This window comes from Acidovorax sp. (assembly GCF_021287135.1).
In the GTDB taxonomy this organism is placed as follows: Bacteria; Pseudomonadota; Gammaproteobacteria; order Burkholderiales; family Burkholderiaceae_C; genus Acidovorax.
Window position 1 is genome coordinate 1 of sequence record NZ_JAJTBB010000055.1, and the last position, 55,045, is coordinate 55,045.

Consider the following 55,045-nt stretch of genomic DNA (forward strand, 5'->3'; position numbering starts at 1 on the left):
GGTGATTGACCTGACCGACACCGAAGCCGTTTAATCAAATCTGTAAACCATGTCCCCGCACACCTGTTAACCATGTGTCCGGTCTGAACAGCGAAGCAAAGAACAAGTACCTCGGCCGCCGGGCCGAGACCCGGCTCCCGCACCCAACCTAAGCATGCTTCTTAAACCCGCTCGCCCCGGCTTCGACAAGCTCAGCCCGAACGGGTGGAGACGCTGCCCCGGTTTCACCCCTTCGACAAGCTCAGGACAGGCAAGCTCAGCCCGAACGGACAGAATGGCCAAAGCTACAAAAACAATAGCTTCCAGCGCTTTGCAGACAAGCGCCAGAGGCCAAAAACATCCAAAAAACTACGGCGACACCTGCGCCACATTCACAACCGGCTGATCCCCCCACCCCCCACCGAGCGCCCGAATCAACCCCACCGTCGCCACATACTGCGCCGTCCGCACCTGCAGCTCCTGCCGCCGATTGCGCAGCTCGCTGCGCCGCGCATCCAGCAGTTCCAGCTGGCTCACCAAACCATTGCGATACCGCGCATCCGACAGCTGCGTGGCCCGGCGCGCGGCGGTCACCGCACGGGCCTGCGCCTCGGCCTGGCCCGAGAGCAGACGCAGCGAGGTCAGCTGATCCTCCACGTCACGAAACGCGTTGAGCACCTGACCCCGGTGGTCCGCCAGCGCAGCCTCCAGGCGCGCCTTGGCGCCCTCAATCTGCGCATCGCGCTGGCCGCCGTCAAAGATCGGCAGCGACAGCAGCGCGCTCACGCCCCAGGCGCGGGCCGACCACTTGAACAGGTCGCCCAGCTCCGGCGACGCATGCCCCGCATTGCCGGTGAGCGTAACGGCCGGGAACCACGCCTTTTGCGCCACGCCCACGCGGGCCTGCGCGGCGAGCACGGCAGACTGGGCGGCGGACACGTCAGGGCGGCGGGCCAGCACGGTGCCCGGCACGCCGGGCGGGATCACGGGCAGCGCGGCATCGCCCGTGGCGGGGGGCAACACAAAGCCGCTGGCCACCTCGCCCACCAGCACGGCCAGGGCGTTGGTCAGCAGGGCCTGCTGGCGCTGCAAAGCCAATGCATCGGATTCGGTGGCGGCCACCTCGGTCTGCACGCGCGCCACGTCCAGCTCGGCCACGTCGCCCGCCTGCAGGCGGCGCTGGGTGAGGCGCAGCGTGTCCTGGTAGGCGGACAGGCTTTCCTGCACCAGCACCTGTTCGGCCTGCACGGCGCGCAGCTGCAGATAGGTTTGCGCCACATCGGCCTGCACCATGAGGCGCGTGCTCTGCAGCAGGGCTTCGCGGGCGTCCGCGTCCAGGCGCGCGGCGTCGCTGGTTTGCGAGAGGCGGCCGAACAGGTCCAGTTCATACGAAGCGTTCAGGCCCGCCGTGCCCAGCGTGGAGGGCGCTGCGCTGCCCGTGGTGCCGGCACCTGCCTGGCGCGCGACGCCGGCCGAAGCCCCCACCTGCACCGAGCGCGCGGCGTCGGCCGAGCGCAGCAGGGTTCGCGCCTCGGCCAGGCGCGCGGCGGCCTGCTGGATGCTGGTGTTGGCAGTGCCCGCGCGCTGCACCAGATCGGCCAGCACGGGGTCTTGAAAGCCCAGCCACCACTCGCCGCGCGGCTGGGCCTCGGCGGGCGGGGCCACGGTCCAGGGGGCGGCCGGCAGCGCTGCCGCTCCCGCTGCGCCACCGTCCAGCCCCGCGCCCCCCGCGAAGTGGGCGGGCACGGGCACGCCAGCGTGCGGCGCGGGCACCACGGGCTGCGTCATGCAGCCGGCCAGCACCAGGGCCGCGGCCAGGGGCGCGAGCAGGCTGCGCTTGCGCACGGCAGGGGCCAGATCGTTCGGGTTCTTCATCTGCAATTCGGTCATGTTGGGTCTCCTCCCAGCACCGCTGCGGCCTGGGGTAGCGCAGCGGGGTGGGCGTTGAAGGCGGCGGTCACAGCCTTTGTCGTGGGGTGGGGCATTACGCGTGCTCCTTGCGGGGCGCAGCGAGCACGGGGTGCGCGGTGCCACCACTGCCCGGCGTGTGCGAGATAGGCGCCACGTGCGCGCCATGCTCCACCAGCGGGCGGTTGCCGGCCAGCTTGCGCAGCAGCACGTAGAACACGGGCGTGAGGAACAGGCCGAAGGCCGTCACCCCGATCATTCCGGCGAACACCGCCACGCCCATGGCGCTGCGCATTTCGGCGCCCGCGCCGGTGGACAGCACCAGGGGTAGCACGCCCATCACGAAGGCCAGCGAGGTCATCAGGATGGGGCGCAGCCGCAGGCGGCTGGCCTCGATGGCGGCCTGCACGGGGGTGCGCCCTGCAAACTCCAGTTCGCGGGCGAACTCCACGATCAGGATCGCGTTCTTGGCCGACAGCCCCACCAGCACGATGAGCCCGATCTGCGTGAACACGTTGTTGTCGCCCTTGGTGAGCCACACGCCCGTCATCGCGGCCAGGATGCCCATGGGCACGATCAGGATGATGGCGATGGGCAGCGTGAGGCTTTCGTACTGCGCGGCCAGCACCAGAAACACCAGCAGGATGGCCAGCGGGAACACCAGCACGGCGGAGTTGCCGGCCAGGATCTCCTGATAGGTCAGCTCGGTCCATTCGAACGTGATGCCGGGGGGCAGCGTCTCGGCGGCGATGCGCTCCACGGCGGCCTGCGCCTGGCCCGACGAGAAGCCGGGCGCGGGCCCGCCGTTCACGTCGGCCGACAGGAAACCGTTGTAGCGCATGGCGCGCTCCGGGCCGAAGCTGGGCTCGATCTTCATCAGCGCGGACAGCGGCACCATCTCGCCGGTGGCCGAGCGCACCTTGAGCAGTGCCACGTCCTCGGCCCGCGCGCGGTACGAGGCATCGGCCTGCGCACGCACGCTGTAGGTGCGGCCGAACTGGTTGAAGTCGTTCACGTACAGGCTGCCCAGGTAGATCTGCAGCGTCTCGAAGATGTCCGTCACCGGCACGCCCAGCTGGCGCGCCTTGGTGCGGTCGATGTTGGCATACAGCTGCGGCACGTTGACCTGCCAGCTGGTGAACAGGCCGGCCAGCTCGGGCGTCTGGTAGGCCTTGCCCATGAAGGCCTTCACGGCCGCGTCCATGGCCTCGTAGCCCAGCGACGCGCGGTCCTCGATCTGCAGCTTGAAGCCGCCGGTCGTGCCCAGGCCTGCCACCGGGGGCGGCGGGAACATGGCGATGAAGGCGTCCTGGATGCTGCCGAACGCCTGGTTCAACTGGCCGGCCACGGCCCCGCCGCTCTGGTCGGCGCGGGTGCGCTCAGCAAAGGGCTTGAGCGACACGAACACGATGCCGGAGTTGGAGCTGTTGGTGAAGCCGTTGATCGACAGGCCGGGGAAGGCGATGGCGTCTTCCACGTTCGGGTTCTGCTTGACGATGTCACCCATGCGGCGGATCACGTCCTCGGTGCGGTCCAGCGTGGCGCCGTCGGGCAGCTGCGCAAAGCCCACCAGGTACTGCTTGTCCTGCGCGGGCACGAAGCCGCCGGGCACGATCTTGAACAGGCCCCAGGTGGCGAACACCAGCGCGCCATAGATGGCCAGCATCAGCGCCTTGCGGCCGATGACCCGCTGCACGCCGCCGCTGTACGCCTGCGAGCCGCGGTGGAACACGCGGTTGAAGCGGCGGAAGAATCCGCCCAGCACCTTGTCCATGCCGCGCGTGAGCGCATCCTTGGGCTCATCGTGGCCGCGCAGCAAGAGCGCGGACAGCGCCGGCGACAAGGTCAGCGAGTTGATGGCCGAGATCACCGTCGAGATCGCGATCGTCACCGCAAACTGCCGGTAGAACTGCCCCGTGAGCCCGCTGATGAAGGCCAGCGGCACAAACACGGCCGTGAGCACCAGCGCAATGGCGATGATGGGACCGCTCACCTCGCGCATGGCGCGGTAGGTGGCCTCGCGCGGCGTCAGGCCGGCCTCGATGTTGCGCTCCACGTTCTCCACCACCACGATGGCGTCGTCCACCACGATGCCGATGGCCAGCACCAGCCCGAACAGGCTCAATGCGTTGATCGAAAAGCCCAGCAGGTGCAGCACCGCGAACGTGCCCACCACCGACACCGGCACGGCCAGCAGCGGGATGATGGACGCGCGCCAGGTCTGCAGGAACAGGATCACCACAATCACCACCAGAGCGATGGCTTCCAGCAGCGTATGGATCACGGACTGGATGGAGGCACGCACGAACTGCGTGGGGTCGTAGGCAATGCGGAATTCCACGCCCTCGGGCATGTTCTTCTGCAGCTCGTCCATGGTCTTGCGCACGTTGGCCGAGATGTCCAGCGCGTTGGAACCCGGCGCCTGGAAAACGCCCATGCCCACAGCCGGGTCGTTGTTGAGCAGCGAACGCAGCGAGTAATCGGCCGCGCCGAGCTCCAGGCGGGCGATGTCCCGCAGGCGCGTCACCGCGCCATCGGCGCCGGTCTTGACGATGATGTCGCCAAACTCCTCCTCCGTGGTGAGGCGGCCCTGGGCGTTGATGGACAGCTGCAGGTCCACGCCGGGCAGGCCGGGCGATGCGCCCACCACGCCGGCTGCGGCCTGCACGTTCTGGCCGCGGATGGCGGCCACCACGTCGCTGGCCGAGAGGCCGCGCTGCGCGACCTTCTGCGGGTCGAGCCACACACGCATGGAATAGTCACCACCGCCAAACACCTGCACCTGGCCCACGCCCTGGATGCGCGCGAGGCGGTCCTTCACGTTGAGCACGGCGTAGTTGCGCAGGTAGTCGATGTCGTAGCGGTTATTGGGCGAGACCAGGTGGACCACCATGGTCAGGTCGGGCGCGCTCTTCACGGTGGTCACGCCCAGGCGGCGCACTTCCTCGGGCAGGCGCGGCTCGGCCTGCGAGACGCGGTTCTGCACCAGCTGCTGGGCCTTGTCGGGGTCGGTGCCCAGCGCGAAGGTGACGGTGAGCGTCATCACGCCGTCAGTGGTGGCCTGGCTGCCCATGTAGAGCATGCCTTCCACGCCGTTGATGGATTCCTCCAGCGGCGTGGCCACGGTCTCGGCAATCACCTTGGGGTTGGCGCCCGGGTACTGCGCGCGCACCACCACCGACGGCGGCGCCACCTCGGGGTACTCGGAGATGGGCAGGCCGCGCAGCGCGATCAGCCCGGAAAGGAAGATGAGCACCGACAGCACCCCCGCAAAGATGGGGCGGTCGATGAAAAAGCGGGACAGGTTCATGGATGCAAATTCCTGGGGTCGCTCCTGCCCGTGCTCAGGCGGCCGGCGATTTGGTGGTGTTGTGGTTCTTGGCTTGCTTCGGGTCGCTCGCCAGCTCGGCCTTGGCCGTCATGGGCACGGGCTGGGGCGCCACCACTGCGCCAGGCCGCACGCGCTGCAAGCCGTTCACAACGATGTTCTCGCCCGCCTTGAGGCCCGAGGTGACCACGCGCAGGCCGTCGATGGGCGCGCCCAGCGTGACCTCGCGGTACTCGGCCTTGTTGCCTTCACCCACCACCATCACGAACTTCTTGTTCTGGTCGGTGCCGACGGCACGCTCGTTGATGAGCAGCGCCTGGCTCTCACGCGCCTGGCCCATGCGGATGCGCGCGAACTGGCCGGGGATGAGCGCGCCGTCCTCGTTGTCGAACACGGCGCGCACGCGCACCGTGCCGCTCTTCGCATCCACCTGGTTGTCGATGAGCTGCAGGCGGCCCGCATGGGGCGTGCCGCCCGTGGTGCCGGTGCCCATCTGCACGGGAATGCGTTCAATCAGCTGGCGGGCGCTCTGCCCCTTGGCGCCGCTTTGCAAGTCTTGCAACGCCTTCACCACGATCTGCTCGTCGGTGTCGAAGCTGGCGTAGATGGGGCTCACCGACACCAGCGTGGTCAGCACCGGCGCGCCGGCGCCCGAGCCCACCAGGTTGCCCACGGTGACCTCGATGCGGCCCACGCGGCCCGCGATGGGCGCGCGCACCTGGGTGTACGAGAGGTTCAGCTTGGCCGTCTGCAGCGCGGCCTGGGCGGCGCGCAGGTTGGCGTCGGCCTCGCGCTGGGCATTCTGGCGCTCGTCGTGCTCACGCTGGGCGATGGCCTTGTCCTCCAGCAGGCGCGTGGCGCGCTCCAGCTCGCTGCGGGTGTACGACAGGCGCGCCTGCGCGGCCACGACCTGGGCCTCGGCACGGTCCACCTCGGCGGCATAGGGGGCGGGGTCCACGGTGAACAGCAGGTCGCCCTGCTTGACGAGCGAGCCCTCGCGGAAATGCACGGCCTGCACCGCGCCAGAGACGCGGGGCCGCACGTCCACCCGCTGCACGGCTTCCAGCCGGCCGGAGAACTCGTCCCACAGGGCAATGTCCTTTTGCACCACGGCCGCCACGGACACCGGCATGGCAGGCGGTGCGGCGGCCTCGCCATTGGCCTGGGCCGTGGGCGACTGGAAGACGAGGACCAGCGCAGCGACGGCGGCCGTCACGGCAGTGGCGAGGGTGGCCAGGCCCAGGGGGCGGCCCTTTTTGGAAAGCGGTTGAGAGTTCATGGTCATGGCATTCAATCGTTGGGGCCCGCCTTCGTGGCGGGCCGGGAGGGGGCAGGTTCCGCGCCCGGCAACAGCCGGGACACGGGGCGCAACCGGGTCAGCGGGATCGGCGCGGGCGCAGTCTCCGCATTGACACGGTGAAAGAGTCAAGCGCCGGCGCGGCGGCCGGCAGCGCTGCTGCGACACAGGCCGTGGCGGGCCGTGGCAGGCGAAGAAAAGCGAAATGCTGGGCTCATGCGGTGATGTCCTCCGTGTAGTTGGCGTCAGTAACCCGGCACGCCGGCTTGTGGACGGCGCGCGCAGAGAGATGCAGGCAAGGCAACGCCCTCCGGCACGAGGGGCCGGAAAAATGCGTCAGGAAACCAGGGATGGCTGGTGGGGAGGCCGCAGTATCAAACCTCAACTCAAGTTGAGGTCAAGCACTTTCTGCGGCCAGGGGCTCTGTCAGGAAGGCACCGGACATCGGGTGGCCTCAAAGAACCGCCGAAACTGGTCCTGGGCCGCGGCCGCGCAGGGGCATTCGTGCGCGCCGGTCTGCAGCAGGGCGTCCGGCCACTGCGCCACCTTCGAAAACACGTGGCAGGTAACCTGCAGCCCCGCGGCCTTGAGCCGCGCGGCATACGCCACGGCTTCGTCGTGCATGGGATCGGTGTCCCCCACCAGAATCAGTGTCGGGGGCAGGCTCGCCAGGCGAAGCGCTCCCGCCGGCACGGCGTAGGGGTGCTCGGCATCGCGCGGCCCCCGCAGGAAATTGGCCCATCCTTCGGCCCACTTGCAGCCCGTGGCATGCCCCGTCGCTTCCCGCAGCGAGGCCGTTCCCACGCAGGGATCCAGCATGGGCGACAGCAGGATCTGCCCCGCCAGCGGCGGGTGCGACTGGTCGCGTGCCATCAGGCCCACCGCTGCGGCCAGGTTGCCGCCGGCCTCCTCGCCCGCCAGGTACACCTGCGCGCCCTGCCCGGCCAGCTTGGCCCGGTGGCGGTACACCCACTTGAGCACCTCGTAGCCCGTGTTGACCGGTTGCGGAAACGGCGAGAGCGGATACGCCACCGACACCACCACCGCGCCAGCGCCCTCGAGCATGGTGGCCACGGTGCAGCCGTTGTCCAGATCACCCGACACGAAGGCGCCGCCATGGAAGTGCACCACCACGGGCGCGGCCGGCTCGGCCTTTTTCTTCTTCTTGCGGCCGTACATGCGCACCGCCACCTCTTCGCCAGACTCCACCGCAAGGGTGGTGTCCGCGCAAAGGGACGCGGGTGCTGACGCGGGGCCGCTGGCGGCAGCGTCGGCAAGCGGCGGCGGCGAAGAGGACGGGCGGTCGGGCTCCATGGCATGGGTCCAGTGGGTTGACGATGGATGGAATGTAGCGGCTTGTGCCCGCGGGATATACCCGTTGAAACACCACCGCACTGTTTCCAAACAGCTAACAATGGGCGCGGCTTCGCGTGTGAGAATTCCTCAGCACTCACGGGTGAGTGCTGCAGTTCCAGATTCAAGGAGAAGCCATGGACCAGATACAGGCCATGCGCATATTCGTGCGGGTGGTGGAGGCGGGCACGTTCACACGGGCAGCCGACTCGCTCTCGCTGCCCAAAGCCACGGTAACCAAGCACGTCCAGGCGCTGGAGGCACGCCTGCGCGTGAAGCTGCTCAACCGCACGACACGCCGCGTGACCGTGACCGCCGACGGCGCGGCCTACTACGACCGCACGGTGCGCCTGCTGACGGACCTGGACGACATCGAGGCCAGCATGACCAACGCGCGCGCCAACCCGCGCGGGCGGCTGCGGGTGGACGTGGGCACCTCGGTGGCGCAGCTCCTCATCATTCCCAACCTGGCGGATTTTCATGCCCGCTACCCCGACATCCAGGTGGACCTGGGGGTGAGCGACCGCATCGTGGACCTCATCGGCGACAACGTGGACTGCGTGATCCGCGGCGGCGAGCTGAGCGACCAGTCCCTGGTGGCGCGGCGCGTGGGCAACCTGGAGTTCATCACCGTGGCATCGCCCGACTACCTGGCGCGCAAGGGCACGCCCGGCCATCCGCTGGAGATCGAGGAGAAGCACAGCAGTCTGCTGTATTTCTCGCCGCACTCCGGGCGGCACTACCCGCTGGAGTTCCGCAAGGACTCTGAGTCCATCGACATTTCGGGGCCGTACCAATTGAGCGTGAACGAGGCCAACGCCTACGTGACCTCCCTCCTGGCGGGCCTGGGCATCGGCCAGATCACCACCTGGCAGGCCGAGCGCCACCTGCACAGCGGCGCGCTGGTGCAACTGCTGGCAGACTGGACGCAGCCGCCGCTGCCGGTCTACGTGGTGTACCCGCCCAACCGCCACCTCAGCGCCAAGGTGCGCGCTTTTGTGGACTGGACGGCGGAGCTGTTCCAACGCGAGGCGCACTTGCAGCGCAACGGGTAGCCGCCTCCCTCCAGCCCAGCGCCGGGGCCCACGCCCGCCGGGCGTGCCGCGTCTGTATGCTCCGGGCCATGAATTCCGCCGAAACCCCGCCGCCGACCGCGCCTGCTGCGCCGCCCTCTTCCACACCATCCTCTTCCACGCCGCCCGGCGATGCGCCCGCCCGCCCCGCCCAGCCCCGCAACCCGCTGCACGGCGTCACGCTGGAAGCCATGGTGGTGGCGCTATCGGAGCATTTCGGCTGGAAGGAACTGGGCCAGCGCATCCCGGTCCGCTGCTTCCAGAGCGACCCCAGCGTCAGCTCCAGCCTGAAATTCCTGCGCAAGACGCCCTGGGCCCGCGAGAAGGTGGAAAGCCTGTACCTCTTCATGCTGCGGGAGCAGCGGCGCAACGGGCCGCGCTGACACCGCGCGGGAGCCGCCGGCGCGCGTCCCTCTTTGCCCCCTCAGTCCTGGAACATTACCGTCGACTTCGCCCGCCGGTCCACCTGCAGGCTGAACACGTCGGGCCGGGCATAGTGGCCGACCACGTCGAAGTCGTAGCGGGCCCGCACCAGCTCGTCCAGGTCGATCTGCGCCGCCAGCAAGCCGGCCTGGCCTTGCAGCGGTCCGGCCAGCACCTCGCCCAGCGGGCCCACGATCACGCTGTTGCCACGGATCAGCGGGCGGTCGGCATCCCAGCCCGGAACGTCGATCCCCAGCGCGCGGGGCGAGGGCTGCACCTGGCAGGCGCTGATCACGAAGCACCGCCCCTCGTGAGCGATATGGCGCATGGAGCACTGCCAGATGTCGCGCTCGTCCACCGTGGGGGCGCACCAGACCTGCACGCCCTGGGCGTACATGGCGGTGCGCAGCAGCGGCATGTGGTTCTCCCAGCAGATCGCGCCGCCCACCCGGCCCGCGGCCGACTCGATGACCGGCAGCGTGGAGCCGTCGCCCATGCCCCAGATCAGGCGCTCCGTGCCGGTGGGCATGAGCTTGCGGTGCTTGGCCACCAGGCCCTGGTCGGGGTCGAAATACAGGGCCGTGCAGTACAGCGTGCTGCCCGCGCGCTCGATCACCCCCAGCACCAGCGTGGCGCGGGTGCGGGCGGACAGCTCTGCCAGGGCCTGCGTCTCAGGCCCCGGCACGTTGATGGCGCCCGCAAGGTAGCGGGCAAACGCCTCGCGCCCTTCGGGCAGGCGGTAGCCCAGGCGCGTGCCAAAGATCTCGCCCTTGGGATAGCCGCCCAGCAACGCCTCGGGCAGAACCACCAGGCGCGCACCTGAGGCTTTGATCTCGGATTCATAGGCCAGGATGTCGGCCAGTGTCTGCTGCGTTCCAAGGGGGGATGCGCCCATCTGCAGGGCGGCAACGGTGGTCAAGGTCATGTTCGGGGCTCCGGTCCAGGTCGCGGGAAAAATCACACAGCTGCCAGTGTTCCCAAAACCCTAAGATTCATCAACGCTCCATCATTGCTAATGGATATGAACAGTATTGATATCGGTTTCGACCTGAACGTCCTGCGCGTTTTCGAGGCCCTGCATGAAGAAGGCAGCGCCACGCGCGCTGCGTTGCGGCTGGGGGTGACGCAGTCGGCCGTGAGCGCCGCCCTGGCCCGCCTGCGCCGCGTCTATGGCGACCCGCTGTTCACCCGCACCGGGCGCGGGCTGGCGCCCACCTTGCGGGCCCAGGAACTCAAGCCCGTCATCAGCGAGGCACTGAACAAATGCCGCGAGAGCCTGGCCCTGGGCGCCGCGCCTGCGGCGCGCTACCAGGGCCGCTCCGTGGTCATCGGCATGTCGGACGATTTCGAGATGGCCTGGGGGCCCACGCTCCTGCGCGCGGTGGCCCGGCGCGCGCCCGGCTTGCGCCTGGCCTTCCGCCAGACGCACAGCCAGATCGTGGCCGAGATGCTGATGGGCCGGGAGATCGACCTGGCCATCACCGCCGGGGGGCTGGCCACGCGCTGGCTCAGCCACGAGGCGCTGGGGGAAGGCGGCTATGCCTGCCTGATCGACCCCGAAGTTCCACCCCCAGGGGACGCAGCCCCGGGCCGCGCACGCCCCCGTGCGCGCAAGAGCGCGGTGCGCAGCCTTTCTGTGGCCGAGTATGTCCGCCGCGACCACGTGCTCGTCTCATCGGGCGGCTTCATCGGCGTGGTGGACGAGGTGCTGGCCGCCGCCGGGCACAAGCGCCGCGTGATTGCGTCGACCACGCATTTCGCGGCCCTGCCCCATTGGCTCAAGGGCACGCCCGCCGTGGCCACGCTGCCCGCCCATGCGGCGCATGCCATCGCGCAGATGAGCGGCCTGCAGGTGCTGCCCTGCCCCGTGGAGATGCCGCGCTTCGCCATCGAACTGGGCTGGCGCACCGACGCGCTGCGCGACTCCGCCATCGCCGACGTGCGCGCGGTGGTCGCCAGCCTGCGGCCGGCCGGGCGCTGACGGCCGCCCCGGCGGCAAGCGCCGAGGCCCCTCCTCAGCGCCCGCCGGTCAATCCGCGCCCAGGACCAGGAAGTCGCGGCTGATGCCGCCGCCCAGGTCGTTGACCCGGTCCAGGAACTGGGTCAGAAAGGCGTGCAGCCCCGTGGCCAGGATCTCGTCGATGCGGCCGTATTGCAGGTCAGATAGCAGGCGCCCGGCACGGCGCTGCGTCTCTGCCGACTGCTGGTTGGCCACCACCGCCAGGTTGTCCACCACCTCGCGCATGCAGGCGTGCAGCGAGCGCGGCATGTCGCGGCGCAGGATCAGCAAGTCGGCCACCCGCCCCGGGGTGATCACGTCGCGGTACACCTTGCGGTAGATCTCGAAGGCAGAGACGCTGCGCAGGATGGCGCTCCAGTGGTAGAAGTCGTTTTCCTGGTTGCGCTCGTTCGCCCGGCCGAAAAAGTCGTTCTGCACGGCGTGGAACTTCACGTCCAGCAGGCGCGCCGTGTTGTCGGCCCGCTCCAGGAACGTGCCCATGCGCAGGAAGTGGAAGGCCTCGTCCTGCAGCATCGTGCCCAGCACCACGCCGCGCGAGAGGTGCGAGCGGTATTTCACCCATTCGAAGAACTGGCCGGGATCGCGCTCGAACGCGCCGCCTTCCAGCTGGCGGTGCAGCTCCAGCCAGGTCTGGTTCTGCGTTTCCCACACCTCGGTGGTGAGCGCGCCGCGCACGGCGCGGGCGTTCTCGCGGGCCGCGCGCAGGCACGACAGGATGGACGACGGGTTGTTGCCATCGCGCACCATGAACTCCAGCACCTTCTGCGGCGTCACGTCGCCGTGCCGGGCGGTGTAGGCCGGAATCAGCTCGCTGATGGACAGCAGACCTTCCCAGCCCGCCTGCGCGACGTCAACGGACTGGGGCAGGAGCGAGGTTTCGTAGCTGACATTGAGCATGCGGGCGGTGTTCTCTGCCCTCTCGGTGTAGCGGGACATCCAGAACAGATGGTCGGCAGTGCGGCTCAGCATTTCAAAATCCCCCCAGTGTTTGTGTCATGCCGCCCATGGATTGCGCCATCCGCCCCGTGGCGCCGGAAGCGGACTGCGTGGCAGCCGAGTCCTCGCCCAGCACCCAGGTGTCCTTGGTCCCGCCGCCCTGGGACGAATTCACCACCAGCGATCCCTCCTGCAGCGCCACGCGCGTGAGGCCGCCGGCCACCATCTGCACCTCGCGGCCGCTGAGCACGAAGGGGCGCAGGTCGATGTGGCGCGGGGCGATGCCGCTGTCCACGTAGGTGGGGCAGCTCGACAGGCTGAGCGTGGGCTGGGCGATGTAGCCCGATGGGTTGGCGATGAGGGCGCAGCGGAAGTCCTCGATCTCGGCCTGCGTCGCCGCCGGCCCGATGAGCATGCCGTAGCCGCCGGCGCCGTGCACCTCCTTGACCACCAGGTCCTTGAGGTTCGCCAGCACGTACTGCAGGTCGTCGGGCTTGCGGCACATCCAGGTGGGCACGTTCTTCAGGATGGGCTCTTCGCCCAGGTAGAAGCGGATCATCTCGGGCACATAGGGGTACACGGACTTGTCGTCGGCCACCCCCGTGCCTACCGCGTTGCAGATGCCCACGTTGCCCGCGCGGTAGGCGTCCATCAGGCCGTAGCAACCCAAGGTGGAATTGGGGCGGAACACCTGCGGGTCGAGGAAGTCGTCGTCCACGCGGCGGTAGATCACGTCCACGCGCTGCAGGCCGCGCGTGGTGCGCATGTACACGAACTTGTCCTTGACGACCAGGTCTTGCCCTTCGACCAGCTCCACGCCCATCTGCTGCGCAAGGAAGGCGTGCTCGAAGTAGGCGCTGTTGTGCATGCCCGGGGTGAGCACCACCACGGTCGGCTCGTCCGCGGTGGGCGGGGCGCTGGCGCGCAGCGTCTCGAGCAGCAGGTCGGGGTAGTGGGCCACGGGGGCCACCTTGTGCAGGCTGAAGAGTTCGGGGAACAGCCGCATCATCATCTTGCGGTTTTCCAGCATGTAGCTCACGCCGCTGGGCACGCGCAGGTTGTCCTCCAGCACGTAGTACTCGCCATGGCCCTGCGGGTTGGGCGCGCGCACGATGTCGATGCCGGCGATGTGGGCGTAGATGTTCTGCGGCACCTGCACGCCCGCCATCTCGCGCCGGTACTGCGCGTTGTTCAGGATGAGGTCGGCGGGCACGACGCCGGCCCGGATGATGTCCTGCCCGTGGTACACGTCGTGGATGAAGCGGTTAAGGGCCGTGACGCGCTGCACCAGCCCTTGCTGCATGCTGCTCCACTCGTGCGCGGGAATGATGCGGGGAATGAGGTCGAACGGGATGAGCCGCTCGTTGCCGGCCCCGCCCTCGTCCTTGGCGCCATAGACGGCAAAGGTGATGCCCACGCGCCGGAAGATCATCTCGGCCTCGGCCCGGCGGGCCTGCATCACGTCAGGGGGCTGTTTGCTCAACCACTGCGCATAGCGCTTGTAGTGTTCACGCACATCGCTGCCATCGAAAGGCAGCATGGCGTACATCTCGTCAAATTTCTGCATGAACTGGCCTCCTGCGGACAGGATAGCAAGTTGTGCGCCCACCCCTTTTTTTACTCCGGCATTCGTGCGCTGGCCGCCCGCGCAGGGCTTACCGGACGGCCGTGCTGCGGGGCGGCAGGCGGTGCTGCCAGTAGCGCGGATTCAGGTCGCGTTCGCACCCGATTTCGGCAGGCTGTTCCGACGACCAGGCGGCGGCGCCGCAGCGCGCCGAGTCCACCACGGCAATGCCCAGCGCGTCGTAGCGCGCCAGCACCTCGGCCGCCGGGTGGCCGAAGCGGTTGCGGTAGCCCGACTGCACCAAAGCGGTGCGCGGCTGGACCGCCTGCAAGAACGCCGGGGTCGACGAAGTCTTGCTGCCGTGGTGGGGCACCAGCAGCAGGTCCGCGTGCACGCCGGCACCGCGCGCCAGCAGGGCCTGCTCCTGCGCCGCCTCGATGTCTCCCACCAGCAGCGCCACCGGCGCGGGCGCGGCGCCGTGCGCCGCGGCCTCCATGCGCAGCACGCAGCTGAGCGTGTTCGGGCGCGGCGTGGCACTGGCGGCATCCGGCGCCAGCGGGTGGAGCACCTCGAACCGCACGCCGTCCCAAGTCCACTGCTGCCCCGCCACGCAGGGGGTGGCGGGCCGCAGCGCCTGCAGGGCGCCGTCGGAGCCGATGGATCCGCTGAGCGCGGCCTGCGGCTGCTGGGCCAGCACCGCGGCGGCGCCGCCCGTGTGGTCCGCGTCGCGGTGGCTGAGCATGACCAGGTCCAGCCGCTCTCCGAGCGCCCGCAGCAGCGGCACCAGCACGCGGTGGCCTGCATCGCTTTCGCGGCTAAAGCGCGGCCCGGCGTCGTACAGCAGGGCATGCGTGGCGGTGCGGACCAGCACGGCGTTGCCCTGGCCGATATCGGCGGCCAGCAGCTCGAAGTGGCCCGGCGCCGGCCGCGCAGGCTGCCAGGCCGCCACGGGCCACAGCAGCGGCAGGGCCAGCGCCCGCACGCGCCAGGGCACAGGCGCTGCCAGCAGCGCGCCGCCCGCCACGGCACAGACGCCCGCCCACAGCGGCGCCGCGGGCAGGAACAGCACGGCCCAGGGCCACTGCGCCAGCCACTGCAGCAGCGCCGCCAGCGGCTGCAGGCTGAGGGCGGACAGGCTCCACAGCGGCGCCCACAGCACCCCGCCCAGCGCCAACGGCGTGACCACCAGCGTGACCCACGGGATGGCCGCCAAATTGGCCACAAAGCCCACCAGCGAGATCTGCCCGAACAGCAGCAACGTGAGCGGGGTGAGCGCCAGGGTCACCACCCACTGCTCCCGGAACAGCGCATACAACCGTGCCCTGGCGCCCACCGGACCTGCGCCAGCAGCTACTGAATTGGTAGCAAACAAAATCCCCACGGCCACAAAGCTCAGCCAGAAGCCCGCCTGCTCCAGCGCCCAGGGGTCGGCCACCACCACGGCCGCGCACGCCAGCAGCCAGACCTGGGGCCAGGGCCAGCGCCGGCCGCTGAGCCGCAGCAGGGCCACCACGGCCAGCATGATCACCGTGCGCTGCGCGGGCACGCCCCAGCCGCTGAACAGCGCATAGGCCGCCGCCAACACCACCCCGGCCACCAGCGCCGCCGACGGCGCCGGCACCGCCAGGCAGCAGCGCGTGGACCGGCGCCACAGGGCCCCCACGGCCGCGGCGGCCAGCCAGGCAAACAGGGTGATGTGCAGGCCGGAGATGCTCATCAGGTGCGCCACGCCGGTGGCGCGGAACACGTCCCAGTCGGCGCGGTCGATGGCGCGCTGGTCGCCCGTCACCAGGGCCGCCACCACACCGGCAATCCGCAGCCGGGCCGGATCGTCGCCATCGGCCTGCGGCCCATCCAGCCGCTCCAGGATGGCGTCGCGCACGGCCTGCCGCGCCCGCTCCACCGGGTGGGCCCCGGTGGCCGCCAGCCGCTGCGGCGGCTCGTCCTTGGGGCCGGCGCGCACGTAGCCCGTGGCCTGCACGCCCTGCTCCCACATCCACAGTTCGAAATCAAACCCGTAGGGATTGCGCGCACCGTGCGGCGCCTTCAGCCGCACGGTCAGCGCCCAGCGCTCTCCGGCCACCAGCGCGGGGGGCTGGCGTTGCAGGTCGGCCAGGCCGGCGGCATCGCGGAACGGGCCGCCATACCAGGCCAGGTCGATGCTGCGCGGCAGCCGCACGGCGGCGCCGTCCAGGGTGGCGGACTCCACGTCCAGGCGCAGGCGCGTGCCGGCCTCGTTGCGCTGCGGCATGGCGGCCACCACGCCGGTCACGCGCAAGTCCCGGCCCTCCAGCGCCGGCTCCAGTCCGTCGCTGGCGTAGCCGACGGCGCGCAGGCCGGTCAGCGCAAAAAGGGCCAGGAACCCCGCGCCCAGCGCCAGCACGCTGGCCGCCCGGGTTCCGTACGCGGCGGCTGCACCCCGGCGCCGGCCCGAGAGCGCAGCCACGCACCCCACGGCCAGGCAGGCCGCGGCCAGCACCGCGGCATAGGCCCACCCCGCCCACAGCCAGGGCTGCTGCAGCTGCACTGCCGCGCCTGCCACGGCCCCCAGCAGCCAGGCCGCTGCCCACCACCCCGGTGCCGCGGCGGCCGCGGCCTCCGCCTGGGGCGGCGCGGCATTAGGGAGGCTTATGGTGGACATGGGGTGATGCTAAAGGGGCGTGCCGCAGCCGTCCGGTGGATTCTGCGCCCCCGGGTGTGTAACACTCCCCGCCACCCCGGCGCGGCGCAGCCGCTGTGCGCGCGCCGTGCCGGCGACGGCCCACCCACCCACCCTTCATTGCTTCCACCAAGGAAAAAACCATGAGCGTTTACGACAAGCTGAAAGAACTCAACATCACCCTGCCCCCGGTGTCCGTTCCCGCGGCGGCCTACGTGCCCTACGTGCAGACCGGCAACCTGGTGTTCCTGAGCGGCCACATCGCCCGCAAGGACGGCAAGCCCTGGACCGCGCAGTTTGGCCGCGACATCGGCACCGAGGAAGGCAAGCAGGCCGCACGCGGCGTGGCCATTGACCTGATGGGCACGCTGCAGGCCGCTTGCGGCGGCGACCTGAACCGCGTCAAGCGCATCGTCAAGGTGATGAGCCTGGTGAATTCCACGGGTGACTTCACCGAACAGCACCTGGTGACCAACGGCGCCAGCGAGCTGCTGGGCCAGGTGTTTGGCGAAGCCGGTGTGCATGCGCGCAGCGCCTTTGGCGTGGCGCAGATTCCGCTGGGCGCGTGCGTGGAAATCGAGCTGATCGCGGAACTCGCGTAACCCGTGTAACCCGCGTAACCCGCGTAACCCGCAAAAGGCCGGCGCATCCCCGGCGCCGGCCGGGTCAGCGCGCTTAAAAACAGCGCTCTCAAAAAAGGAGCTGCTCGCGCATGCCCGCTCTTGGTTTGAAGGCTAAATCGCCTTGAAATCCTTGTGCATCAAGCGCTGGAAGCTCCTTCTTTCATAGCGCCGCACGGCGCTCAAAAGCTCTCCCAATCGTCTTCGGCCACCTGCGCTGTGGCCGCCTGCCGCGGTGCCGCGGCGGATTTCTGGACGGCCGCTGCGGCGGGTGCGGCTGCGGCGCCCAGGCGCGGGGCCGTTGCTGGCGCCCGTGCCGCGGCCGGGCCGGCACTGGGCTGGCCCTGGGCCGCAGCAGGCGCAGCCGCCTGCCGGGCGGCCGATGCGCGTGCGGCGCCGATGGCCGCCTGGGCCGGGCCGTAGCTGGCCGCATTGACCTTGAAGCGCGACACTTCGCGGGCCAGGTGGTCGGCCTGCTCGCGCAGGCTTTGGGCGGCGGCGGCGCTTTCCTCGACCAGCGCGGCGTTCTGCTGCGTCATCTGGTCCAGGTTGCCGATGGCCTGGTTCACTTGCGCCACGCCCGCGCTCTGCTCGGAAGAGGCCGCGGTGATCTCGCCGATCATGTCCGTCACCCGCTGCACCGACTGCACGATGTCCGTCATGGTGGCGCCCGCATCGGACACCAGGCGCGAGCCGGCCTCCACCTTCTCCACCGAGGTGTTGATCAGCTGCTTGATCTCCTTGGCCGCCTCGGCGCTGCGCTGGGCCAGGCTGCGCACTTCGCTGGCCACCACGGCAAAGCCGCGGCCCTGCTCGCCCGCGCGGGCGGCCTCCACCGCCGCATTCAGGGCCAGGATGTTGGTCTGGAAGGCGATGCCGTCGATCACGCCGATGATGTCGGAGATCTTCTTGCTGCTGTGGTTGATGTCCTCCATGGTGGCCACCACCTGCGACACCACCTCGCCGCCGCGCCGGGCCACGCCGGTGGCGCCTGCCGCCAGGCTGCTGGCTTGCTGGGCACTGCCGGCGCTTTGCTGGATGGTGCTGGTGAACTCCTCCATGGCCGCCGCGGTCTGCTGCAGGTTGCTGGAGGTCTGCTCCGTGCGCGCAGACAGGTCGTGGTTGCCCGTGGCGATCTCTGCGCTGGCAATGGCGATGCTGTCGGTGCTCTGGCGCACCTGGTGCACCATGCGGCCCAGGGCGTCGCTCATCGCATACAGCGACCGCAGCAGGTCGCCGAACTCGTCGCCCCGCGTCACCCGTTCGCTCTGGCTCAGGTCGCCGCCGGCGATCCGCTCGGCCAACCCGTTGGCCTGCTCCAGCGGGCGCTGGATGCTGTTGATGAGGTAGTAGGCCCCGACGATGATGGCCAGCAGCAGCAGGCCGACCGCCACGGCCGCGATCTTCACCGTGAGCATGCGCTCCGACGCCATGGCCGCCTGCGTGGCGACTGCGTTCTGCTGCTGCTGTTGCACGAACTCGCGCAGCGTGCCCAGGTAGGCGGCCACCGCGGGGTTGTATTTCTGCGTGATCAGCGCGACCGCCTGCTCCTGCTGGCCATCGGCCTTGAGCTTGCGGGCCTCGCCGCGCAGATCAATCATGGTCTTGCGCGCCGCCGCGATCTTGCCCATCTGCGCCTTGTCGGCCTCGGACAGGGCCATCGATTCCAGCGATTTCTGCACCTCGCTGATCTTGGCGGACGTGGCCGCGATCACATCCTTGAACTCGGCCTCCACCGCCGGGTCGCCGCTCACGATCAGGGCCTGGGTGCGGGCTGCGTTCGTCTCCGTCAGGCCGGCCCAGGTGATGGCCGCCTGCACGCGGGCCTCCATGTCCCGCGCCGCCGCCTCGGAGCGGGCCTGCACCTGTGCGCTGCGGTAGCCGGAGAACCCCACCACCGCCACGAGCAACACCACGATAAGGACTACCGCGAGCCACAACTTGTGGGCCATTCGGAACTGACGGGGCATACCAATCTCCTTGCTCGTTTGTAACGTTATGTTGCTCGCTTTCCCACTATCGCACAAACCCGCCGCAGTACAAGAGCAATTTGCCCGGCCTTACCTCCTCCTCACCCCCTGGTCCGCGCTTACTCCACCCGCGTCACGGCCGCCGGCTTGAACCCCAGGTCAGCGGCCTTGCCCTTGCGTCCGCGCGCCGCCCGCGCATTGTTCAGGCTGCGGATCTCCAGCGTTTCGTCGCGCGGCTTGCCGCCGCGCCCGGTGCCGTCGAGGCGGACGCTGCGGGTGTAGGCTGCGGCGCCGGCCAGCTGGTCCTTGTCCTCCAGGTCGATGAGCATCAGGCCGCGGCCGCCGTTGGCCATGCTCTTGAGCTCGCTGATCTCGAAGGTCAGGATGCGCCCGCCCACCGACGCACACGCCACATGCGTGGCGGGGGCCAGGGGCTTGCCGCCCGACGTGCCCGCGACGTGCGAGGGCACGCACACCGTTTCGCCCTCGCCCAGGGTGATGAAGGCCTTGCCGCCCTTCTGGCGCGAGACCATGTTTTCCACCGCTGCGATGAATCCGTAGCCGCCCGAGTTGGCCAGCAGCAGTTGGGCACTGGCGGGGCCGGCAAAGTAGTGCAGCAGCTGCGTACCGGATTCCAGCTCAATCAGCGTGGTCACGGGCTGGCCGTCGCCGCGCGCGCCCGGCAACACCGACACCGGCACCGAGTACACCCGCCCGTTGCTGCCAAAGGCCAGCAGCGTGTCCACGGTGCGGCATTCAAACGTGCCGTACAGGCCGTCGCCCGCCTTGAAGGCGAAGCTGGCGGCCTCGTGCCCGTGGCCCGTGCGCGCGCGCACCCAGCCCTTTTGCGAGACGACCACGGTGACGGGCTCGTCCACCACCTTCACCTCGGCCACGGCCTTCTTCTCGGCCTGGATCAGCGTGCGGCGGGGGTCGGCAAACGTCTTGGCGTCGGCCTCGATCTCCTTGACCATGGTGCGGCGCAAGGCGCTGGGGTTGTTCAGGATGTCTTCGAGCCGGCCCTGGCTTTCGCGCAGTTCCTTGAGCTCCTGCTCGATCTTGATGGCTTCGAGCCGCGCCAGCTGGCGCAGGCGGATTTCAAGGATGTCCTCGGCCTGCCGGTCGCTGAGGTGGAAGCGCGCAATCAGCGCGGCCTTGGGCTCGTCCGACTGGCGGATGATGGCAATCACCTCGTCGATATTGAGCAGCACGGTCTGCCGCCCTTCGAGGATGTGGATGCGCTCCAGCACCTTGTCCAGCCGGTGCTGGCTGCGGCGCGTGATGGTGTTCTGGCGGAACTGGATCCACTCTTCCAGCATCTGCCGCAGCGACTTCTGCACCGGCTTGCCGTCCAGCCCCACCATCGTGAGGTTGATGGGCGCCGAGGTTTCCAGGCTGGTGTGCGCCAGCAGGGCGGTGATCAGCTCCTGCTGGGGCGTCTTGCCGGTCTTGGGCTCGAACACCAGACGCACGGGCGCATCCTTGCTGGATTCGTCGCGCACCACGTCCAGCACGGCCAGCATGCTGGCCTTGAGCTGGGTCTGCTCCTGGCTCAGGGCCTTCTTGCCGGCCTTGACTTTGGGGTTGGTGATTTCCTCGATCTCTTCCAGCACCCGCTGCGTGCTCACGCCGGGCGGCAGCTCGTTGACCACCAGCTGCCACTGGCCGCGCGCCAGGTCTTCGATCTTCCAGCGCGCACGCACCTTGAGGCTGCCACGGCCCGTGCGGTAAGCGTCGGCAATGTCGCCAGGGCTGCTGATGATCTGGCCGCCGCCGGGGTAGTCCGGCCCCGGCACGATGGCCAGCAGTTCGTCCTGGCTGAGCGCAGGGGTCTTGATGAGCGCAATGCAGGCGTCGGCGATCTCGCGCAGGTTGTGGCTCGGGATCTCGGTGGCCAGGCCCACAGCGATGCCGCTGGCGCCGTTGAGCAGCGCAAACGGCAGCCGGGCGGGCAGCTGGCGCGGCTCCTGCGTGCTGCCGTCGTAGTTGGGCATGAAGTCGACCGTGCCTTCGTCGATCTCGTCGAGCAGCAAGGTGGTGATGCGCGACAGGCGGGCCTCGGTGTAGCGCATGGCCGCGGCGCCATCGCCGTCGCGGCTGCCGAAGTTGCCCTGGCCGTCGATCAGCGGGTAGCGCTGTGCAAAGTCCTGCGCCATGCGCACCAGCGCGTCGTAGGCCGACTGGTCGCCGTGGGGGTGGAAGCGGCCCAGCACGTCGCCCACCACGCGGGCGCTCTTGACGGGCTTGGCCGGGGTGTTGCGCGTGGGTCCGCTGTAGCCCAGGCCCATCTGGTCCATGGCGTACAGGATGCGCCGCTGCACGGGCTTCAGCCCGTCGCACACGTCGGGCAGCGCGCGGCCCTTGACGACCGACAGGGCGTATTCGAGGTAGGCGCGCTGGGCATAGCCGCCCAGGTCCAGGGCGTCTGCGCCGCCGTCGCCCGCAGAGGTGAAATCCAAGATAGGTTGGTCGCTCATTCGTTCGCTAAGAAGGTTCAGTCACGGGCCGCGGGGAACTCCCCCGCTCGCGGCGCCGCCGGGGACGGCAGGTTGCCGCGGAGGTGGGCGCCGCCAGAGATCTCCATGCGCACGCGGCCGGTGGCGGCGCGCTGGGTGCGCACCAGGTCCGGCGGCTTGAGCTGGGCATACAGCCCGAGCACCGTGCGCACGTAGTTCTGGGTTTCCTTGAAGGCGGGAATCTGGTTGCCGGCACGCTGCACGGCCCCCTCCCCCGCGTTGTAGGCCGCCACCGCCAGGTCGATGCGGCCGGGGAACAGGTCCAGCAGGTAGCGCAGGTAGCGCGTGCCGGTGGGCACGTTGACGGCCGGGTCGGCCAGCTTCTGCTCCACGCTGCGGCGGGTGTCGGCGCGCACGCCAAAGCGGCTGGCGGTGTCCGGCATGACCTGCATGAGCCCCACGGCGCCCCGGGGCGAGACGGCTGCGGCGTCAAAGCCGGATTCGGTGGCAATCACGGCCTGCAGGAGCTCGTAGTCCACCCCATGCTGGCTGGCCGCGGCGCGCAGGTGGTGCTTGACGCGCTTGTAGTCCGGCGCAATGTCAAAAAAGGCCCGCAGGCGTGCGCCCTCGGCCGGCAGCGCATGGGGCAGGGACGGTGCGCCCGCGGGCATGTCGCGCGACGAGTCGAACTCATGGCCCCGGAAAAACAGTTCGTACCGCGCGTCCACCTGCTCGGGGGCAAAGTGCGTCACGCCGCGCTCATCCACCCGCGCCCACAGGTCCGCGCGAGCCCTCTGCTGCGCCAGGCACAGCAGCAGGAGGATGAAAACGTGGCGCCAGCGGCCGTGGGTGAGGTAGTGCATCTTGGCGTACTGCAGCCGCCGCAAGCGTCAGATATCGATCTCGACCGCGTCGCCGTGCAGTTCCATCAGTTCCCGGCGCGCCGCGGCTTCGCCCTTGCCCATGAGCTTGGTGATGAGCCCTTCGGTGGCGGCAAAGTCCAGGTTGCCGAACTGCACGGGCAGCAGGCGCCGGGTGTCCGGGTTGAGTGTCGTTTCCCACAATTGTTCCGCGTTCATCTCGCCCAGGCCCTTGAAGCGGCTGATCTGGCATTTCTCGCGCGGCACGCCGTCCTTGGCGCACTTGTCGAGGATGGCGTTGAGTTCGCCGTCGTCCAGCGCGTACATCTTGGCGGCCGGCTTCTTGCCCCGGGCCGGCACATCCACACGGAACAGCGGCGGGCGCGCCACGCACACATGGCCGGCCTCGATGAGCTTGGGAAAATGGCGGAAGAACAGCGTCAGCAGCAGCACCTGGATGTGCGAGCCGTCCACGTCCGCGTCGGAGAGGATGCAGATCTTGCCGTAGCGCAGGCCGCTCAGGTCGGGGCTGTCGGCAGGCCCGTGCGGATCCACGCCGATGGCCACGGAGATGTCGTGGATCTCGTTGTTGGCAAACAGCCGGTCGCGCTCCACCTCCCAGGTGTTGAGCACCTTGCCGCGCAGGGGGAGGACGGCCTGGGTCTCCTTGTCGCGGCCCATCTTGGCGCTGCCGCCGGCCGAATCGCCCTCCACCAGGAACACTTCGTTGTGGCGAATGTCGCGGCTTTCGCAGTCGGTGAGCTTGCCGGGCAGCACGGCCACGCCGGAGCCCTTGCGCTTTTCCACCTTCTGCCCGGCCTTCTGGCGGGTCTGCGCGGCCTTGATGGCCAGTTCGGCCAGCTTCTTGCCGTACTCCACATGCTGGTGCAGCCACAGCTCCAGCGCCGGGCGCACAAAGCCGCTGACCAGCCGCACCGCATCGCGGGAGTTCAGGCGCTCCTTGATCTGGCCCTGGAACTGCGGGTCCAGCACCTTGGCGGACAGCACGTAGCTGGCGCGGGCAAAAACGTCCTCGGGCAGCAGCTTCACGCCCTTGGGGGCCAGGCTGTGCAGCTCGATGAAGCTCTTGACCGCGTTGAACAGGCCGTCGCGCAGGCCGCTGTCGTGCGTGCCGCCGGCGCTGGTGGGAATCAGGTTGACATAGCTCTCGCGCACCGGAGCGCCCTCTTCCGTGAAGGCCACGGCCCAGGCCGCGCCTTCGCCTTCGGCAAAGCTCTCGTTGCCGCTGTCGGCAAAGCCTTCGCCTTCGAACAGCGGAATCACCGGGTCGGCGGAAAGGGTCTGGGCAAGGTAGTCGCGCAGGCCGCCCTTGTACTGCCAGGTCTGGGTGTCGCGCGCTTTCTCGTTGACGAGCTGCACGGTCACGCCCGGCATCAGCACGGCCTTGCTGCGCAGCAGGTGGGTCAGCTCGCCCAGCGGCAGCGTGCTGGATTCAAAGTACTTGGGGTCGGGCCACACGCGCACCGAGGTGCCCTGCTTGCGCTCGCCGGCCTCCAGCGGGCGGACCACCAGGGGCTCCACCACGTCGCCGGCGGAAAACACCAGCCGCGCCGCCTTGCCTTCGCGGAAGCTGGTGACCTCCAGCCGGGTGGCCAGCGCATTGGTGACCGACACCCCCACGCCGTGCAGGCCGCCCGAGAAGCTGTAGGCCCCGCCCTTGCCCTTGTCGAACTTGCCGCCCGCGTGCAGGCGGGTGTAGACCAGCTCGATCACCGGGGCCTTCTCCTCAGGGTGCAGGCCGAACGGGATGCCCCGGCCATCGTCCTCCACGCTCACCGAGCCGTCGGCATGCAGCGTGACGCGGATCTTCTTGCCAAAGCCGGCCAGGGCCTCATCGGCGGCGTTGTCCAGCACCTCCTGGATGATGTGCAGGGGGTTGTCGGTGCGGGTGTACATGCCCGGGCGCTGCTTGACGGGCTCCAGGCCCTTGAGCACGCGGATGGAACCTTCGGAATATTCAGCGGATGCGGAAGCGGGTTTGACTGCCATGGGCGCGGATTGTAGTGCGGCCCCTGCATAAAAGCTGGATATAAAAACAGGCCATCTCTGCGTTGTGACGCCCGAGAGGGGCCGAAACCGCCCTGGGAAGGGCCGGGCCAGCCGGCAACGCCCCTGCCCGGCACAGGGTGAGAAGATTCGTTACATTCCTGCGCATGCCTACGAATCCACCGAAACTGTCCATGGCCCAGGTGCTCGCCTGCGGCGCCGCTGTCGTCACCCTGTCGATGGGCATCCGGCACGGCTTTGGCCTGTGGCTGCTGCCCATCACCCAGGAGATGGGGTGGAACCGCCAGTCGTTCGCGCTGGCCATCGCGGTGCAAAACCTGTCCTGGGGGCTGATCGGCATCTTTGCCGGCATGGTGGCCGACCGGTTCGGCGCTTTCCGCGTGCTGATGGGCGGGGCCGTCCTTTATGGACTGGGCCTGGCGGGCATGGCCCTGTCGCCCACGCCGCTGGTGTTCACGCTGACCGCCGGGGTGCTGATCGGCGCCGCCCAGGCCGGCACCACCTACGCCGTCATCTACGGCGTGCTGGGGCGGCAGATCGCCCCCGAGCGGCGCTCGTGGGCCATGGGCGTGGCCGCGGCGGCGGGCTCCTTCGGGCAGTTCCTGATGGTCCCGGTCGAGGGCTGGCTGATTGCCGGGCTGGGCTGGCAGCAGGCGCTGCTCGCGCTGTCGCTGCTGGTGCTGCTGATCGTGCCCCTGGCGTTCGGCCTGCGCGAGCCGGGCTTCACGGCGGCCGCGGCCTCGGTCCGGCGTGAGCAGACGGTGCTGCAGGCGTTGTCGGAGGCCTTCCGCTATCCCAGCTTCAACCTGCTGATGGCCGGCTACTTCGTGTGCGGCTTTCAGGTGGTGTTCATTGGCGTGCACATGCCCAGCTATCTGAAGGACCACGGCCTCTCGCCCCAGGTCGCCAGCTATGCGCTGGCGCTGATCGGGCTGTTCAATGTGCTGGGCACCTATGTGGCCGGCACGCTGGGCCAGCGCATGCCCAAGCGGCACATCCTGGCCTTCATCTATTTCGCGCGGGCCGTCGCCATCAGCGTGTTCTTGCTCGTGCCGCTGTCGCCGGTATCGGTGTATGTGTTCTCCGCGGTGATGGGATCGCTGTGGCTCTCGACCGTGCCCCCCACCAACGCCACCATCGCGCAGATTTTCGGCGTGCAGCACCTGTCCATGCTGGGCGGCTTCGTGTTCTTCAGCCACCAGATCGGCAGCTTCCTGGGCGTGTGGCTGGGCGGCTATCTGTACGATGCCACCGGCAGCTACGATATCGTGTGGTACATCGCCATCGGCCTGGGCATTTTTGCCGGGCTGGTGAACCTCCCCGTCAAGGAAAGCCCCATCCGCCGCGCCCCGGCCCCCTCGGCCACTTCTGCCACTTCTGCCGCCTGAGTTCGCGCCACTCTTCCCTGCCCATCATGCGCACCCACCCCACTGCCCCACCCTCCGCCCGCCGCACCGGCGGCATGCGCTGGCTGGGCTGGGCCGTGGCGGCGCTGGCCTGCCTAGCCGTCTTCGGCCTCTACACCGCCAGCGACTTCATGGTGATGGTGGCCGACCAGCTGTGGAGCTGCTTCTAGGGATGGTCCGTACGCGTCGAGCGGTCAATGCCCCCACGATGGCTCTCCGGCAGAACGGACAGGGCCCCGGCGCGGCCGGCCAGAATTCGAGAATTTTTGGGCTCCAGCCCTTTTGCAACAAGCGCAAGCAGCTATATTTTTAATAGCAAACCGCATGCACGGAACCGAAGCTCCCTCTGAATGGGTGTGCCGCTGGGCGCACCTCATCCCGCCCCAGGGCCGCGTGCTTGACGTGGCCTGCGGCGCCGGCCGCCATCTGCGCTGGCTCCACGGCCAGGGAATGCAGGTCACGGGGGTGGACCGCTCCCCGGACGCGCTGGCCGCGTGCGAAGGGCTGGGCGAGCTGGTCTGCGCGGACATCGAGAACGGGCCGTGGCCCTTTGCCGGGCGCCAGTTCGATGCGGTGGTGGTCACCCACTACCTGTGGCGCCCCTTGCTGCCCACGCTTGTTGCCAGCGTGGCCGCAGGCGGCGTGCTCCTGTATGAAACTTTTGCGCGCGGCCAGGGCAGCGTGGGCCGGCCCGCGCGGGCCGAGTTCCTGCTGGAGCCCGGCGAGCTGCTGCGCGCCTGCACCGGCCTGCGCGTGGTGGGCTATGAGGACGGCTTCGCGGAAGCACCGGCGCGTTTCGTGCAGCGCGTCACGGCCGTGCGGGAACTCCCGGACACGCAGGCGCCCCACCGACATCTTTTGCCCACGCGCACTCGTTAGAATGCCCTTTTACCGTTCACCACTGCGGACATGACTTCTTCTTCCGTGCCACTCACCGGCAGCATCGTCGCCCTCGTCACCCCCATGCTGGAAGACGGCAGCGTGGACTACCCCACCCTGCGCAAGCTCATCGACTGGCATATCGCCGAAGGCACCGACTGCATTGGCGTGGTGGGTACCACCGGCGAATCGCCCACGGTGAACGTGGAAGAGCACTGCGAAATCATCCGCGTGGCGGTGGAACAGTCCGCCAAGCGCGTGCCCATCATGGCCGGCTGCGGCGCCAACTCCACGGCTGAAGCCATCGAACTGGCCAAGTTCGCCAAGAAGGTGGGCGCCGATAGCCAGCTGCAGGTCGTCCCCTACTACAACAAGCCCACGCAAGAGGGCCAGTACCAGCACTTCAAGGCCATCGCCGAAGCCACGGGCGACCTGCCCATCGTGCTGTACAACGTGCCCGGCCGCTCGGTAGCCGATATGCAGCACGACACCGTGCTGCGCCTGGCCCAGGTGCCCGGCATCATCGGCATCAAGGAAGCCACCGGCAACATCGAGCGGGCGCAGTGGCTCATCCGCGACGTGCCCAAGGGCTTTGGCGTGTACTCGGGCGACGACCCCACCGCCGTGGCCCTCATGCTGTGCGGCGGCCAGGGCAACATCAGCGTGACAGCCAATGTGGCGCCGCGCCTGATGCACGAACTGTGCGTGGCAGCCATTGCGGGCAACGTGCGCCGGGCCATGGAAATCCAGTTCCAGCTCATGCCCGTGCACAAGCACCTGTTCGTGGAAGCCAACCCCATTCCCGTGAAGTGGGCCATGGCCCGCATGGGACTGTGCGGCGGCACGATGCGCCTGCCCATGACCCCGCTGTCCCACGGCAACGAAGCCATCGTCGAGTCCGCGCTGCGCACCAGCGGCCTGCTCTGAACCCGGGCCGCGCCCGCTCCCTGAGACACCACTCTCCCGAGGATTTCCGCGTGAAAGCTGCTACCACCCGTCTGGGCCTGCTGGCCCTTGCCATGGCCCTGTCTGCCTGCGCCGCCCTGGAAGGGGACAAGATCGACTACAAGAGCGCCGCCAAGGGCTCGACCCTGGAGGTCCCTCCCGATCTGACGCAGCTGTCGCGCGACTCGCGCTACGCCGTGCCGGGCGGAACGGTCTCCGCCGCCGCCCTGCAGGCGGGCCAGGCCGCCCAGCCCTCGGGCACCGCCAATGCCGCCGCCCTGCAACTGGGCGACGTGCGCATCGAACGCGATGGCAACCAGCGCTGGCTGGTGGTGAACCGCCCGGCCGACAAGCTGTGGGAGCCGGTGCGCGACTTCTGGCAGGAGAACGGCTTCAACCTCGACCAGGCCGACGCCAATGTGGGCATCATGGAAACGGACTGGGCCGAGAACCGTGCCAAGCTGCCCCAGGATTTCATCCGCTCGACCATCGGCAAGCTGATGGACTCCCTGTACTCCACCGGCGAACGCGACAAGTTCCGCACGCGCCTGGAGCGCACGGCCAACGGCGGCACCGAGATCTACATCACCCACCGCGGGATGATCGAGGTCTACAACACCCAGGCCAAGGACAACACCGTCTGGCAGCCCCGCCCGTCCGACCCCGAGCTGGAAACCGAATTCCTGCGCCGCCTGATGGTCAAGCTGGGCGTGAGCCAGGAGCAATCCAAGGCCGTGGCCGCCGCGCCTGCCGCGCCCCGTGCGCAGGCCGCCCGCATGGCCACCGTGGGCAACCAGCCGGTGGTCCAGCTGGACGAGGGCTTTGACCGCGCATGGCGCCGCGTGGGCCTGGCTCTGGACCGCACCGGCTTCACCGTCGAAGACCGCAACCGCAATGAAGGCACGTACTTCGTGCGCTACGTGGCCCCCAATGCGGACAAGAAGGAACCCGGCTTCTTCGGCAAGCTGTTCAGTGGCTCGTCGGCCGCCACGCCGCCCCTGAAGTACCGCATCGTCGTGCGCAGCCAGGGCGACGCCAGCACCGTGTCGGTGCTCAACGAAGCTGGCGCACCCGAGACCTCGGCCAACGCCGAGCGCATCGTGCGCGTGATTGCCGACGACCTGAAGTAAACCCAGCCGCGCCTGCGCGGCCCGGCCGTGCGCACGCCCCTCCCCGGGGCGACCGCGTGCGCCGGCGCTGGCGGACGGTGGCGTCAATTCCCCCTCAACGCCTTCGTTCGCCCTCTGCACATGCTGCGATTCAAGAACCTGGGCAGCGGCAGCACGGGCAATGCCACCGTGGTGGAGGGCCGCAGCGGGACGCAAGTGGCCCGGCTGCTGGTGGACTGCGGGCTGGGCATCCGGCAGCTGCAGGCGCGCCTGGCACAGGCAGCGCTGGGCATTGAAGACCTGGACGCCCTTTTCATCACCCACGAGCACTCCGACCACATCGGTTGCGCCCGCGCCGTGGCAACGCGGTTCCGCATTCCGGTGTGGATGAGCCAGGGCACCTACCTGGCCCTGGGCGAGCCGGACTTCGACGGCATGCTGCGCATCGCCCACGACATGGAGCCGCTGGACCTGGGCGCCTTCGGCGCGCTGCCGTTCGCCGTGCCGCACGACGCCCGCGAGCCGCTGCAGCTGCGCTGTTCGGACGGCGCGACCCATGTGGGCATCGTCACCGACCTGGGTCACGCCAGCGAACATGTGCTGCAGCAGCTGCAGGGCTGCCACGCCCTGATGATCGAAGCCAACCACGACCCGGAATTGCTGCAAAACTCCAGCTACCCCCTGTTCCTGAAGCGGCGGGTGGGGGGTCTCTACGGGCACCTGGCCAACACCGCGACGGCAGGCATTCTCCAGGCCGTCCGGCACCCGGGCCTGCGGTGCGTGGTGGCGGCGCACCTCAGTGCGCGCAACAACGTCCCCGCCCTGGCGCAGCAAGCACTGGGCGCGGCCCTGGACTGGCCCGCCGAGGCCATCCAGGTGGCCAGCCCGACCACCGGCACCGCCTGGATGGGGGAAGCCTTTTAGGCCCGCACCTTTGCTGAGAGGCGCGCCGGCGCTGACACCGGCAGCGAGCCCCTGCGAGACAAGGGCCGCCCAAAAAGGGGGCGGCCGAAAACAAAAAAGCCCCGACCTTGCGGTACGGGGCTTTCGGGTGTGCGGGCCTCTCGGTCCGCCCTACCGCGAAGACAAGCGCTTACTTGGCTGCGGATGCACCAGCGGCTGCGGAAGCAGCTGCGTCGGCAGCAGCCTTGGCAGCGTCAGCAGCAGGAGCGGCTTCGGAAGCAGCAGGAGCGGCGGGAGCGGCTTCGGAAGCAGCAGGAGCGGGAGCGGCAGCAGGCGCTTCCACTGCAGGAGCGGGAGCCGGTGCAGGAGCGGGCTCTTCCTTCTTGCCGCAGGCGGCGAGGGCAGCAGCAGCGATCAGGGCGGCCAGAACGAGAGAATTCTTCATTTCGATTTTCCTATTTGGACAGACAGAATCTTGAAAAGCCACGGCGTCAGGCTCCTGGAAGCCCCGGCACGCATGGACGGTGCGCTTGGCTTGCACCACTTCGGCGCAGCCATCGATTATATTGGCTTTCAGTCAATAGTGGCTAACACTGACGAAACCTTTACGTCCACTTGACACGGCACAAAGCAAAAAATAGTAAGCCACGACTCACAGTCCCAGCGTCGATGCGGGGAATCCCGGCGCGCTCTTGCTGCGCAGCCATTCACCGAGGGTTTCCCGCAGCAGCACCCGGCGCTCCGGCTCTGCTCCGGTAATGCCCACGCACCGCACGGGATCGAGCCGCTGCAGGACCCACTGCGGGGACCACAGCACGCTGGGAATGTCCAGCGGGTCGGCCGCGGGGCTGCGGCGGCAGGTAATGATGTGGTCCCAGGTGCCCCGCCACCGCACAAACCGCGGATGCCGGCGCACCACCTCGTCGTAGCTGCAGGCCAGCATCGTGAAGCGCCGGCCGCTGTGCGCCCATTCCTGCAGCGATTCCATCACGCTGCGCTCGCCCAGCGGCCAGTCGTGGAAGTTCGCGTCACTGATGACGATTTCCTTCCACCCTTCGCGCGCCGCCGTGGCCAGCGCGTCACGCACCAGCTGGACAAACGCGTCACGGCCGCTGAAGCGGCCCACCGGCAAGCCCTGGACCCCAGGGGGCTGGGTTGCAGAGCCCGGCGGCGATGCCGGAGAGGGAGCGTCAGTCATCAGATGTCTCCTGTGCGGTGCCCGTCCGGTCCCGCGGTTCAGCCGGCCCAGGGCTGGGCCCAGCCCGCATCGCACCAGGACGACAGCAACTCCAGGGCGTCGTCACTGGCGCGCGCCAGCTCGCGGGCGGTCAGTTGCCGCACATCGGCCAGGCGGCGCATGAGCGTCGCGTCGCGGCCGCCGGCACGGTAGCTTTCCCCGTTGATGAACACATGGTGCGCGTCATACATCATGCGGGTGCGGCGGTCCAGGCGCACCCCTTCCAGCATCACGCCAGATTCGCCGGGTTCAAACCACACGTTGGGCTTGGGTTCGGTCAGGTACTCGCCCAGCGCACGCTCGAGCACCAGCGGCTGGGCCAGTGCGCGGTCCAGCGCCTCGCGCGCGAAGCCCTGCAGTGCCGGCGGAATGGCGCCCGGCTGCTCCACGGCCTCCTGCCGCGCATCGCGGTACAGCAGCGGCTTGTCCTCGTCCCCCGCATCTTCGGCCAGCCGCACGAGCAGCTCCTGCGCCAGTTCGGCCCGTGACGGAACCTTGAAGCCGACCGAATACGTCATGCATTCGCCCTCGGCAATGCCATCGTGGGCATACCCCGGGGGCAGGTAGAGCATGTCGCCGGGCTCCAGCACATATTCCTCCTCCGGCTCGAACTTCGCCAGTACCTTGAGGGGGATGCCCTCGCGCAGCTTCAGCTCCTTCTGGCGCCCGATGCGCCAGCGCCGCTTGCCGTGGGCCTGCAGCAAAAACACGTCGTAGCTGTCGAAATGCGGACCCACCCCCCCGCCATCGGTGGCATAGCTGATCATGAGGTCATCCAGCCGCGCCTCCGGGACAAAACGGAACTGCTGCATCAGCGCGTGCACGGCGTCGTTGTGCAAGTCCACGCCCTGGACCAGCAACGTCCACTGGGGCTGGCTCAGCGCTGGCAGCGAGCGGCGCGCAAACGGGCCGTGGCGCAGCTTCCACACGCCCTTGGCGGACTGCACCAGACGCGACTCCACACCGTCCTGGGCCGCCAACGCAAACAGCTCGGACCGCAGCACGGGCGGCGCAAACTGCGCGATGGCCTGGCGCACCAGCAAAGGCTTTTTCTGCCAATGGCGGCGCATGAATTGGGCGGGGGAGAGCCCCCCGAGGAGGGGCAGGGATTGCTGGGTGTCCATGGAGGCAATTGCCCGTTTGACGGGCTGGTGGGTCGAACTGCGACAATTCTCCTATGGAAATCACCCAACAATGTGTGGTCGCACTGACCTGGACGCTCAAAGACACGCTGGGCGAAGAACTGGATGTTCTGGACGAGCCCGTGGAATTCTTGGTGGGGGGCGATGACCTCCTGCCCCGCATCGAAGAAGCCCTGCAAGGGCACGGGCCAGGCGCCACCCTCGCCCTGCACCTGGAGCCGGAAGACGCCTTTGGCGATTTCAACGACCAGCTGCTCTTTCTGGAGAGCCGCGCCCTGTTCCCGGCAGAAATTGAAGAAGGCATGACCTTCGAGGGCAGCGCCCTGCCGGCGGAATGCAACCCGGCGGCGCCCCGCGCCGGAGTGCTCTACACGGTGGCCGAGATCTACCCCGAGCACATCGTGCTGGACGGCAACCATCCCCTGGCAGGCATTGCGCTACGCCTGCAACTGCGCGTGCATGCGGTGCGCGATGCCACCGAAGAGGAGATCGGTCGCGGCAGCGCCGGAACCGGATTCTTCCGCGTCCATGCCCAGGCCCCGGGCAACGATCTGCTGCACTGATGGGAAGTGCATGCGCCGGCAAGTCTGAAGGCTCGCCGGCGTACCGCCGCGCTGCTTACAGGCGGGACAGCTGGCCGTTGTAGAGGCGCACGCGATCGCCGATGCGCAGGTCGCCGGGGTGCGGCACGTCATAGACGCGGTAGCCGCCCTGGTCCAGTTGCACCGAGATGCGGTAGCCCTGCGCTTCCTGGGCGTTGTTGCGGCCTTCGATGGCATTGCCTGCCAGGGCGCCGCCCACCACGCCCACGCCCGTGGCGGCCGCGCGCCCCGAGCCCTTGCCGATCTGGTTGCCCAGCACGCCGCCCACCACCGCACCGATCACGGCACCGGCGCCCGAGGTGCCCTGCGAGCGGCCTTGCAGCACTTCGATGTTGGACACGCGGCCGTACTCGGTGCCTTGGGGATTATTCGGGTACGCCGGCGCGGTCTGGTAGCCGCCGGAGTAGCCACCCGAGTATTGCGGTGCGGGCGCCGGCCGGTTGTGGCCGCACGCGGCGAGGGAACCCGCCAGGACCAGGGTGCCTGCAATGGCGAGGGGACGTTGGATCTTCAGCATATTCAGTACTCCTTTTTGTGAGGGCTGGCGCACGGCCCGCCAGAAGCGGAAAGGGGAGCCTTGTTGCGCATGGCTTGATTGGAACAACGCAGTAGCTTCCCACGCCGTAGACACAGGGGCAGACGACCCGTCGGTAACAGAGCCTTCGAAACGTAAGCCCTGTCCGACAAGTGTGCCCGCCCCTTCAGCAAGAACAGCGCAGACTCACGCCTTGCCCGTCGATCCGTAGCCCCCCTCGCCCCGCTGCGTGGCGGCGAACTCGGTGACCACATTGAAGCGGGCCTGCACTACGGGCACGATGACCAGTTGTGCCAGGCGCTCCATGGGCTCCAGCGTGAAGGCGGTGTCGCTGCGGTTCCAGGCGCTGACCATGAGCTGGCCCTGGTAGTCGCTGTCAATCAAACCCACCAGGTTGCCCAGCACGATGCCGTGCTTGTGCCCAAGCCCCGAGCGCGGGAGGATGAGCGCGGCATAGCCGGGGTCCTTGAGGTACATCGCAATGCCGGTGGGCACCAGCTGCCAGGCATTGGGCTGCAGGGTGAGCGAGGCGTCCAGGCAGGCGCGCAGGTCCAGGCCGGCACTGCCGGGCGTGGCGTAGGCGGGAAGCTGGTCCGCCATGCGCGGGTCAAGAATCTTGATGTCAATGTTCACTGCGTTTTTTCTTTCCTTGTGGGTTGTTCTGCGGGCGAGTCTGCCGCTGCGTTGGCCCGGTCTGTGCGGCGCGCCGCGGTGCCGCGGCGGATTGCGCCACGCGGGCCGCCACCCCGGGCAGCGACTCGGCCAGCCAGCCCAGCCCCCACCAGGCTATGCCCATCACGACCAGGCCGGGCAACGAACCGTGGCGGAAGAAGAACAAGGCGACAGCATGCCCCAGGACGAGCAGCAACACGACAGCCCGCACGGCACGCAACACGCCGGCCACCGGCTGAAGTGCCTGGGCAAGGTCCGGCAGGCCTGTCGCAGCCACCGGAGCAGCCGGTGCGCGCAGCGCGTCCACCGCAGACGGCGGTGGCGCGGCTGCCGACGACCGTGCGGCATGCCCACCCTGCACGGGAGTGGGCGCAGGCGCGGTGAGGCGCTCCACATACCGGGCGAAATCGCCATCCGCAGGCGTGTCCCATTCCGGCTTCGTGGCACCTGTCTTCATGGGGCCTCCGTCCCGCGGCAGGTCAGCCGCGCTGCGCCTTCAAGCGCGCGGCGATGTCGTCAACAAGCTGGCGGGCCAGCACGCGCTTGGACGCATGGGGCAGTTCGCGGTGGCCCTGGGCGTCCACCAGCAGCAAGGCGTTGTCATCCTGCCCAAAGGTGGCCGGGCCGATATTGCCCACCAGCAGCGGAACGCCCTTGCGGGCCCGTTTGGCCGTGGCATGCGCGAGCAGGTCATGGCTCTCGGCGGCAAAACCCACGCAGAACAGCGCCCCCGCCTGGGCGCGGGCCGACTGGGCCACGCGGGCCAGGATGTCGGGGTTTTCCACGAACTCCAGCACGGGCGTCTGGCCGGACCCGTCCTTCTTGATCTTCTGGGCGGACGTCGCCGCCGGCCGCCAGTCGGCCACGGCCGCCGTGGCAATGAACACCGACGCCTGCGGAACCTGCTGTTCCACCGCGGCCAGCATTTCCTCGGCCGAACGCACGTCCAGCCGGCGCACGCCGCGGGGCGTGGGCACGTGCACCGGGCCGGCCACCAGCGTCACGTCGGCGCCCGCCTCGCGGGCCGCGCGCGCAATGGCAAACCCCATCTTGCCGCTGGACAGGTTGGTGATGCCGCGCACCGGGTCGATGGCCTCGAAGGTGGGCCCTGCGGTGACCAGCACCCGCTGCCCCGCCAGCACCTTGGGGGCAAAGAACGCCACCAGCTCGTCCAGCAACTCCAGCGGCTCCAGCATGCGCCCATCGCCCGTCTCGCCACAGGCCTGGTCGCCGTTGCCCACGGCCAGCACCGTGGCGCCGTCCTGCGCCACCTGGGCCAGGTTGCGCTGCGTGGCGGGATGCGCCCACATCTCGCGGTTCATGGCCGGTGCCAGCAGCAGGGGCACGCGCTGGGCCGGTCGCGCCAGGCACAGCAGGCTGAGCAGCTCGTCGGCCCGGCCCTGGGCCAGGCGGGCGATGAAGTCCGCGCTGCACGGCGCGATCAGGATCGCATCGGCCTCGCGGCTCAGGTTGATATGGGGCATGTTGTTGGGCTCGCGCGCATCCCACTGCGAGCCGTACACCGTGCGCCCCGACAGCGCCTGCAGGGTGACGGGCGTGATGAACTGCTCCGCGGCCTCGGTCATCACCACCTGCACGGTAGCGCCTTCCTTGATGAGCTGGCGGCACAGATCGGCCGCCTTGTAGCAAGCCACGCCCCCGCTCAGACCCAGAACAATGTGTTTGCCAGCAAGCTCATTCATGGGGCGAATTTAGCAGACGGGTTGCCCTGCGGGGCGGGAGGCCTGCGGGGCCGCCCTCTATAATTCCAATTTCCCACCACCAGGGGACCTCTCGCGAGAGGCCCCCTTCAGACATGACCAAATTTGTCTTCGTCACCGGCGGTGTGGTGTCTTCCCTCGGTAAGGGAATCGCCTCAGCCTCCCTTGCCGCGATCCTCGAATCGCGGGGACTCAAAGTCACCCTCATCAAGCTAGACCCCTACATCAACGTCGACCCCGGCACGATGTCGCCGTTTCAGCACGGCGAAGTCTTCGTGACCGACGACGGGGCCGAGACCGATCTGGACCTGGGCCACTATGAGCGTTTCATTGAAACGCGCATGAAGAAGACCAACAACTTCACCACGGGCCGCATCTACCAGTCCGTGCTGGAGAAGGAGCGCCGCGGCGACTACCTGGGCAAAACGGTGCAGGTGATCCCGCACGTCACCAACGAAATCCAGGAGTACATCAAGCGCGGTGCCGGCGTGGGCACTGCGGACGCTGTGGACGTGGCGATCGTCGAGATCGGCGGCACCGTGGGCGACATCGAGTCGCTGCCCTTCCTGGAGGCCGTGCGCCAGCTGAGCCTGAAGCTCGGCCCCAACAACGCCGCCTTCGTGCACCTGACCTACCTACCGTTCATCGCGGCGGCGGGTGAGCTCAAGACCAAGCCCACCCAGCACACGGTGCAGAAGCTGCGCGAGATCGGCATTCAGCCCGACGCGCTGCTGTGCCGCGCCGACCGCCGCATTCCCGAGGAAGAGCGCGGCAAGATCTCGCTGTTCACCAACGTGCCCGAATGGGGCGTGATCAGCATGTGGGACGTGGACACCATCTACAAGGTGCCCCGCATGCTGCACGAACAGGGCCTGGACGGCCTGATCTGCGACAAGCTGCGCCTCAACACGCCCCCCACCAGCCTCAAGCGCTGGGACGATCTGGTCTACGAAACCGAGCACCCGCAGGGCGAGGTCACCGTCGCCATGGTGGGCAAGTATGTGGACCTGTCGGACAGCTACAAGTCGGTGAACGAGGCCCTGCGCCACGCCGGCATGAAGAATCATGTGCGCGTGAAGATCGAGCACGTCGATTCCGAAACCATCGAAAGCGCGGACGCAGCGCAAAAGCTGGCCAAGTACGACGCCATCCTGGTGCCCGGCGGCTTCGGGGTGCGCGGTGTGGAAGGCAAGATCGCCACGGCCCAGTTCGCCCGCGAGCACAAGGTGCCCTACCTGGGCATCTGCCTGGGCATGCAGGTGGCCACCATCGAATATGCCCGCCACGTGGCGGGCTTGGCCAACGCCAACAGCACCGAATTCGACCCGACCACCCCCCACCCCGTGATCGCCCTGATCACCGAGTGGAAGGACGCCGACGGCACCATCAAAACGCGCGACGAGAACTCCGACCTGGGCGGCACCATGCGCCTGGGCGCGCAAAGCTCGGACGTGGCCAAGGACACGCTGGCCCACAGCATCTACGGCGACGTGGTGACCGAGCGCCACCGCCACCGCTACGAAGCCAACGTGAACTACCTGGACCAGCTGCGCAAGGCCGGCCTCGTGATCTCGGCGCTGACCCAGCGCGAGCAGCTCACCGAGATCGTGGAGCTGCCCCACAACGTGCACCCGTGGTTCATCGGCGTGCAGTTCCACCCCGAGTTCAAGTCCACGCCCTGGAACGGCCACCCGCTGTTCAACGCCTTCATCAAGGCGGCCGTGGAACACCAGCAAGCCGCCAAGAAGGCATAAAAGGGGCTCCACCATGCAGCTGTGCGGATTCAACGTCGGCCTCGACCAGCGCTTCTTCCTGATCGCCGGCACCTGCTCCATCGAGGGCCTGGAGATGTCGCTCGACGTGGCGGGCCAGCTCAAGGAAGCCTGTGCTCCGCTGGGCATTCCGCTGATCTACAAGGGCTCGTTCGACAAGGCCAACCGCTCGTCCGGCACCAGCAAGCGCGGCGTCGGCATTGACGCCGGCCTGAAGATCCTCGATGAAGTGCGCCGCCAGCTGCAGCTGCCCATCCTGACCGACGTGCACGACACCTCGCACGTGGCCGAGGTGGCCAGCGTGGTCGATGTGCTGCAAACGCCGGCCTTCCTGTGCCGCCAGACGGATTTCATCCGCGCCGTGGCGCAGTCGGGCAAGCCGGTGAACATCAAGAAGGGCCAGTTCCTCGCGCCCTGGGACATGAAGAACGTCATCGACAAGGCCCGCGCCGCCGCACGCGAGGTGGGCCTGTCGGAAGACCGGTTCCTGGCTTGCGAGCGCGGTGTGAGCTTTGGCTACAACAACCTGGTGGCCGACATGACCAGCCTGGCCGAGATGCGCAACTCCGGCGCGCCCGTGGTGTTCGACGTGACCCATTCGGTGCAAAAGCCCGGCGGCCTGGGCGGCACCAGTGGCGGCGCGCGCGAAATGGTGCCCGTGCTGGCCCGCGCAGGCGTGGCGGTGGGCGTGGCGGGCCTGTTCATGGAAACGCACCCCCGACCGGCCGAAGCCTGGTCGGACGGCCCGAACGCCGTGCCGCTCAAGCACATGAAGGCGCTGCTGGAAACGCTGGTGGTGCTGGACGAGGCCACCAAGAAGAGCGGATTCCTCGAAAACAACTTTGGAGCCTGAAGACATCATGAGCAGTGGTTACATCATCGCGTCCGTCACCGTGACCAACCCTACCCAGTACGAGGAGTACCGCAAGTGGAGCACGCTGGCCATGCAGGCGCATGGCGCCGAAGTGTGCGTGCGCGGCGGCAAGGTGGAGGTGCTGGAAGGCGACTGGAACCCCGGCCGCACGGTGATCCTCAAGTTCCCCAGCTTCGAGGCCGCCCGCGCCTTCTACGACACGCCCGAATACCAAAAGGCCAAGGCTGCCCGCGAGGGCGCGGCCATCATGCGCATGGTGTGCGTGGAAGGCGTGTGACCGCGCCGGGCAGGATTGCTCATTAATTGATAGCTGCTAGTGCTTATACAGTGGGCGCTAGAGCCTGATTTGATTTAAAACTTCTGCAAAAGGAAAACCATGAGTGCCATCGTTGACATCGTCGGCCGCGAGATTCTCGACAGCCGCGGCAACCCCACCGTCGAATGCGACGTGCTGCTGGAATCGGGCGTGATGGGCCGCGCCGCCGTGCCCTCGGGCGCGTCCACCGGCAGCCGCGAAGCCATTGAAATGCGCGATGGCGACAAGAGCCGCTACCTGGGCAAGGGCGTGCTCAAGGCCGTGGAGCACATCAACACCGAGATCAGCGAAGCCGTGCTGGGCCTGGACGCCTCCGAGCAGGCCTTCCTGGACAAGACCCTGATCGACCTGGACGGCACCGAGAACAAGAGCCGCCTGGGCGCCAACGCCATGCTCGCCGTCTCCATGGCCGTGGCCCGCGCTGCCGCCGAAGAATCCGGCCTGCCCCTGTACCGCTACCTGGGCGGCATGGGCAGCGTGCAACTGCCCGTGCCCATGATGAACGTGATCAACGGCGGCGCGCATGCCAACAACAGCCTGGACCTGCAGGAGTTCATGATCATCCCCGTGGGCGCCCCCACGTTCCGTGAAGCCGTGCGCTGGGGCGCGGAAGTGTTCCACGCGCTCAAGAAAATCATCCACGACAAGGGCATGAGCACGGCCGTGGGCGACGAAGGCGGCTTTGCCCCCTCCGTCGAGAACCATGAAGCCGCCATCCAGCTGATCCTGCAGGCCATCGACGCCGCAGGCTACACCGCAGGCGAACAGATCGCCCTGGGCCTGGACTGCGCCGCCAGCGAGTTCTACAAGGACGGCATGTACGTGCTGGAAGGCGAAGGCGGCATCAAGCTGTCGGCCGAACAGTGGACCGACATGCTGGCCGCCTGGGTCGACAAGTACCCCATCATCAGCATCGAAGACGGCATGCACGAAGGCGACTGGGACGGCTGGAAGCACCTGACGGAACGCCTGGGCGACAAGGTGCAGCTGGTGGGCGACGACCTGTTCGTGACCAACACCAAGATCCTGAAGGAAGGCATCGACAAGCGCATTGCCAACTCGATCCTCATCAAGATCAACCAGATCGGCACGCTGACCGAAACCTTTGCCGCCATCGAAATGGCCAAGCGCGCCGGCTACACCGCCGTGATCTCGCACCGCTCCGGCGAGACCGAAGACAGCACCATCGCCGACATCTCGGTGGGCACCAACGCTGGCCAGATCAAGACCGGCTCGCTGTCGCGCTCGGACCGCATCGCCAAGTACAACCAGCTGCTGCGCATCGAGGAAGACCTGGGCGAGATCGCACAGTACCCTGGCCGCGCTGCGTTCTACAACCTGAAGTAACCCTGGCCGCCGGCCGCCTCGCGCGGCCGGCCTGCGCTTTCTCGCACGCAGGACCCGTCTGTGAACTCTCGCATCATCCCCGTCATCCTGCTGGCGCTGCTGGCGGCCCTGCATGCGCAACTGTGGCTGGGCCGGGGCAGCGTGCCGCGCGTCAACGAGATGCAGCGGCAGATTGATGTGCAGAAGGCCGCCAACGAACAGGTGCGCCACACCAACGAGCGGCTTGCCTCGGAGGTCAGCGATCTCAAGGAAGGCCTGGACATGGTCGAGGAAAAGGCGCGCAGCGAATTGGGCATGGTCAAGCCCAACGAGGTGTACGTGCAGTTCACCCCGCGTTGATGCGGGTGCCACGGCCACCTGCGGGATCCCCGTGCCAACTGGAGCCTCTCCCGGCCCGGAGCCCCTGAGCGGCACAGGCACGCCGCCCCTTCTTGTGTTCGTGCTGGGGACTGCGGGCTCCGGCGCCGAGGCGCTGGGCGCCGCCTTGCGGCTGCGCCTGGCCCACGCAAACCTCCGCATTCTCTGCGGTAACACCCTGGGCGAACTGGCGCAATGGCCCGACGCCGCCCCGCGCCCCGCCCTCACGCTGCTGATGGGCCTGGACGGGTCTTGCGCGCCCGCGGAGCAGACCGCCCGCGAGGCGGCCGATGCCCGCCTGCGCAGCAGCCTCGCACGGGCGGGCTTGGCGTACCGGGTGATCTACGGGGCGGGCAAGCAGCGGGAGACGCAAGCGCTCCGCACGATCCGGGCCACCGTGCCCGGTGCGTTCAGCCCCGCGGACCGGACCCTTCTGGACCAGGCATTAGCCCCGGCGGCTGAACGGCCGGCGCGGCTCCGAGCGGGCCACTGCGAAAAGTGCAGCGACCCCGTGTGCGAGCACCGGCTGTTCTCGGCCCTGCTGGGCAGGATCGCACCGGGGCAGAGTGAGTAGCGGCAGTCCGGGCCCGCAAGGATGGCCCGCCGCGACAGCACGTGCGTGAGCGTGCGGATCAGCTCGCGTTCAGCAGGCCGCGCTTGAGTTGCTTGAGCAACAGCACCACCTGGCTGGACCCATACCGGTACCCGCCATGGAACACCTGCAGCGCCCGGGCCCACTGGCCCTGCTGCGTCAACTCCACCAGCAGCGCCGCCTGGGCAAGAAAGTAGTCGTGGCGTGCGATCAGGACGGCAAAGGCGGGCTGGTCGCCCAGCAGATCGGCGCCGGACCCGTGCAGCCACCGCCCCAGCTCGCCTTGGTCGCTGCGGCGCACCTCGGCGGGGTCCAGGTCGTCCGTGCGGCCTTCCAGGGAGTCCATGAGACGGTCTTTCCAGCGCTCATGGGCGTTGATGGCTGCGTCGATGTCCAGCGTGGCCAGTACCGTGTCCGCGCGCAGCGAGTCGGGCACGCCCAGCGCGCTGATGAAATCGCGCGAGGTGCGTGCGGGCTCGACCGCCTCGCCCCGAGCGGCTGTCCATACACGACGCAAGAAACCCATAACTCCTCCAGCAGTGCCACTGCACCGGGCAGGCCTGCGGGCGTTCCCGACGGGCCTGCGCAGAACCTTGTCTGTGGCAGGACCATCTTAGGGTCGCGGAGCCGGGGGGATTGTCAATGATGGTCAGCGCGCCGGGGGCCGGCGCTACGGCGTTTTCCGGGCGGTTCGGAGCGGCGCGGCCCGCCGTGCCAGGCTGCGCCCGCAGGCCACCGGGGCGGGCAGTTGCACCGCAGGCTCTCCCGCCCCCCCGAAGCGGCCGGTCGTCAGCGCGGGCAAGCGCTGCGTGGGCGGCTCAGTGCAGCCCGGCCGGCCCGGGCGGCTGGCTGGCGGAGGACGGCACAAAGAGCTGGGCCGCATCCACGGCGTCAAAGCGGTACTGCTGGCCGCAGAACTCGCAGCCCACTTCGATGGTCTCGCGCTCGGCCAGGATGCTTTCGGCCTCTTCGGCGCCGAGGTTGCGCAGCATGTTGCCTACGCGTTCGCGGCTGCACGTGCAGGCAAAGCGCGGGCCGCTGGCACCCTGCTGGGGTTCGAAGCGCAGCAGCTTTTCCTCCCAGAACAGCCGGCGCAGGATGGTGTCCACGTCCAGCGTCAGCAGCTCTTCGCGGGTCAGGCTCGCGGCCAGGTGCGCAATGCGGTTGTAGTCCTCATTGCGGCCGATCTGGTCCTCGTTCTCGCGGTGGCTCAGGCTTTCACCGGCCAGGTTGCCGTCGCCCTTGACGGGCATGCGCTGGATCAGCAGGCCCGCGGCGACCTGGTCGTTGGCGCCCAGCACGAGCACGGTGTCGAGCTGCTCGGACTGCAGCATGTAGTGCTGCAGAACGTCCGAGAGTTTTTCCAGCTTTTCGTGCCGGTCACCGTGCAGCGGCACCACGCCCTGGTAGGGCTGCTGGCCCGGGTGGCGATCCTTCGGGTCGAGCGTGATGGCGCAGCGTCCGCCGCCGGCCACGTTCACCATCTGGCTCAGGCGCGCGCCCTCGGGCACCTCGCCCACCAGCGTGGCCGTGGCGCGCAGGCTCAGGTCGGACTGCACCTCGGCCACCGCCAGCTTCACCGGGCCGTCGCCAAACACCTGCAGCACCAGCGCGCCGTTGAACTTGATGTTGGACTGCATCAGCACCCCGGCGGCGGCCATCTCCCCCAGCAGCTCGCTCACGGGCGCAGGGTAGGCGCCGGTGGCGGTGTTGCTCGAGCGGCGGCGCAGGATCTCGGTCCAGGCGTCGGTCAGGCGCACGATCATGCCGCGCACGGGCAGGCCTTCAAAAAGAAACTTGTGGAGTTCAGACACGCAAGGGTTCCAAAAAATGCCGGCCCTTTAGCCGATTTTGTGCAAGCCGCTCTGGAAGCGGCGCGCGTTGTCGATGTAGTGCTGCGCGCTCTGGCGCAGGCCCTCGATCTGCTCGGGCGTGAGCTGGCGCACGGCCTTGGCGGGGCTGCCGATGATCATGGAGCCGTCGGGAAATTCCTTGCCCTCCGTGACCAGCGCGCCCGCGCCCACCAGGCAGTGCTTGCCGATCTTGGCGCCGTTGAGCACCACGGCCCCGATGCCGATGAGCGACTCGTCGCCAATGGTGCAGCCGTGCAGCATGACCTGGTGGCCCACGGTCACCCGCGCGCCCACCACCAGGGGCTGGCCGAAGTCGGCATGCAGCACGCTGGCGTCCTGGATGTTGGAGCCCGCGCCGATGGTGATGCTCTCGGTGTCGCCCCGCACGATGGCCCCGAACCACACGCTCGCGTCCTCGCCCAGCACCACGTTGCCCATGACCTCGGCGCTGTCCGCCACCCAGGCGGACGCAGCCAGCTGCGGCGCCACGCCATCCAGTTCATAAATTGCCATACAGGGCTCCAGCTCAAAGGGGAGAAAGCAGAAACGGGCCGCAACTGCGCGGCCTCCGGCACGCCGGGCTGCGGCACGGTACCGCCGGGGCCCGATCCGCGTTGGCCTAGAATTGTAAGGATGGAGCTTCGCCACCGTGCATTGCAGGTCTTGTGCCTTGCAGACCCCGAGCAAAAAGCGGCTGCGACGCTTGACCTGCAAGCGCAAGCAGCTGCGCTTTTAATAGCAGAAGGCGTGCTCGACCTCCCCGCCGACCTGCCGGCATTGCCCGGCCATCCGGAACGCCCTTCCCTGCTGCACCACACGGACGTGGCCCGCCGCTCGCCCGCAACGCCCCAGGGGCGCGCGGTGCTCATCCACGCCATTGCGCACATCGAGTTCAACGCGATCAACCTGGCGCTGGACGCCGTCTGGCGCTTCGAAGGCATGCCCCGCAGCTACTACCTGGACTGGATGCTGGTTGCGGCCGAAGAAGCACGCCACTTCCGTCTGCTGCGCGACCACCTGCGCACCCAGGGCCATGACTATGGCGATTTCCCCGCCCACCAGGGGCTGTGGACCATGTGCGAGAAGACTCGGCACGACATCGTGGCGCGCATGGCCCTGGTGCCGCGCACGATGGAGGCGCGCGGGCTGGACGCCACCCCGCAGATCCAGGCCAAGCTGCGCCAGGTCGGCACGCCCGACGCGCTGGCCGCGGTGGGCATCCTCGACACCATCCTGCGCGACGAGGTGGGCCACGTGGCGATCGGCAATCACTGGTACCGCTGGCTGTGCGAGCGCGAAGGGCTCGACCCCGAAAACCACTACAGCGTGCTGGTCCGGCAGTACGAGGCGCCGCGCCTGCGGCCCCCTTTCAACGAGGCCGCGCGCCGCCGCGCCGGCTTCACCGACAACGAACTGCGCTGGCTGCAACAGGGCTAGGGAACCTCTGCGACCTCGGGCGGCCTGCCGTGTTGCAAAGCCTCGCAGCCCCTCCCGATCCGCAGCGCACACTTGCCACCCCATCCGCGGAGCATCCCCGGCCGCCTGCCCCGCCCGCGGGAATACGATGGCTCCTACAATCCTTGACGGGCCGCACCCGGCTGCCGGCCGTTCCTTGCCACAATGACACCCATGACCCCACACTCCCCCCCTGGAACCGCTTCCGCACCGCAGCCCGGCAACTACGCACCGGTCGCGATGATTGCGCGGCAGGCCATCGTGAATGCGCAGCAGGTGGTGGTGGGGTATGAGCTGTTCAATCGCTCGCGCGCCGGCGCAGCCCACACGGCCGCCACCGATGTGATTCTGGTGTTCACCGCGCTGTCGCACGCCGGCACGGAAGAGCTAGTCGGCAAGAAACTCATTTTCGTCAACTGCACGCACGAAAGCCTCACCGGCGGCCACCTGGAGCTGGTGGACCCGGACAAGGTGGTGCTGGAGATTCCGCCCCTGGGCCATGCGGCTTCGGAGGAGGTCGCCACGCGCATGCCCATCCTGGCGGAGCTGCGCGAACGCGGCTTCCACCTGGCGTTCAACCATACCGTGCTGCAGTCCGCCTACGCGCCCTGGCTGCCGCTGGCCGACTACATCAAGCTCGACCTCTCGGTGCTGGCCCCCGACCAGCTCGCCGTGCTGATCAGCTACGCAGGCCGCCACTCCAAAGCCGAGCTGATTGCCGAGAAGGTGGAAACCGCGCAGCAGTACGACATGGTGTCCAGCCACGGCGTGCAGATGTTCCAGGGCTACTGGTTTGCCCGCCCGGCGCTGGTGGAAGCCAAGCTGCTGAGCCCCTCGCAGGCCAGCATCATCGAGCTCATCAACCAGGTGCGCAAACAGGCGCCCACGGCCGATATCGAGGAGACCCTCAAGAAGGACGCCGGCCTGGCCTTCAACCTGATGCGCCTGATCAACTCGGCGGGCTTCGGCTTGTCGCGCGAGATCACATCCTTCCGCCAGGCCGTGATGCTCATGGGGCTCAAGCGCCTGTTCCGCTGGGCGGCCCTGCTGCTCACCGCGTCGCGGGCGAGCGGAACCCCGTCGTCCGTCGGACAGACCGCCGTGGTGCGCGGCCGCCTCATGGAACTGCTGGCGCAGGAAACCCTGCCGCCCGAAGAGGCCGACCAGGCGTTCGTCGTGGGCATCTTCTCCCTGCTGGATGTGATGCTGTCCATGCCGATGGAGTCGGCGCTCGGCTTGCTGAACGTGCCCGCGCCGGTCTCGGCGGCGCTGCTGCGCCGCGAAGGCTTCCTGGGCGACCTCCTGACCTTGGCGGAGGCCTGCGAGTCCAGCGACGACGCGATGTTCAACCGCGCGGCGGGGCTGCTGCACCTGAGCAGCCAGCAGATCAACCTGGCCCACCTGCAGGCACTGGCCTGGGCCGACCACGTCACCGACGAATAAGCCCGCGGGGCGCGGCCGGTACAGCCGCTGGCCCCCCCCCGGGATTCAGAGGCTGGCAGGTCTAGAATTGTGAAAAAGCATCTCCCACCCGCGGCCCTCCATGCAAACCACTCCCGAACAAGACGCACCCGACCTCGCCGCACCCGCCGTGGAGCCCGTGGACGAGAACCTGGCCATCATTGCGCGCCAGGCCATCGTTGACGAGACCCGCGCGGTGTATGGCTACGAGTTGTTTGACCGCTCCACGGCCTCCGATGCCCACACGGCGGCCAGTGATGCCGCCCTGCTGTTCAATGCGCTGTCCTATGCGGGGACGGAAGCGCTGGTGGGCAAGAAGACGGTGTTCATCAACTGCACCCACGAGAGCCTTTCCGGCGGGCACCTGGAGCTGATCCACCCCGAAAAGGTGGTGCTGGAGATCCCGCCCCTGCCCGACAGCGCCACGGCCGAGGAGATCGAGGGGCGCCTGCCCACGCTGGAAGCCCTGCGCACACGCGGCTTCCGCCTGGCGCTCAACCAGAACGCCCTCAAGCGCGCCTACACCAGCTGGCTGCCGCTGGCGAGCTTCGTCAAGCTGGACATGCAGGCTTTCAAGCCCGAGCTGGCGGCACCGCTGGTCAAGTTCGCCACCACCCACAGCAAGGCCACCCTGGTGGCCGAGAAGGTGGAGACGGCCGAGCAGTACGAGCTGATGCGCGGCCTGGGGGTCAAGCTGTTTCAGGGCTACTGGTTTGCCCAGCCCGCGCTGGTCAAGGCCACCACCATCCGCCCCTCGCAGGCCACGATCATTCAGCTGATCAACCTGGTGCGCAAACAGGCCAGCACGGCCGAGATCGAAGACCTGCTCAAGAAAGACCCCACGCTCTCCTTCAACCTCCTGCGCTTCATCAACTCCTCGGGCTTCGGCCTGTCGTGCGAGATCACGTCGTTCCGGCATGCGGTCATGATCCTGGGGCTGAAAAAGCTGTTCCGCTGGGCGGCACTGCTGATGACCACCTCCCGCGCTGGCGGACCGCCGCCCGCGGTGGGCCAGACGGCCGTGGTGCGCGGCCGCCTGATGGAGCTGCTGGCTGCCGAATTGCTGCCGCCGGAGGAATGCGACAACGCTTTCGTGGTGGGCGTGTTCTCCCTGCTGGACACCATGCTGGGCGTGCCCCTGGAAAAGGCGCTGGAGTCCGTGGCCCTGCCCGAGCCGGTGATGGACGCGCTGCTGCGCGGCACCGGCGTGTTTGCCCCGTTCCTGGAGCTGACCAAGGCGTGCGAGAGCGGCGACGAGGTGGCCTTTGCCCGCGCCGCCGACGCCCTGCACCTGTCCAACCGCCAGGTCAATTGGGCCCACTTGCAGGCCCTGACCTGGGCCGAGACCCTGAACGAGGACTAAGCCCGTTCCCGGTGCTTCGGGCACTGCCGGCCACCGCCCCCGTTCCCGGGGCCGGTGGCTTTTCTTTTTCCTGCGCCGTGGTTCATTGGGCCGGCTGGATGCCTGCGGCGCGGATGATGCGGGCGTTGTTCTCCGACTCCTGGGCGATCTGGCGCGCAAATTCGGCCGCCGTGCCGCCCGTGGGCACGTTGTCCGTGGCCTGCAGCTTGCTGCGGATATCCGGCAGCGCCAGCGCCTTGTTCACCTCGGCATTCAGGCGCGCCACCACGGCGGGCGGCGTCTGTGCCGGCACGAACAGGCCGAACAGCGACGAGAGGTTGGCCGCGGGCTGGCCCAGCTCGGCCAGGGTGGGCACCTGCGGCAGCGACTCCAGCCGTGCGGGCGCACCCACCGCCAGGGGCTTGAGCTTGCCCGCCTGGATGTGCTGCAGCACGGCCGGGCCGGCATTGGTGGACAGCACCTCGAACTGCCCGCCCAACGCATCATTCATCTGCTGGCCGCCGCCCTTGTAGGGGATGTGCGTGATCTGCACCTGGCTCTTGGCCATGATCTGCTCCAGCATGATGTGGCCCAGGGACGCCTGCCCCGAGGTGGCCCAGCGCACGGCGCCCGGCGCGGCCTGCGCCGCCGCCAGCAGGCCCTTGAAGTCGGCCGCCTTGCTGGCGGGCGTGCCCAGCAGCAGCACGGGCGAATACATCACGCTCACCACCGGGGTGATGTCCTTGTGCGGGTCGAAAGGCGACTTGCCCAGGTGCGGGTTCAGCGCCAGCGGGCTCACGGCGGCAAAGCCCAGCGTGTAGCCGTCCGGCGCGGCCTTGGCCACCGCGTCCACGCCCAGGCTGCCGCTGGCGCCGGCCTTGTTCTCAACGACCACAGGGGTGCCCAGCTGCGCCGCGAGCTTGTCGCCCAGCGCCCGCGCCACCACGTCGCTCACGCCCCCGGCCGGGTAGGCCACGATGATGCGCAGGGGCTTGCCCGTGGGCCAGGCCTGGGCCGCGGCCCAGGTGGCGGCGCCCAGCAGCGCAGCGCCGAGAATCAGTTTCTTCATGGAGATTTCCTTGTATCGAAGCAGGACGGCCCTACCCGCGCGGATGGTGCTGCGCATGCAGGGTCTTGAGGCGCTCGCGCGCCACATGGGTGTAGATGGTGGTGGTCGAGATGTCGGCATGGCCCAGCAGCAGCTGCACCACGCGCAGGTCCGCGCCGTGGTTGAGCAGGTGCGTCGCAAATGCGTGGCGCAGCGTGTGCGGCGACAGCGGCGCGGTGATGCCCGCCACCTGCGCCCACTTTTTGACGATGACCCAGAACATCACGCGCGTCATGCCGCTGCCGCGCTGGGTGACAAACAGGTCGTCGGTTGGCTGCCCGGCCAGGATGGCGCCGCGGGCCTCGGCCAGGTAGCGCTCCAGCCATTGGTGCGCCACTTCGCCAAACGGCACCAGGCGTTCCTTGCTGCCCTTGCCCACCACGCGCAGCACGCCTTCGGCCAGGCTGAGCTGGAAAGTCTTGAGCGTGACCAGCTCCGACACCCGCAGGCCGCTGGCATACATCAGCTCCAGCATGGCGCGGTCGCGCAGGCCCAGGGGGTTGCCCAGGTCGGGCGCGGCCAGCAGCGCCTCCACCTGCGCTTGCGACAAGGTCTTGGGCACGCGCAGCGGCTGGCGCGCGGCCTGCAGGCGCACGGTGGGGTCGGCGGTGATGCGCCGCTCGCGCAGCGCCCAGTGAAAGTAGCGCCGCAGCACCGTCAGGCGCCGGTTGGCCGAGGTGGCGCGCGTCTGCGCGTGGCGCGCGGCAAAGTAGCCGTGCAGGTGGTGCTCGGCCGTGGCGTCCAGCGCCAGGGGCGGCTGCTGCTGGGCCAGCCATTGCGCGTAGAGCGTCAAGTCGCGCCGGTAGGCCGCCAGGGTGTTGCGCGACAGGCCATCCTCCAGCCACAGGGCGTCCACAAAGGCATCAATGGCGGTCTGGCTGTGCGCAAGCATGCAAAAACAATAGCACGTAAAAAAGGCCGCCCGGCAACCGGGCGGCCTGTGGCGGGTTGGGACCGCTTATTCCAGCGTCAGCTTCTGCTTGGCCACCACGTCCTTGTAGACGGCGAACTCGGCCTTGATCTGCTCGGCGAACTGCTCGGGCGTGTTGCCGATCACCAGCGAGCCGGTGTCCTCGATGCGCTTCTTCACGGCCGGGTCTTCCAGCGCCTTGCGTACGCCGGCGTTCAGCTTGTCCACGATGTCCTTGGGCAGGCCCTTGGGGCCGACGATGCCGTAGTAGGCCATGCGGTTGACGGGCTCCAGGCCCAGTTCCTTGAACGTGGGCACATTGGGCAGGGCCGCCACGCGCTGGGGCGCCGCGACCACGATGGGCACCAGGCGGTTGTCCTTGATGAACGGCAGGGCGGAGGGCAGGTTGTCAAAAATCATCGGCACCTGGCCCGCCACGGTGTCGTTCAGGGCCGGGCCCGCGCCGCGGTAGGGGATGTGCGTGACGAAGGTGCCCGAGAGGTTCTTGTACAGCTCCATCTGCAGGTGGCCGATGCCGCCCGTGCCGGAGGATGAGTACGAGTACTTGCCCGGTGCCTTCTTCAACTCGGCCACGAACGACTTGTAGTCCTTGGCCGGGAAGTGAGGGTTCACCGCAATGATGTTGGGCGTGGCGGCGATGTTGACGACGGGCGTGAAGTCCGTGAGCGGGTTGTACGGCGTCTTGGGGTTGATGGCCGGGTTGGCGGCCGTGGTGGACACGGTGGCCACGCCCAGGGTGTAGCCGTCCGGCGCGGCGCGGGTCAGTTCCGCCGCGCCCACGATGCCGCCCCCGCCCGCCTTGTTGTCCACGATCACGCTCTGGCCCAGGGCCTTGCCCAGCGGCTCGGCGATGACGCGCGCAACGATGTCGGTGGTGCCGCCAGGTGCGAAGGGCACGACCAGGCGGATCACCTTGTTGGGATAGCCCTGCGCGGCAGCGGTGCCGGCGGCGGCCGCCAGAACGGTGAGCGCAAGCCATTGACGACGGTGCATGAAATTCTCCTTGGTGCGAGGTTGCAAACAACAGCGGGGATGGTATGCGCAACAGCGCAGACACCCCCCTGCGGATTGCACATAAGGGCTAACCCGGAGGCCTTGGGATGTCCTGCATAACCCTCGCGAGTTCGTGGTAGCGCGGATCGGGATGGGCCGCAAGGCGCCTTTTCTTGCCAATAGCCCGGCTATTGGCAAGAAAAGCAACGCAGCGGACCGCCCGAGACCGCGCTATCACGGACCGCAGGGAGTTATGCAGGCCATCCCTTGTTGTGCATCAAGTATTCTCGCCAGGGTGAACTACGCCACGCTCCTGCTCCCGGACTTCTCGCTCATCCTCTTCGGCTACCTGATCTGCCGGTACACCGCCCTCAACCGCTCGGTGTGGCAGCCCGTGGAGAGCCTGGTGTACTACCTGCTGTTCCCGGTGCTGCTGTTCCAGTCCATCGTCAAGAGCCCGGTGGACGTGGGCGCCGCCTCGGGCCTGATCGCCGCCGGGCTGGCCATGGGCGTCACCGGCATCGCGCTGGCCTACAGTCTGCCGCACTGGCCGCTGCTGGGCCGCCACATCGACGCGCGCGACCACGCCGCCAGCGCGCAGGTGGCGTTCCGGTTCAACTCCTTCATCGGGCTGGCCATTGCCGAGCGCCTGGCGGGCGCCGAGGGCTTGCTGATGATCGCGGTGCTCATCGGCGTGTGCGTGCCGCTGTTCAACGTGGCCGCCGTGTGGCCCATGGCGCGGCACGGCCAGCACAGCTTTGCGCGGGAGCTGGTGCGCAACCCACTCATCATCGCCACCCTGTCGGGCCTGGTGGCCAATCTGCTGGGGTTTCGCATTCCCGAGTGGGCCAGCCCCACGGTCAGCCGCATCAGCGCAGCGTCGCTGGCGCTGGGGCTGATGGCCGCGGGCGCGGGCCTGGAATTTGGCCTGCTCGCGCGCGGCAAGGCGCTGAGCATTGCCGTGCTGTCCATCCGGCACCTGGTGCAGCCGCTGCTGGCGTTCGGGCTGGCCCACCTCTTGCGGCTGAGCCCCGTGCAGACCACCGTACTGCTGGCGTTCTCGGCCCTGCCCACCGCGTCCACCTGCTACGTGCTGGCCGCGCGCATGGGCTACAACGGGCCGTATGTGGCAGGGCTGGTGACGCTGTCCACGCTGCTGGGCATGGTGAGCCTGCCGTTTGCGCTGGCCGTGCTGCGGTAGCCCGCGGGGCGTGCGCCCTCTCCTACCCCCGGCCCCGCGCCGCGCCGACAGGCCCGGGCTGCCCGGCGGCCGAGCATGGCGGCTTGCGCTGGCCGACGGGGTCGGCGCCGTCAACCGGAGAGACCCACCATGCCCAACCAGGAAGAATCGCGCGATGGCACACCCCGCGTGAACCCCGACCGCCCCTCCCCCGACGTGGAACGCTACGCCACCGATGGCCAGACCAACGCACGCGGCAAGGGCCCATCCGACGAGCAGGGCCAGCCTCCCGACGCGAATCTGGTCGCGCCCAGCGGGGTCAACGAGCGCGACCGGGGCGCGGCGGACGTGCCGCCCACCACGTCCGAGCAGCTGAACTTTGACGACGCCACCGAAGACCACCCGCGCGGCGACAACCGCCGCACCGGCGGCACCTGGAGCACCCCGCCGCACAACACCGGCGACCAGGGCGCCGTGGGCCGAGCCCCGGGCGCGGGCCTGTCGGACCGCAACGGCCCCAGCGATCCTGACGCCCGCAACGGCCGGCCCCAGCGATAGGCCCCGCGCGGGAAGCCGCCCTTGGCTGAGCGGCTTTGATGCTTCATTTTTGATAGCTGCTTGCGCTTACCCATCAAGCGCTACGGGCCAATTTCACTCCAAACCCAGCGCCCAGGCCACGTGCTCGCGCACCAGCGCGCTCGGGTCTTGCGCTCGTGACTGCAGCGCCGCGCGCAGGGCTTCGTCGCCCGTGGCGCGCAGCGCATTGCCCAGCGCCACGGCCACGTTGCGCAGCCAGCGCTCGTGGCCGATGCGGCGGATGGGGCCGCCTTCGGTCATGCGCAGAAAGGTCGGCTCGTCCCAGGCCAACAGGTGCGCCAGTTGCTGGCCCGACAGGCCGGCGCGCTCGTCGAAGTCGGGCAGGCGGCTGACCTGGGCGAACTTGTTCCAGGGGCAGATGAGCTGGCAGTCATCGCAGCCATAGATGCGGTTGCCCATCAAAGGCCGCAGGTCCAGCGGAATCGGCCCCGCGTGCTCGATCGTCAGGTACGAAATGCACCGCCGCGCATCCACCCGGTGCGGCGCGACGATGGCCTGCGTGGGGCAGATGTCCATGCAGGCACTGCAACTGCCGCAGTGCGCGGTGACGGGCGCGCTTTCCGGCAGGGCCATGTCCACATAGATCTCGCCCAGAAAGAACATCGAGCCCGCCTCGCGGCTGAGCACCAGCGTGTGCTTGCCGCGCCAGCCCTGCCCGCTGCGCGCGGCCAGCTCGGCCTCCAGCACCGGGGCCGAGTCCGTGAAGACGCGGTGGCCAAACGGGCCGATGGCCCCGGCAATGCGGTCGCTGAGCTTTTGCAGCCGCGCGCGCAGCACCTTGTGGTAGTCCCGCCCGCGGGCGTAGACGGACACGATGCCCTCGTGCGGCCGCGCCAGGCGCGCCAGCTCCAGCGCCTGCCAGCCCTCGGGCGCCCGGGCGCCCGTGCCGCGCGGCAGGTAGTCCATGCGCGCGGTGATGACGCTGACGGTGCCCGGCACCAGCTCGGCCGGCCGGGCGCGCTTCATGCCGTGCGCCGCCATGTACTGCATGTCGCCATGGAAGCCCTGGGCCAGCCAGGCCGCCAGTCCGGGCTCTGCGGCGGACAGGTCCACCCCCGCCACGCCAATTTGGGAAAATCCCAGCTCGCGGGCCCACTCCTGCATTTGAGGAACGAGTTGACTGTTGCACCCCATACCGGCCAGATTGTAGAAACCGCCGCCGCGGCCGCGGGCGATCCGACCCGCCAGTACGTCTGGCACAGCGAGGACGACACCGCCGCGTTTGCGCGCCGCCTGGCCGCCCAGCCCGGGCTGGGCCACGCGTTCGTCACGCTGCACGGCGACCTGGGCGCCGGCAAGACCACGCTGGTGCGGCACCTGCTGCGCGCCCTGGGCGTGACCGGACGCATCAAGAGCCCCACCTACGCGGTGGTGGAGCCGCACGAAGCGCCGGGCCTGGCCCCGCACCCGATGGCCTGGCACTTTGACTTCTACCGTTTCGACGACCCGCGCGAATGGGAGGATGCGGGTTTCAGGGACATTTTTGCCGCCCCCGGCCTCAAGATGGCAGAATGGCCGGAAAAGGCTGCGGCGCTTACACCGCCTGCGGACCTTGCTATCCACATTGAAGCAATCAACGACACCGAGAGGCAAGTGACGCTGCGTGCCCACACCCCTGCCGGACGCAGCCTGCTACAAGGTCTTTGAGCGAATGAGTTCCACCCGAACCTGCCCCCCGTCCCGCCGCACGCTGCTGCAGGCCGGTAGCCTGGTCTTGCTGCTGGGCGCACAGCAGATTGCCCGCGGAGCCACCATCCTGGCCGTGCGCGTGTGGCCCGCCCCCGAGTACTCGCGGGTGACCATCGAATCGGACGGCGCGCTGGTGGCCAAGCAGTTTTTCGTGGCCACGCCGCCGCGCCTGGCCGTGGACATCGAGGGCATCGACCTGAGCCCCGAGCTGCGCGAGCTGGTGGCCAAGGTGAAGCCCGACGACCCCAACATCGCGGGCATCCGCGTCGGCCAGAACGCGCCCGGCGTGGTGCGGCTGGTGGTCGACCTGAAGCAGGCGGCCGTGCCCCAGGTGTTCACCCTGCCGCCCGTGGCGGCCTACCGGCACCGCCTGGTCTTCGACCTGTATCCCGCCGTGCCGGTGGACCCGCTGGAAGCCCTGATTGCCGACCGCTTGCGCGAAGCCCCGGCGGACACCAAGACCGCAGCGGCAGCGGCCACCACCGCGCCCGCCGCCCGCAGCGCCGCAGCTCCGCCCGCACCCGCACACGACCCGCTGGGCGACCTGATCGCCCAGCGCGCCCAACGGCCCGGCGTGCCCGACAACGCCCCGCCCCCGCAGGTGGCCGCAGCACCGGCGCCTGCACCCGCTCCGGCCCCGGCGCCGGCCGAGACACCGCGCCCCGGCAACCGCGCCACGTCCACCCAGACCGACCGCATCATCATCGTTGCGCTGGACCCGGGCCACGGCGGCGAAGACCCCGGGGCCACCGGCCCCGCGGGCACGCGCGAGAAAGACGTGGTGCTGCGCGTGGCCCACCTGCTGCGCGACCGCATCAACGCCACCACCGTGGGCGGCAACCCCATGCGCGCCTTCCTCACGCGCGACGGCGACTACTTCGTGCCGCTGGGCGTGCGGGTGCAGAAGGCGCGGCGCGTGCAGGCCGACCTGTTCGTCAGCATCCATGCCGATGCCTTCACCACGCCCGAGGCCCGCGGCGCCAGCGTGTTCGCGCTCAGCCAGAGCGGCGCCTCCAGCACGGCGGCGCGCTGGCTGGCCAACAAGGAAAACCAGGCCGACCTGGTGGGTGGCATCAACGTGCAAAGCAAGGACCAGCACGTGCAGCGCGCCCTGCTGGACATGAGCACCACCGCGCAGATCAACGACAGCCTCAAGCTCGGCTCCGTGCTGCTGGGCGAGATCGGCAATGTGGGCAAGCTGCACAAGCCGCGCGTGGAGCAGGCGGGGTTTGCCGTGCTCAAGGCGCCCGACATTCCCAGCGTGCTGGTGGAAACCGCGTTCATCAGCAACCCCGAAGAAGAACGCCGGCTGCGCAGCAGCGCCTACCAGGAACAGCTGGCCGACGCGCTGATGCGCGGCATCACGCGCTACTTCGCCAGGAACCCGCCGCTGGCGCGCAGCCGTTCGGTCTAGGGATCCTCTTCACGAATCATCGCGCCGCGTGCATCTGCGGCCTCGGGCAGTCTGCTGCGTTGCAAATCCTCGCAATAGCTGCGGCTATTGCTGCGTTTTGCGCCTTGCAGCCCCTCCCGATCCGCAGCGCCCACTTACC

The 55,045-nt window shown here is 68.7% G+C and carries 50 protein-coding genes; 24 read left to right on the forward strand and 26 right to left on the reverse strand.

The features are described from left to right. Window positions 1-348: 348 nt before the first annotated feature. The 4 genes from LWW96_RS13235 to LWW96_RS13250 form a co-directional block, all read right to left on the reverse strand. The gene (locus tag LWW96_RS13235; RefSeq protein ID WP_291487707.1) at window positions 349-1,869 is read right to left on the reverse strand and encodes an efflux transporter outer membrane subunit; all 1,521 of its coding nucleotides are present in this window, start codon (window positions 1,867-1,869) and stop codon (window positions 349-351) included. A gap of 94 nt (window positions 1,870-1,963) precedes the next feature. After that, entirely contained in the window at window positions 1,964-5,197 is a 3,234-nt protein-coding gene (locus LWW96_RS13240; protein ID WP_291487708.1) for an efflux RND transporter permease subunit, read from the reverse strand. 34 nt (window positions 5,198-5,231) lie between these two features. Next, the gene (locus LWW96_RS13245) at window positions 5,232-6,494 is read right to left on the reverse strand and encodes an efflux RND transporter periplasmic adaptor subunit (protein ID WP_291487709.1); all 1,263 of its coding nucleotides are present in this window, start codon (window positions 6,492-6,494) and stop codon (window positions 5,232-5,234) included. A gap of 444 nt (window positions 6,495-6,938) precedes the next feature. Continuing rightward, on the reverse strand, window positions 6,939-7,826 hold the full coding sequence (locus LWW96_RS13250) for an alpha/beta hydrolase (RefSeq protein ID WP_291487711.1): 888 nt from the start codon (window positions 7,824-7,826) through the stop codon (window positions 6,939-6,941). Window positions 7,827-8,002: 176 nt separating this feature from the next. Between LWW96_RS13250 and LWW96_RS13255 the strand changes: the two genes are divergently transcribed. Together LWW96_RS13255 and LWW96_RS13260 are read left to right on the forward strand one after the other, a co-directional pair. After that, complete coding sequence (locus tag LWW96_RS13255; protein WP_291487713.1) at window positions 8,003-8,920, forward strand: LysR family transcriptional regulator; 918 nt, start codon at window positions 8,003-8,005, stop codon at window positions 8,918-8,920. A gap of 68 nt (window positions 8,921-8,988) precedes the next feature. Next, entirely contained in the window at window positions 8,989-9,321 is a 333-nt protein-coding gene (locus tag LWW96_RS13260; protein WP_291487715.1) for a VF530 family protein, read from the forward strand. A gap of 41 nt (window positions 9,322-9,362) precedes the next feature. Here LWW96_RS13260 and LWW96_RS13265 read toward each other — a convergent pair whose 3' ends face one another. After that, on the reverse strand, window positions 9,363-10,286 hold the full coding sequence (locus LWW96_RS13265) for a carbon-nitrogen hydrolase family protein (protein ID WP_291487717.1): 924 nt from the start codon (window positions 10,284-10,286) through the stop codon (window positions 9,363-9,365). A 96-nt stretch (window positions 10,287-10,382) separates the two neighbouring features. Here LWW96_RS13265 and LWW96_RS13270 point away from each other — a divergent pair, with 96 nt between their 5' ends. Further along, window positions 10,383-11,342 (forward strand): LysR family transcriptional regulator, encoded by a 960-nt coding sequence (locus LWW96_RS13270; protein WP_291487719.1) that lies wholly within the window; start codon window positions 10,383-10,385, stop codon window positions 11,340-11,342. Between the two features lie 48 nt (window positions 11,343-11,390). Here the strand turns inward: LWW96_RS13270 and LWW96_RS13275 are convergent, their stop codons facing one another. The 3 genes from LWW96_RS13275 to LWW96_RS13285 form a co-directional block, all read right to left on the reverse strand. Beyond that, the gene (locus tag LWW96_RS13275) at window positions 11,391-12,350 is read right to left on the reverse strand and encodes an alpha-E domain-containing protein (protein ID WP_291487721.1); all 960 of its coding nucleotides are present in this window, start codon (window positions 12,348-12,350) and stop codon (window positions 11,391-11,393) included. A gap of 1 nt (window position 12,351) precedes the next feature. Next, entirely contained in the window at window positions 12,352-13,884 is a 1,533-nt protein-coding gene (locus tag LWW96_RS13280) for a circularly permuted type 2 ATP-grasp protein (protein WP_291487723.1), read from the reverse strand. Window positions 13,885-13,972: 88 nt separating this feature from the next. Continuing rightward, on the reverse strand, window positions 13,973-16,522 hold the full coding sequence (locus LWW96_RS13285; protein ID WP_291487726.1) for a DNA internalization-related competence protein ComEC/Rec2: 2,550 nt from the start codon (window positions 16,520-16,522) through the stop codon (window positions 13,973-13,975). 161 nt (window positions 16,523-16,683) lie between these two features. On the opposite strand from LWW96_RS13285, the gene LWW96_RS13290 reads away from it, so the two are divergent. Then, a complete protein-coding gene (locus LWW96_RS13290) occupies window positions 16,684-17,142 on the forward strand; it encodes a RidA family protein (protein ID WP_291487728.1) in 459 nt (152 codons plus the stop codon). 200 nt (window positions 17,143-17,342) lie between these two features. Here LWW96_RS13290 and LWW96_RS13295 read toward each other — a convergent pair whose 3' ends face one another. The 4 genes from LWW96_RS13295 to LWW96_RS13310 all read right to left on the reverse strand — a co-directional run bounded on the left by LWW96_RS13295 (window position 17,343) and on the right by LWW96_RS13310 (window position 24,456). Continuing rightward, complete coding sequence (locus tag LWW96_RS13295; RefSeq protein WP_291487730.1) at window positions 17,343-19,130, reverse strand: methyl-accepting chemotaxis protein; 1,788 nt, start codon at window positions 19,128-19,130, stop codon at window positions 17,343-17,345. A 119-nt stretch (window positions 19,131-19,249) separates the two neighbouring features. After that, entirely contained in the window at window positions 19,250-21,607 is a 2,358-nt protein-coding gene (gene parC / locus LWW96_RS13300) for a DNA topoisomerase IV subunit A (protein WP_291487732.1), read from the reverse strand. A 17-nt stretch (window positions 21,608-21,624) separates the two neighbouring features. Next, window positions 21,625-22,449, reverse strand: a complete 825-nt coding sequence (locus LWW96_RS13305) for a lytic transglycosylase domain-containing protein (protein ID WP_291487734.1) — start codon at window positions 22,447-22,449, stop codon at window positions 21,625-21,627. Window positions 22,450-22,476: 27 nt separating this feature from the next. Beyond that, a complete protein-coding gene (locus LWW96_RS13310; RefSeq protein WP_291487736.1) occupies window positions 22,477-24,456 on the reverse strand; it encodes a DNA topoisomerase IV subunit B in 1,980 nt (659 codons plus the stop codon). A 164-nt stretch (window positions 24,457-24,620) separates the two neighbouring features. On the opposite strand from LWW96_RS13310, the gene LWW96_RS13315 reads away from it, so the two are divergent. The 6 genes from LWW96_RS13315 (at window position 24,621) to LWW96_RS13340 (ending at window position 29,737) form a co-directional block, all read left to right on the forward strand. Further along, entirely contained in the window at window positions 24,621-25,862 is a 1,242-nt protein-coding gene (locus LWW96_RS13315; protein WP_291487738.1) for an MFS transporter, read from the forward strand. Window positions 25,863-25,888: 26 nt separating this feature from the next. After that, entirely contained in the window at window positions 25,889-26,050 is a 162-nt protein-coding gene (locus LWW96_RS13320) for a hypothetical protein (RefSeq protein ID WP_291487803.1), read from the forward strand. A 154-nt stretch (window positions 26,051-26,204) separates the two neighbouring features. Beyond that, complete coding sequence (locus tag LWW96_RS13325; RefSeq protein ID WP_291487740.1) at window positions 26,205-26,759, forward strand: class I SAM-dependent methyltransferase; 555 nt, start codon at window positions 26,205-26,207, stop codon at window positions 26,757-26,759. A gap of 30 nt (window positions 26,760-26,789) precedes the next feature. Next, window positions 26,790-27,686, forward strand: coding sequence for a 4-hydroxy-tetrahydrodipicolinate synthase (gene dapA / locus LWW96_RS13330; protein WP_291487743.1), 897 nt, complete (start codon window positions 26,790-26,792; stop codon window positions 27,684-27,686). Between the two features lie 50 nt (window positions 27,687-27,736). After that, window positions 27,737-28,834: an outer membrane protein assembly factor BamC gene (gene bamC, locus LWW96_RS13335; RefSeq protein ID WP_291487745.1), complete on the forward strand. Its 1,098-nt coding sequence runs from the start codon at window positions 27,737-27,739 to the stop codon at window positions 28,832-28,834. 120 nt (window positions 28,835-28,954) lie between these two features. Then, entirely contained in the window at window positions 28,955-29,737 is a 783-nt protein-coding gene (locus LWW96_RS13340) for an MBL fold metallo-hydrolase (RefSeq protein ID WP_291487747.1), read from the forward strand. A 169-nt stretch (window positions 29,738-29,906) separates the two neighbouring features. Here the strand turns inward: LWW96_RS13340 and LWW96_RS13345 are convergent, their stop codons facing one another. The 3 genes from LWW96_RS13345 to LWW96_RS13355 form a co-directional block, all read right to left on the reverse strand. Next, window positions 29,907-30,161: a hypothetical protein gene (locus LWW96_RS13345; RefSeq protein WP_291487749.1), complete on the reverse strand. Its 255-nt coding sequence runs from the start codon at window positions 30,159-30,161 to the stop codon at window positions 29,907-29,909. A gap of 207 nt (window positions 30,162-30,368) precedes the next feature. Then, a complete protein-coding gene (locus LWW96_RS13350; RefSeq protein WP_291487751.1) occupies window positions 30,369-30,914 on the reverse strand; it encodes a hypothetical protein in 546 nt (181 codons plus the stop codon). 38 nt (window positions 30,915-30,952) lie between these two features. Further along, window positions 30,953-32,077 (reverse strand): cupin domain-containing protein, encoded by a 1,125-nt coding sequence (locus LWW96_RS13355; RefSeq protein WP_291487753.1) that lies wholly within the window; start codon window positions 32,075-32,077, stop codon window positions 30,953-30,955. A 53-nt stretch (window positions 32,078-32,130) separates the two neighbouring features. Between LWW96_RS13355 and LWW96_RS13360 the strand changes: the two genes are divergently transcribed. After that, a complete protein-coding gene (locus tag LWW96_RS13360; RefSeq protein WP_291487755.1) occupies window positions 32,131-32,658 on the forward strand; it encodes a peptidylprolyl isomerase in 528 nt (175 codons plus the stop codon). Window positions 32,659-32,713: 55 nt separating this feature from the next. Here LWW96_RS13360 and LWW96_RS13365 read toward each other — a convergent pair whose 3' ends face one another. The 4 genes from LWW96_RS13365 to coaBC all read right to left on the reverse strand — a co-directional run bounded on the left by LWW96_RS13365 (window position 32,714) and on the right by coaBC (window position 35,607). Further along, on the reverse strand, window positions 32,714-33,214 hold the full coding sequence (locus LWW96_RS13365) for a glycine zipper 2TM domain-containing protein (RefSeq protein ID WP_291487757.1): 501 nt from the start codon (window positions 33,212-33,214) through the stop codon (window positions 32,714-32,716). 204 nt (window positions 33,215-33,418) lie between these two features. Beyond that, entirely contained in the window at window positions 33,419-33,865 is a 447-nt protein-coding gene (gene dut / locus LWW96_RS13370; RefSeq protein ID WP_291487759.1) for a dUTP diphosphatase, read from the reverse strand. After that, window positions 33,855-34,361: a hypothetical protein gene (locus tag LWW96_RS13375; RefSeq protein WP_291487761.1), complete on the reverse strand. Its 507-nt coding sequence runs from the start codon at window positions 34,359-34,361 to the stop codon at window positions 33,855-33,857. The genes dut and LWW96_RS13375 overlap by 11 nt, the downstream gene beginning before the upstream one ends. 22 nt (window positions 34,362-34,383) lie before the next feature. Next, window positions 34,384-35,607, reverse strand: coding sequence for a bifunctional phosphopantothenoylcysteine decarboxylase/phosphopantothenate--cysteine ligase CoaBC (gene coaBC, locus LWW96_RS13380; RefSeq protein ID WP_291487763.1), 1,224 nt, complete (start codon window positions 35,605-35,607; stop codon window positions 34,384-34,386). 113 nt (window positions 35,608-35,720) lie between these two features. Here coaBC and LWW96_RS13385 point away from each other — a divergent pair, with 113 nt between their 5' ends. From LWW96_RS13385 to LWW96_RS13410, 6 genes are all read left to right on the forward strand, one after another. Continuing rightward, window positions 35,721-37,379 (forward strand): CTP synthase, encoded by a 1,659-nt coding sequence (locus tag LWW96_RS13385; RefSeq protein WP_291487765.1) that lies wholly within the window; start codon window positions 35,721-35,723, stop codon window positions 37,377-37,379. Window positions 37,380-37,392: 13 nt separating this feature from the next. Then, the gene (gene kdsA / locus LWW96_RS13390) at window positions 37,393-38,250 is read left to right on the forward strand and encodes a 3-deoxy-8-phosphooctulonate synthase (protein WP_291487767.1); all 858 of its coding nucleotides are present in this window, start codon (window positions 37,393-37,395) and stop codon (window positions 38,248-38,250) included. Window positions 38,251-38,257: 7 nt separating this feature from the next. Beyond that, window positions 38,258-38,548 (forward strand): DUF1330 domain-containing protein, encoded by a 291-nt coding sequence (locus LWW96_RS13395; protein ID WP_291487769.1) that lies wholly within the window; start codon window positions 38,258-38,260, stop codon window positions 38,546-38,548. A gap of 99 nt (window positions 38,549-38,647) precedes the next feature. Continuing rightward, window positions 38,648-39,934: a phosphopyruvate hydratase gene (gene eno / locus LWW96_RS13400; RefSeq protein WP_291487771.1), complete on the forward strand. Its 1,287-nt coding sequence runs from the start codon at window positions 38,648-38,650 to the stop codon at window positions 39,932-39,934. 60 nt (window positions 39,935-39,994) lie between these two features. Continuing rightward, window positions 39,995-40,273, forward strand: a complete 279-nt coding sequence (locus LWW96_RS13405) for a septum formation initiator family protein (protein ID WP_291487772.1) — start codon at window positions 39,995-39,997, stop codon at window positions 40,271-40,273. Window positions 40,274-40,304: 31 nt separating this feature from the next. Then, entirely contained in the window at window positions 40,305-40,865 is a 561-nt protein-coding gene (locus LWW96_RS13410) for a hypothetical protein (RefSeq protein WP_291487774.1), read from the forward strand. A gap of 58 nt (window positions 40,866-40,923) precedes the next feature. Here LWW96_RS13410 and LWW96_RS13415 read toward each other — a convergent pair whose 3' ends face one another. From LWW96_RS13415 to LWW96_RS13425, 3 genes are all read right to left on the reverse strand, one after another. Next, window positions 40,924-41,409: a CZB domain-containing protein gene (locus tag LWW96_RS13415; RefSeq protein ID WP_291487776.1), complete on the reverse strand. Its 486-nt coding sequence runs from the start codon at window positions 41,407-41,409 to the stop codon at window positions 40,924-40,926. A 292-nt stretch (window positions 41,410-41,701) separates the two neighbouring features. Beyond that, window positions 41,702-42,697: an Hsp33 family molecular chaperone HslO gene (locus LWW96_RS13420; RefSeq protein WP_291487778.1), complete on the reverse strand. Its 996-nt coding sequence runs from the start codon at window positions 42,695-42,697 to the stop codon at window positions 41,702-41,704. A 27-nt stretch (window positions 42,698-42,724) separates the two neighbouring features. After that, window positions 42,725-43,249 (reverse strand): gamma carbonic anhydrase family protein, encoded by a 525-nt coding sequence (locus tag LWW96_RS13425; protein ID WP_291487780.1) that lies wholly within the window; start codon window positions 43,247-43,249, stop codon window positions 42,725-42,727. A gap of 120 nt (window positions 43,250-43,369) precedes the next feature. Between LWW96_RS13425 and LWW96_RS13430 the strand changes: the two genes are divergently transcribed. The 3 genes from LWW96_RS13430 to LWW96_RS13440 all read left to right on the forward strand — a co-directional run bounded on the left by LWW96_RS13430 (window position 43,370) and on the right by LWW96_RS13440 (window position 47,015). Continuing rightward, on the forward strand, window positions 43,370-44,173 hold the full coding sequence (locus LWW96_RS13430; protein WP_291487781.1) for a ferritin-like domain-containing protein: 804 nt from the start codon (window positions 43,370-43,372) through the stop codon (window positions 44,171-44,173). A gap of 192 nt (window positions 44,174-44,365) precedes the next feature. After that, window positions 44,366-45,634: an HDOD domain-containing protein gene (locus LWW96_RS13435; protein WP_291487783.1), complete on the forward strand. Its 1,269-nt coding sequence runs from the start codon at window positions 44,366-44,368 to the stop codon at window positions 45,632-45,634. A 100-nt stretch (window positions 45,635-45,734) separates the two neighbouring features. Beyond that, a complete protein-coding gene (locus LWW96_RS13440) occupies window positions 45,735-47,015 on the forward strand; it encodes an HDOD domain-containing protein (protein ID WP_291487785.1) in 1,281 nt (426 codons plus the stop codon). 82 nt (window positions 47,016-47,097) lie between these two features. Here LWW96_RS13440 and LWW96_RS13445 read toward each other — a convergent pair whose 3' ends face one another. From LWW96_RS13445 to LWW96_RS13455, 3 genes are all read right to left on the reverse strand, one after another. Then, the gene (locus LWW96_RS13445; protein ID WP_291487787.1) at window positions 47,098-48,063 is read right to left on the reverse strand and encodes a tripartite tricarboxylate transporter substrate binding protein; all 966 of its coding nucleotides are present in this window, start codon (window positions 48,061-48,063) and stop codon (window positions 47,098-47,100) included. 31 nt (window positions 48,064-48,094) lie between these two features. Further along, complete coding sequence (gene xerD / locus LWW96_RS13450; RefSeq protein ID WP_291487789.1) at window positions 48,095-48,994, reverse strand: site-specific tyrosine recombinase XerD; 900 nt, start codon at window positions 48,992-48,994, stop codon at window positions 48,095-48,097. Window positions 48,995-49,060: 66 nt separating this feature from the next. Next, a complete protein-coding gene (locus LWW96_RS13455) occupies window positions 49,061-50,026 on the reverse strand; it encodes a tripartite tricarboxylate transporter substrate binding protein BugE (protein ID WP_291487791.1) in 966 nt (321 codons plus the stop codon). Between the two features lie 295 nt (window positions 50,027-50,321). On the opposite strand from LWW96_RS13455, the gene LWW96_RS13460 reads away from it, so the two are divergent. Together LWW96_RS13460 and LWW96_RS13465 are read left to right on the forward strand one after the other, a co-directional pair. Then, on the forward strand, window positions 50,322-51,227 hold the full coding sequence (locus LWW96_RS13460; RefSeq protein ID WP_291487793.1) for an AEC family transporter: 906 nt from the start codon (window positions 50,322-50,324) through the stop codon (window positions 51,225-51,227). Between the two features lie 129 nt (window positions 51,228-51,356). Next, window positions 51,357-51,764, forward strand: coding sequence for a hypothetical protein (locus LWW96_RS13465; protein ID WP_291487795.1), 408 nt, complete (start codon window positions 51,357-51,359; stop codon window positions 51,762-51,764). Between the two features lie 93 nt (window positions 51,765-51,857). Here LWW96_RS13465 and queG read toward each other — a convergent pair whose 3' ends face one another. Further along, complete coding sequence (gene queG, locus LWW96_RS13470) at window positions 51,858-52,907, reverse strand: tRNA epoxyqueuosine(34) reductase QueG (RefSeq protein ID WP_291487797.1); 1,050 nt, start codon at window positions 52,905-52,907, stop codon at window positions 51,858-51,860. Between the two features lie 12 nt (window positions 52,908-52,919). Between queG and tsaE the strand changes: the two genes are divergently transcribed. Next, window positions 52,920-53,450, forward strand: coding sequence for a tRNA (adenosine(37)-N6)-threonylcarbamoyltransferase complex ATPase subunit type 1 TsaE (gene tsaE, locus LWW96_RS13475; RefSeq protein WP_291487799.1), 531 nt, complete (start codon window positions 52,920-52,922; stop codon window positions 53,448-53,450). 4 nt (window positions 53,451-53,454) lie between these two features. Next, the gene (locus LWW96_RS13480) at window positions 53,455-54,906 is read left to right on the forward strand and encodes an N-acetylmuramoyl-L-alanine amidase (protein ID WP_291487801.1); all 1,452 of its coding nucleotides are present in this window, start codon (window positions 53,455-53,457) and stop codon (window positions 54,904-54,906) included. The last annotated feature ends 139 nt before the right edge of the window (window positions 54,907-55,045 follow it).

Excerpts from the sequence above, each read along its gene's own strand:
- LWW96_RS13235 (WP_291487707.1), bottom strand. The coding sequence starts at position 1,869 with ATGACCGAATTGCAGATGAAGAACCCGAACGATCTGGCCCCTGCCGTG.
- LWW96_RS13240 (WP_291487708.1), bottom strand. The coding sequence starts at position 5,197 with ATGAACCTGTCCCGCTTTTTCATCGACCGCCCCATCTTTGCGGGGGTG.
- LWW96_RS13245 (WP_291487709.1), bottom strand. The coding sequence starts at position 6,494 with ATGAACTCTCAACCGCTTTCCAAAAAGGGCCGCCCCCTGGGCCTGGCC.
- LWW96_RS13250 (WP_291487711.1), bottom strand. The coding sequence starts at position 7,826 with ATGGAGCCCGACCGCCCGTCCTCTTCGCCGCCGCCGCTTGCCGACGCT.
- LWW96_RS13255 (WP_291487713.1), top strand. The coding sequence starts at position 8,003 with ATGGACCAGATACAGGCCATGCGCATATTCGTGCGGGTGGTGGAGGCG.
- LWW96_RS13260 (WP_291487715.1), top strand. The coding sequence starts at position 8,989 with ATGAATTCCGCCGAAACCCCGCCGCCGACCGCGCCTGCTGCGCCGCCC.
- LWW96_RS13265 (WP_291487717.1), bottom strand. The coding sequence starts at position 10,286 with ATGACCTTGACCACCGTTGCCGCCCTGCAGATGGGCGCATCCCCCCTT.
- LWW96_RS13270 (WP_291487719.1), top strand. The coding sequence starts at position 10,383 with ATGAACAGTATTGATATCGGTTTCGACCTGAACGTCCTGCGCGTTTTC.
- LWW96_RS13275 (WP_291487721.1), bottom strand. The coding sequence starts at position 12,350 with ATGCTGAGCCGCACTGCCGACCATCTGTTCTGGATGTCCCGCTACACC.
- LWW96_RS13280 (WP_291487723.1), bottom strand. The coding sequence starts at position 13,884 with ATGCAGAAATTTGACGAGATGTACGCCATGCTGCCTTTCGATGGCAGC.
- LWW96_RS13285 (WP_291487726.1), bottom strand. The coding sequence starts at position 16,522 with ATGTCCACCATAAGCCTCCCTAATGCCGCGCCGCCCCAGGCGGAGGCC.
- LWW96_RS13290 (WP_291487728.1), top strand. The coding sequence starts at position 16,684 with ATGAGCGTTTACGACAAGCTGAAAGAACTCAACATCACCCTGCCCCCG.
- LWW96_RS13295 (WP_291487730.1), bottom strand. The coding sequence starts at position 19,130 with ATGCCCCGTCAGTTCCGAATGGCCCACAAGTTGTGGCTCGCGGTAGTC.
- parC (WP_291487732.1), bottom strand. The coding sequence starts at position 21,607 with ATGAGCGACCAACCTATCTTGGATTTCACCTCTGCGGGCGACGGCGGC.
- LWW96_RS13305 (WP_291487734.1), bottom strand. The coding sequence starts at position 22,449 with ATGCACTACCTCACCCACGGCCGCTGGCGCCACGTTTTCATCCTCCTG.
- LWW96_RS13310 (WP_291487736.1), bottom strand. The coding sequence starts at position 24,456 with ATGGCAGTCAAACCCGCTTCCGCATCCGCTGAATATTCCGAAGGTTCC.
- LWW96_RS13315 (WP_291487738.1), top strand. The coding sequence starts at position 24,621 with ATGCCTACGAATCCACCGAAACTGTCCATGGCCCAGGTGCTCGCCTGC.
- LWW96_RS13320 (WP_291487803.1), top strand. The coding sequence starts at position 25,889 with ATGCGCACCCACCCCACTGCCCCACCCTCCGCCCGCCGCACCGGCGGC.
- LWW96_RS13325 (WP_291487740.1), top strand. The coding sequence starts at position 26,205 with ATGCACGGAACCGAAGCTCCCTCTGAATGGGTGTGCCGCTGGGCGCAC.
- dapA (WP_291487743.1), top strand. The coding sequence starts at position 26,790 with ATGACTTCTTCTTCCGTGCCACTCACCGGCAGCATCGTCGCCCTCGTC.
- LWW96_RS13340 (WP_291487747.1), top strand. The coding sequence starts at position 28,955 with ATGCTGCGATTCAAGAACCTGGGCAGCGGCAGCACGGGCAATGCCACC.
- LWW96_RS13345 (WP_291487749.1), bottom strand. The coding sequence starts at position 30,161 with ATGAAGAATTCTCTCGTTCTGGCCGCCCTGATCGCTGCTGCTGCCCTC.
- LWW96_RS13350 (WP_291487751.1), bottom strand. The coding sequence starts at position 30,914 with ATGACTGACGCTCCCTCTCCGGCATCGCCGCCGGGCTCTGCAACCCAG.
- LWW96_RS13355 (WP_291487753.1), bottom strand. The coding sequence starts at position 32,077 with ATGGACACCCAGCAATCCCTGCCCCTCCTCGGGGGGCTCTCCCCCGCC.
- LWW96_RS13360 (WP_291487755.1), top strand. The coding sequence starts at position 32,131 with ATGGAAATCACCCAACAATGTGTGGTCGCACTGACCTGGACGCTCAAA.
- LWW96_RS13365 (WP_291487757.1), bottom strand. The coding sequence starts at position 33,214 with ATGCTGAAGATCCAACGTCCCCTCGCCATTGCAGGCACCCTGGTCCTG.
- LWW96_RS13375 (WP_291487761.1), bottom strand. The coding sequence starts at position 34,361 with ATGAAGACAGGTGCCACGAAGCCGGAATGGGACACGCCTGCGGATGGC.
- coaBC (WP_291487763.1), bottom strand. The coding sequence starts at position 35,607 with ATGAATGAGCTTGCTGGCAAACACATTGTTCTGGGTCTGAGCGGGGGC.
- LWW96_RS13385 (WP_291487765.1), top strand. The coding sequence starts at position 35,721 with ATGACCAAATTTGTCTTCGTCACCGGCGGTGTGGTGTCTTCCCTCGGT.
- kdsA (WP_291487767.1), top strand. The coding sequence starts at position 37,393 with ATGCAGCTGTGCGGATTCAACGTCGGCCTCGACCAGCGCTTCTTCCTG.
- LWW96_RS13395 (WP_291487769.1), top strand. The coding sequence starts at position 38,258 with ATGAGCAGTGGTTACATCATCGCGTCCGTCACCGTGACCAACCCTACC.
- eno (WP_291487771.1), top strand. The coding sequence starts at position 38,648 with ATGAGTGCCATCGTTGACATCGTCGGCCGCGAGATTCTCGACAGCCGC.
- LWW96_RS13415 (WP_291487776.1), bottom strand. The coding sequence starts at position 41,409 with ATGGGTTTCTTGCGTCGTGTATGGACAGCCGCTCGGGGCGAGGCGGTC.
- LWW96_RS13425 (WP_291487780.1), bottom strand. The coding sequence starts at position 43,249 with ATGGCAATTTATGAACTGGATGGCGTGGCGCCGCAGCTGGCTGCGTCC.
- LWW96_RS13430 (WP_291487781.1), top strand. The coding sequence starts at position 43,370 with ATGGAGCTTCGCCACCGTGCATTGCAGGTCTTGTGCCTTGCAGACCCC.
- LWW96_RS13435 (WP_291487783.1), top strand. The coding sequence starts at position 44,366 with ATGACCCCACACTCCCCCCCTGGAACCGCTTCCGCACCGCAGCCCGGC.
- LWW96_RS13440 (WP_291487785.1), top strand. The coding sequence starts at position 45,735 with ATGCAAACCACTCCCGAACAAGACGCACCCGACCTCGCCGCACCCGCC.
- LWW96_RS13445 (WP_291487787.1), bottom strand. The coding sequence starts at position 48,063 with ATGAAGAAACTGATTCTCGGCGCTGCGCTGCTGGGCGCCGCCACCTGG.
- xerD (WP_291487789.1), bottom strand. The coding sequence starts at position 48,994 with ATGCTTGCGCACAGCCAGACCGCCATTGATGCCTTTGTGGACGCCCTG.
- LWW96_RS13455 (WP_291487791.1), bottom strand. The coding sequence starts at position 50,026 with ATGCACCGTCGTCAATGGCTTGCGCTCACCGTTCTGGCGGCCGCCGCC.
- LWW96_RS13465 (WP_291487795.1), top strand. The coding sequence starts at position 51,357 with ATGCCCAACCAGGAAGAATCGCGCGATGGCACACCCCGCGTGAACCCC.
- queG (WP_291487797.1), bottom strand. The coding sequence starts at position 52,907 with ATGCAGGAGTGGGCCCGCGAGCTGGGATTTTCCCAAATTGGCGTGGCG.
- LWW96_RS13480 (WP_291487801.1), top strand. The coding sequence starts at position 53,455 with ATGAGTTCCACCCGAACCTGCCCCCCGTCCCGCCGCACGCTGCTGCAG.